Raw genomic sequence first — 56,599 nt, 5'->3', positions numbered from 1 at the left:
GTTGCAGGGATGGCGCGCGCCCGAAGGGCGTGCCGCACTGTTGCCGGCATAGGTTCCAGCGGGGGTGCGGAAGGCTTCCAGCATCGCCGACGCGCCGCTGGTGGAGGCGCGCAGGCCGCCTTCCTCCAGCGCCTGGCGGATGGCCCCGACGATAAGGCCGCGCACCATCCCGGGATCGCGGAAGCGCACATCCGCCTTGGCCGGATGAACGTTGACGTCCACCAGGGCCGGGTGGAGCTCGAGGAACAGCGCCGTCACCGCATGGCGGTCGCGCGGCAGCACGTCCATATAGGCGCCGCGGATGGCGCCGGCGATCAGCTTGTCGCGCACCGGCCGGCCGTTCACATAGGCGAACTGGTGGAGCGCGTTGCCGCGCGTGAAGGAGGGGATCGAGGCATAGCCCTTGAGGCTCACGCCTTCGCGCCCGGCGTCGATGGCAAGGGCATTGTCGGCAAAGTCCCTGCCGAGGACCTGCGCCAGGCGCTTCACGAGCCCGTCACCGTCTTCCGGCACGGCGGAAAGGTCGAGCGTCGTCCGGTCGCTGCCCGAAAGGGTGAAGCGCACGCCGGGAAAGGCGAGCGCGACGCGCTTGACGACATCGGTGATCGCCGCCGTCTCGGCGCGCTCGCTCTTCATGAATTTGAGCCGCGCCGGCGTGGCGAAGAAGAGGTCGCGCACCTCGACCATGGTGCCGCGATTGGCGGCGACCGGCTTCACCGGCCCGGCACGCCCGCCCTCGATGGTGATCTCCGCCCCAGCGTCGGCGGCCGCCGTGCGCGAGCGCAGGCAAAGACGGGCGACCGAGCCGATCGAGGGCAGCGCCTCGCCGCGGAATCCGAGCGAGCGGATGTCGTGGATGTCTTCCGAAAGCTTCGACGTGCAGTGACGCGAGACGGCGAGCGGCAATTCCTCGGCCGAAATGCCAGATCCGTCGTCGGTGACACGCAAAAGCGTCAGCCCGCCGCCGGCGGTCGCCACCTCGATGCGCCGCGCCCCGGCGTCGAGTGCGTTCTCCACCAGTTCCTTGACGACGCTCGCCGGCCGCTCGATCACCTCGCCGGCGGCAATCTGGTTGATGACGGTCTCGGAAAGGGGGCGGATGGGCATGGCGATCTTATAGCGGGATTCGGCTGGTGCGCGAAGACCGGGTATTGCCGGTTGTCTATCCTCGCCCGCGATAGGGCGCGACGCCCGTCTCCGGCAGCCAGGCGCCTTCCGGCGGCGTGCCGGTCTGCCAGAATATGTCGATCGGAATGCCGCCGCGCGGATACCAGTAGCCGCCGATCCTCAGCCACAGGGGCTTGGCCGCTTCGACGAACCTGCGCCCGATCATCAGCGTGCATTCCTCGTGGAAGGCGCCGTGGTTGCGGAAGGCGGTGAGGAACAGCTTGAGCGATTTCGATTCCACGAGCCGTTTATCCGGCGCATAGTCGATGACGATGTGGGCGAAATCCGGCTGTCCCGTCACCGGGCAGAGCGAGGTGAATTCCGGGCAGGTGAAGCGGACGATCGCCGGCGGGCCGTCGCCGCGCGCGAAGGGAACGGTCTCCAGAACGGCGGCTTCCGGCGAGGCGGGCGTTTCAGCCTTTCCGCCGAGCTGGGTGAGCTTGTCTGTTTCGGTCACGGCTGGGTCCTTCCAGTTCCTGGCTGCATAATGTCGTCGGCTGGTCCCGCCGCTGCCGTCGCTTTGTCGCAGTATTTGACCGCGGCCGCGGGACCGGTCAAAAGACTTGGCTGTACCGCCGCCATACAGGCCTGAAAAGAACGCGCGTCAAGAGATCACGACCATGCAAGACAGTGCCGCCACCGCTCCCTTCAAATGGGACGATCCGTTTCTCATCGAAGACCAGCTTTCAGACGAGGAACGGATGATCCGCGATGCGGCATCGGCCTTCGCGGCCGACAAGCTCGCCCCCCGCATCGAGCACGCCTATATGAACGAGGAAACCGACCCGGAAATCTTCCGCGAGATGGGGGCTTCCGGGCTCCTCGGGGTCACCATCCCGGAAGAGTATGGTGGGGCGGGCGCGAACTACGTATCCTACGGCTTGGTGGCGCGCGAGGTGGAGCGGATCGATTCCGGCTACCGCTCGATGATGAGCGTCCAGTCGTCCCTCGTCATGTTTCCGATCCACGCCTACGGCTCGGAGGAGCAGCGACGGAAATACCTGCCGAAGCTCGCTTCAGGCGAATGGATCGGCTGCTTCGGTCTCACCGAGCCCGATGCCGGCTCCGACCCCGGTGCCATGAAGACGCGGGCCGAGAAGATCGACGGCGGCTATCGGCTGACCGGCTCGAAGATGTGGATCTCCAATTCGCCGATCGCCGACGTCTTCGTCGTCTGGGCGAGATCGGCCGCCCACGACAACGCCATCCGCGGCTTCGTTCTCGAAAAGGGCTCGAAGGGTCTCTCCGCGCCCAAGATCGGCGGCAAACTTTCCCTTCGCGCCTCCATCACCGGCGAGATCGTGATGGACGGCGTCGAGGTGGGTGAGGATGCGCTCCTGCCGAACGTCTCCGGCCTCAAGGGACCGTTCGGCTGCCTGAACCGCGCGCGCTACGGCATCTCCTGGGGAGCGATGGGCGCGGCCGAGGACTGCTGGCACCGCGCACGCAATTACGGGCTGGAGCGCAGCCAGTTCGGAAGGCCGCTCGCCCAGACCCAGCTCTTCCAGAAAAAGCTCGCCGACATGCAGACGGAAATCGCCCTCGGCCTCCAGGCGAGTCTAAGGGTGGGGCGGCTGATGGACGAGGACCGCATGGCGCCGGAGATGATCTCGCTCGTCAAGCGCAACAACTGCGGCAAGGCACTTGAAATCGCCCGTACCGCGCGCGACATGCACGGCGGCAACGGCATCCAGATCGAATATCATGTCATGCGCCACGCGCAGAACCTGGAGACGGTGAACACCTATGAAGGCACGCACGACGTGCACGCGCTGATCCTCGGCCGGGCGCAGACGGGTCTGCAGGCGTTTTATTGAGGGGTGAGATTGTGATGGTCGGTGTGGCCCCCTCACTTGCGATTTCTAAGGGCTTAGCTCCGCTAAACCCGAGAAATCGCTATCTCTCCCGCAAGGGGAGAGATAGGGCGTGGCGTCATGCCCGCAGCCAACCTCCAACATTGGAGATTGGCAGATGCGGAGTTGCAGCGCGCCTATCTCCCCTTGGTGGGGGAGAAAGCAAATTCTTGGGCTTGAGCGAATGCTCAAGTCCTTAGAATTTGCAAGAGAGGGGGCCAGCACGATGCCCTGACCGAGTGAGGTGACAATGACCGCATCCTTTCTGAAACACCTCTCCGCCGAGCTCGAAACCCTGAAGGAGGCCGGCCTCTACAAGGCCGAGCGCGTCATCACCTCCATGCAGTCCGCCGAGATCGAGAGCGTCGGCCAAAGCGTGCTCAACTTCTGCGCCAACAATTATCTCGGCCTTGCCGACAATGCGGAGCTGCGCGAAGCCGCCAAGAAAGCGCTCGACCGCTACGGCTACGGCATGGCCTCCGTGCGCTTCATCTGCGGCACCCAGGAGGAGCACAAGCAGCTCGAGGCGCGCATTTCGGCCTTCCTCGGCTTTGAGGACACGATCCTTTATTCCTCCTGTTTCGACGCCAATACGGGCCTCTTCGAAACGCTGCTCGGCCCGGAAGACGCCGTCATTTCCGATGCGCTCAACCACGCCTCCATCATCGATGGCATCAGGCTGTGCAAGGCGCGGCGGCTGCGCTACGCCAACAACGACATGGGCGAGCTGGAAGAGCGGCTCAAGGAGGCGTCGGACGCCCGCTTCCGGCTGATCGCCACCGACGGCGTGTTCTCCATGGACGGCATCCTCGCCGATCTGCCGGCGATCTGTGACCTGGCGGAGAAACACGACGCCATGGTGATGGTCGACGACAGCCACGCCGTGGGCTTCGTCGGTGAACATGGCCGCGGCACGCCGGAACATTGCGGGGTGGAGGGCCGGGTGGATATCGTCACTGGCACGCTCGGCAAGGCGCTGGGCGGCGCTTCCGGCGGCTATACGAGCGGCCGGCGCGAGGTGGTGGAGTGGCTGCGCCAGCGCTCGCGGCCCTATCTCTTCTCCAACACGCTCGCCCCCGTGATCGCCGCCACCTCGCTCAAGGTCTTCGATCTGGTCGAGAACGGCGACACCCTGCGTCGTCGCCTCTACGCCAACGCGGAGCGTTTCCGCGAGAAGATGACGCAGGCCGGGTTTACACTGGCCGGCGACGGCCACCCGATCATCCCGGTAATGGTCGGCGAGGCGGCCCTCGCCGCCGAGATGGCGGACCGTCTGCTCGGCCATGGAATCTATGTCATCGGCTTTTCCTTCCCCGTCGTGCCGAAGGGTAAGGCACGCATTCGCACCCAGATGTCGGCGGCCCATTCGCCGGAGGATGTCGACCGGGCGGTAGCGGCATTCGACGTGGTGGGCAGGGAACTGGGAATCATCTCGTGAATGCATTCGCCCGCCGCATGGGAGCATGACCATGTCCAACATGATGAAAGCCCTGGTGAAGGCCAGGCCCGAGGAAGGGCTCTGGATGGAGCGCGTGCCGCTGCCGGAGATCGGCCCCAACGACGTGCTCATCAAGGTGAAGAAGACCGCCATCTGCGGCACCGACGTGCACATCTGGAACTGGGACGAATGGGCGCGAAAAACCGTGCCCGTGCCGCTCGTCACCGGCCATGAATTCGTCGGCGAGGTGACCGACGTCGGCGCCGCCGTCAGTGAGTACCGTGTTGGCCAGCGCGTCTCCGGCGAAGGGCACATCGTCTGCGGTCATTGCCGCAACTGCCGCGCCGGGCGGGGGCATCTGTGCCGCAACACACTGGGTGTCGGCGTGCAGCGCCCGGGCGCCTTCGCCGAATATCTGGCTCTGCCGCAGCACAATGTCGTCGCGATTCCCGACGACGTGCCGGATGAGATCGCAGCGATCTTCGACCCGTTGGGGAACGCCGTCCATACCGCACTATCCTTCGATCTTGTCGGCGAGGACGTGCTGGTGACCGGCGCCGGGCCGATCGGCATCATGGGGGCGCTGGTGGCCCAGTGCGTCGGCGCGCGCAAGGTGGTCATCACCGACATCAATCCCGGCCGCCTGGCGCTGGCGAGGAAGCTCGGCGTTCAGCACGCCGTCAACACGGCCGAAGAAACCTTGCCCGAGGTGATGCGGCGGCTCGGCATGACGGAAGGCTTCGACGTGGGGCTCGAAATGTCGGGTGCCGCTCCGGCCTTCCGCGGCATGATCGACGCCATGAACAATGGTGGCAAGATCGCCATCCTCGGCATCGCGCCGACCGGCTTCGAGATCGACTGGAACAAGGTCATCTTCAAGATGCTCACCTTGAAGGGCATCTACGGCCGTGAGATGTTCGAGACTTGGTACAAGATGATCGCCCTCGTCCAGGGGCCGCTTGACGTCTCGGGCCTGATCACCCACCGCATCGCCGCCGACGATTTCTCCACCGGCTTCGCCGCCATGAAAAGCGGCGAGGCGGGCAAGGTGGTGATGGATTGGTAGGCGCCCGGGCGTGAGCGGGAACGGCCCGGAGCCGCCTAGCCCTTCATCTCCTGCACGAGCGCATAAAGGTTGAGGCAGCGTGCGCCGCTGCGGCAATAGGCGAGCACGGGGCGGGGAAGATCCTCAAGCGACCCGGCCATCCGGCGCACGTCGTCCTCGGTGATCGCGCCGGAAACCACGGGGATGAAACGGAAGTCGAGCCCGGCCGCGCGCGCGGCTTCTTCCACCATGTCATGCGGCACGGCACCCTCTTCCGTGTCCGGCCGGTTGCAGACGATGCTCTTGAAGCCCGCGTCGGCGATCTGGGAGACCTGGGCAGGCGCGATCTGCCCCGTGACGGCGAAATCCTCATTGACCTGGCGAATGTCCATTCCGTTTCCTCTTTCCCTGATGGAAGGCGGTGCCGCCTGTCCCTCATATAGGCGCCCTCATGCGATATTCGCCTGCCGAAGGAAAGAGCGGATCCGCGCCGCCATTGCCTCGGGCTGCTCGATACAGGGCAGATGCCCCGCGTCTTGGATGATCTCGAACTGCGCGCCGCGGATGAGCGAGGCAAGCGCGCGCACCGTGTCGGGCGGCGTCGAGCCATCATGGTCGCCGACCAGGCACAGGACCGGAACCGCGAGGGTGCGGGTCGATTCGGTGAGGTCTGCATCGCGCAGCGCCGCGCAGGTGCCGGCATAGCCCTCCGTCGTCGTGCGGGTCAGCATGGCCAGATAGCCGATGAAATCCGGATTTTCCGGGGTGCGGTAGGCCGGCAGGAACCAGCGTTCCACGATGCCCGCTGCGATCGAGGCGATCCCTGCCTCCTTGACCGCCTTGATGCGCCCGTCCCAAAGCTGATCGTTGCCGATCTTTTGCGCGGTGTCGCTGAGCACCAGAGCGCGCACCAGATCCGGCCGCAGGGCGGCAAGGCCCTGCGCGATCATGCCGCCGACTGAAAGGCCGACGATCGTCGCCTTGTCCACCTGCAGGTGGTCGAGCAGCGCGGCGAGATCGTTGACATGGTCGGCAAGCGTGTAGGGCGGCTCAAGCGCCTCCGAAAGACCGTGGCCGCGCTTGTCGTAGAGGATGAGCCTGTACGCGTCGCCGAGCCGGTCGGCCACCTTTTCCCAGATGCGGAAATCGGTGCCGAGCGCGTTGGAAAAGACGAGCGTCGGCCCGTCCGCCGCCCCGCGCACGGCGTAGTGGAGCACAACGCCATTCACCCGCGCAAATACCATTTCGCCGTCTCCCTTCGCGCTTATGTATGGGAAAATCGGGCGCTTGGGTCAATTCAGCGCCGCCCACTGCGCGCGAAGGCCGTCCGCATCGGCCCGTGCAAGCCCGAGGGCTCCGAGCGCGTCCGCCACGCCGCGGACGATGGCCGCATTGTCCGGGGCGAGCCTTCCGTCGGCGAGATGGAGATTGTTTTCGAACCCCACCCGGGCGTGGCCGCCGAGCGCGGCGGCCGTGGCCACGCAGGTCGCCTCCCGCGCCCCGAAGGCGCAGAGCATGAAATGTTTGAAGTGCGGGGCGCCGGGCGCGAGAAAGGGCAGGAGGTCCGCGGGCGCGGAACGCTGCCCCTCCGTATAGCGCCCCAGCACATAGAGAACGGGGATATCGTCGAAGGGCACGACCCCGCGCGCCATCATGTCCTTCAGCCGGACCGCCTCGTCGGGATGGTAGAGGATGATCTGCGGGACGATGTTCTCGGCCTTCATGAATTCGAGGAACGTGCCGAATGCCGCCTCGTGCGATGCATCGGGCACCAGTTCGGCAAGCGCCAGCGACGCGGCCTCCGGCCTGACCGCGCGCACCACCTCCATCTGCTCGTGAGGCCGGTAGCGTCCGACCGCCTCCGTGGTGATCTGGAGCACGAGTCGGTCGCCGACCGCCCGCCGCACCGCCGCGACCGCCGCGCGGTAGGCATCCGCCTCCAGGATATGCCGGCCCTCCCGGTCCCGCACATGGCAGTGCAGCATCGCCGCGCCGGCCTCCAGGCAGGCGGCTGCCGTCGCGGCCAGTTCCTCGGCGGTCTGGGGCAGGGCGGGGTGATCGGCCCTGGTGCGCCGCCCGCCATTGGGCGCGACCGCGAGGGCGACCGCCTGCATCTGCCGCTCCGGATCCTCGGCCATCGCTATATCCTCCATATGTTGCACGGCATGCAACATATGTTGCATGCCTCGGCGACCGCGTCTAGGATATACCCATGGACCGCGCAGCACTGACCGACCGCATCACCCGTTCCGTGGAAACGCTTCCCGGGCAGATGGGTGCGGCCGCGCGTTACGTGCTTGAGAACCCGGGCGACGTGGCGCTTCTTTCCATGCGCGAACAGGCCCGCCGCGCCGGCGTGCAACCCTGGACGATGACCCGGTTCGCCAAGCGGCTGGGACTGGAAGGCTACGAGGAGGTGCGCCAGCTTCACGGCGAGGCGCTGAAGGAGCAGGCGCTGGGCTTTTCCGGCAAGGCCGGCCTCCAGGTGGAGCGGCAGCGGCAGACGGGCGGTCGTGTCCTGGCAGGCGAGATCGCCGCCGCCACCGGCGCGCATATTTCCGGCTTCGCGGATGCAGGCACGCTCGACGTGCTGGCCGACGCCGCGCGGACGATGGCAGCGGCCCGGCGCGTTTATTGCCTCGGGCTGCGCTCCAGCAAGCCGGTGGCGGCGCACCTGGCCTACATGCTGTCCTTCCTGGGCGAGCAGCCGGTCGCACTCGATGTCGCCGACGGAACCGGTCTCGACGCGCTGCGCTTCGCCAGTGCCGGGGACGTGTTCTTCGTCACCACCGTCTCGCCCTACACACGGGCCAGCGTGGAGGCGGCGCGCCACGCCCGGGATAGTGGGCTCGTCATCGTCGCGCTGACCGACAGCGCCGCCTCGCCCGTGGCGGTGCTTGCCCGCCATTCCATCGTCGTGCCGACGGAAAGCCCCTCTTTCTTTCATTCCATGGCGCCGGCCTTCGTCGCCGTGGAGATCCTGGCGGCGCTCGTCGCAGGCGAAGAAGGGGAGCGGGCGCTCGAGGCCATCGCCGACGCGGAGCGCCACTTCGCCGCGCTCAGGATCCATCTGTACGAACATGCCGCCCGCACGCGGCGCCAGGAAGACCAATGACGCATATTCTTCACCGCCAGATCCATGCCGACCTGCCCGTCGCTGTTGGGGGAAAGGGCGTCGCGCTCTACGACAGCGCCGGTCGCGCCTATATCGACGCGTCCGGCGGCGCGGCGGTCTCCTGCCTCGGGCACGGTCATCCCGACGTGATCGCAGCACTGACGCGCCAGGCCGAAAAGCTTGCCTACGCCCACACCGGCTTCTTCACCAGCGAACCCGCCGAGAAGCTGGCGGAGAAGCTCGTCAAGGCAGCGCCGGAAAGCATCGGCCACGTCTATTTCGTCTCCGGCGGTTCGGAGGCGAACGAGGCCGCGCTCAAGATGGCGCGGCAGTATTTCGTCGAGAAGGGCGAGTCGGAGCGCCGCAACGTCATTGCCCGCCGCCAGAGCTACCACGGCAACACGCTGGGGGCGCTTGCCGCCGGCGGCAATGCCTGGCGCCGGGCTCAGTTCCAGCCGCTGCTCATCGAAACCCATCACATCGATCCCTGCTATGCCTACCGTTTCCGATGGCCGGGCGAGAGCGAAGAGGCCTATGGCCAACGCGCCGCACAGCAGCTCGAGGACAAGATCCTCGAACTCGGCGCCGAAACCGTCATGGCCTTCATTGCCGAGCCCGTTGTGGGGGCCACGGCGGGAGCTGTGCCCGCCGTTCCCGGCTATTTCCGGCGCATCCGCGAGATCTGCGACCGCTACGGCGTGCTTCTCATCCTCGACGAGGTGATGTGCGGCATGGGCCGCACCGGCACGCTGTTCGCGTTCGAGCAGGACGGCGTCGCCCCCGATCTCGTCAGCGTCGCCAAGGGGCTCGGCGGCGGCTACCAGCCGATCGGCGCCGTGCTTCTTTCGCGCGCGATCTTCGCGGCGTTCGCCGAAGGCTCAGGCTTCTTCCAGCACGGCCACACCTATATGGGCCATCCGGTCGCCTGCGCGGCCGCGCTCTCCGTGCAGGAGGTGATCGAGCGCGACGGCCTCCTGGCCAATGTCCGCGAGATGGGTGCCCATCTCACAAGCCTGCTGGAGGAGCGCTTCGGCGAACATGCCCATGTCGGCGACATTCGCGGCCGCGGCCTGTTTTTGGGCCTCGAACTGGTCGGCGACCGTGCAAGCAAGGAGCCCTTCGATCCGGCGCTGAAGATCTTCGCGCGGGTGAAGAGGGAGGCCATGGAACGCGGCCTGATGGTCTATCCGGCCGGCGGGACGGTCGACGGGAAGCGCGGCGATCATGTCTTGCTTGCGCCGCCCTTCATCGTCGACCGGCCGACCGTTGAGCGGATCGTCGAATTGCTGGGAGAGGCCGTCGACGCGGCCGTGGCCTGACAGATGGGGAGAAGGGAGGATGATGGCATATCGGCGTTGTCGACAAGCGCGCCGATTGCAACATTATGTTGCATCTTTCGCCGAATTGCGCAGTCTATCCATTGACTTGGGCGAGGGGGCAATTCACGCTCCCGGCCTGAGCCGCGCATGGCCGGTCGGGGACTCTCGCACGCGGGTACCCGGTGGCTGTTTCCCGGATCGGGAAGCGGAATACGCAACGTGCAACCAGATGAGTATGGCAACAGGGAGACGCAATATGACACCAAATCGAATTCTCGGCTTTGGTATCGCCGCGGCGATGCTCGGCGCGCTGTCGGCGGGCCAGGCGGCGGCTCAGGAGCAGCAGTTCGTGTCCGTGGGAACCGGCGGCGTGACCGGCGTCTACTATCCCGTCGGCGGCGCCATGTGCCGTCTGGTCAATCAGACGCGCCGCGACCACGGCATTCGCTGCTCGGTGGAGTCCACCGGCGGCTCGGTGTTCAATGTCAACGCCATCAAGGGCGGCGACCTCGAATTCGGCGTCGTGCAGTCGGACGTGCAGTACAACGCCTATAACGGCGAGGCCGGTTTCGCCGACACCGGCGCGCATGAAAACCTGCGTTCGGTGTTCTCGCTGCACGCCGAGCCGCTGACCGTCGTCGCCCGTGCCGACGCCGATATCGGCGAGTTCGACGATCTGAAGGGCAAGCGCGTCAATATCGGCAATCCCGGCTCCGGCCAGCGCGCGCTGATGGATCTTCTGATCGCCGAAAAAGGCTGGACGAACGCCGACTTTGCCCTGGCGGCGGAGCTCGCGCCGGCCGAGCAGAGTTCCGCGCTCTGTGACAACAACATCGACGCCTTCGCCTACACCGTCGGCCATCCGGCGGGCTCCATCGAGGAGGCCACCACCACCTGCGACAGCGTCATCGTGCCGGTCGAGGGCGAGGCCGTCGACGCACTGGTCGAGAACAATCCCTACTACTTCCAGGCGACCATCCCCGGCGGCATGTATCGCGGCAACGACGACGACGTGAACACCTTCGGTGTCGGCGCGACCTTCGTGACCTCCGCCGACGTGTCCGACGACGTGGTCTACACCGTGGTCAAGTCGATCTTCGATAACTTCGACGATTTCCGGGGCCTGCATCCGGCGCTGGAAAATCTGACGCCGGAGCAGATGGTGAGCCAGGGCAACTCGGCTCCGATGCATCCCGGCGCCGAGCGCTATTACAAGGAACAGGGCTGGCTCAACTAGGCACGGCTCACCTCCAGGGGCGCCCCACCGGGGCGCCCTTTTTCGCATTACCGCCGGGGAAGGCAGCGGCAGTGCGCAAAAAGCAAGAATCTTTCGGGGAACAGAGTGATGGCTGAGAAGTCGAACGGTGCCGCCGGCGAGCAATCGCATACGGCGGACGATTTACAGGATCTTGTCGCTTCCACCGATACCGGCGCGCGCCATCCCATCGGAACGACCGGCTATATCATTGCCGGCGTGGCGCTTTGCTGGTCGCTTTTCCAGCTCTACATCGCTTCGCCGCTGCCCTATATGCTTTCGAGCCTGACCGGGCTCAGCCTTGTCCTGAATCATGCGGAGTCCCGCGCAGTCCATCTGGCCTTCGGTCTCTTCCTTGCCTATATGGCTTTTCCCGCTTTCAGCCGCAGCCCGCGTGACCGTGTTCCCGCCCTGGACGTGGTTCTGGCGCTCGCGGCGGCGGCTTGCGCCCTGTACAACTTCTTTTTCTACCACGAATTGGCCCAGCGGCCGGGCCTTCCCATAACGCGGGATCTGATCATTGCCGGAATCGGCATGGTCTTGCTGTTGGAGGCGGCACGCCGGGCGTTGGGGCCGCCACTCGTCGTCGTTGCCCTTGTTTTCCTGGGCTACGTATTTTTCGGTTCTTCAACGCTTATTCCCGACATCATCCGCTGGGGCGGAGCGTCCTACGGGCGCGCCATGTATCAGATGTGGCTGTCGCCGGAGGGCGTTTTCGGCGTGGCGCTCGGCGTTTCGTCGGCGTTCGTCTTCCTGTTCGTCCTGTTCGGCTCGATGCTCGACCGGGCTGGCGCCGGCAATTTCTTCATCAAACTCGCCTTTGCGCTGCTCGGCCATCTGCGCGGCGGTCCGGCGAAGGCAGCGGTGCTCGCATCGATGATGACCGGCGTCATCTCCGGCTCCTCGATCGCCAACGTGGTCACCACGGGCACCTTCACCATTCCTCTCATGAAGCGGGTGGGCTTCTCTCCGGAAAAGGCCGGTTCCGTCGAGGTGGCGAGTTCGGTCAACGGACAGATCATGCCGCCCGTCATGGGGGCGGCTGCCTTCCTGATGGTCGAGTATGTCGGCATCCCCTATATCGAGGTCATCAAACACGCCTTCCTGCCGGCTGTCATCTCCTACATCGCGCTGCTTTACCTCGTGCATCTGGAAGCGGTGAAGAACGACATGCCGGTGCTGGAAAAGCGGCAGATACATCCGGCGACCGTGGCGCTCCTGCGCGCCGGCATCACGATCGCTTCGATCGTGATCCTTGCCGGCCTTACCTACTACGGCGTTTCGCTCATTCGCTACCTGCTTCCCGATGTCTCCGGCCCGGTATTGTTGATCGCCATACTCGGCATCTATGTGCTGCTCGTGTGGTATGCCGCACAAGCGCCGGATCTGGAGCTGGATGATCCGGAGGCGCCGGTGGTGGAACTGCCGCTGGCCGTCGAGGTGCTGAAGACGGGGCTGCATTATCTCCTGCCGCTCGTGGTTCTCATCTGGTTCCTGATGATCGAGCGTTATTCGCCCGGCCTTTCGGCTTTCTATGCCGTGCTGCTGCTCATTCTCATCATCCTGACCCAAAAGCCGCTCAAGGCGCTCTTCCGCGGCATGCAGTCCGATGAACAGCGTGCCGCCTTCATGGAAGGCTTCTACGATCTCGTCTCCGGCCTCATCACCGGCGCGCGCAACATGATCGGCATCGCCTGCGCGACCGCCACCGCCGGCATCGTCGTGGGCACCGTCACGCTGACGGGCATCGGCCAGGTGATGGCGGAGTTCGTGGAGTTCCTGTCGGGCGGCAACATCTTCCTGATCCTGGTCTTCACGGCCATGATCTCGCTGGTGCTCGGCATGGGCCTGCCGACGACGGCGAATTACATCGTCGTCTCCTCGCTCATGGCACCGGTGATCGTTCAGTTGGGCGCAGCAAACGGCGTGCTCATTCCGCTGATCGCGGCCCACATGTTCGTCTTCTATTTCGGCATCATGGCGGACGTGACGCCACCGGTGGGGCTTGCCTCCTTCGCGGCGGCGGCCGTGTCACGCGGCGATCCCCTGAAGACGGGCTTCACCGCCTTCTTCTATTCGTTCAGGACGGTGCTTCTGCCCTTCATCTTCGTCTTCAACACCGACCTGCTGCTCATCGATGTGGGCTTCCTCGGCGCCATCTGGGTCTTCTGTCTGGCGACGGTGGCGATGCTGATCTTCGCCGCCGCCACGCAGGGCTTCTTCATGGTCAAGTCGCGCATGTGGGAGTCGGCCGCACTTCTGCTCGTCACCTTCATGCTGTTGCGGCCCGGCTTCTTCCTCGATCTGGTGCAGCCGCCCTATGAGCAGGTCGAGCCGACGCAGATCTTCGAGGTGGTGGAGCGCGAGCCTTCCGGGGCCGGTGTCCGCCTCGTCATCCGCGGCCCGAGCTTCAACAATCCCGACGTGACGCTGGAGCGTACCATGGCCTTCGGTCTGGGCGAGGCGGGCGCCAGCGGGGAGGCGCGCTTCGAGGAGGCGATCGGCCTGCCCGTGCGCATGGAGAACGGCACGGTCGTCCTCGACGAACCGATGGACTTGAACAGCCTGGCCGCCCGCGCTCTCTCCGACATGGACTTCTACGCCGACGAGCCGGTGCAGATCACCGCGATCGAGGCGAGCACGGAGCGCATGCCGCGCGAGGTTTTCTACATTCCGGCGGTTCTCATCCTGGCGCTGGTGATGTTCCTCCAGCGCATGCGCGGGGGCACATTGGCCGGCAACCCGAAACCGAAGCCGGCCGCCGCGTGAGGAGAAGACGCGATGTACAAGGACATCCTCGTTTCCATCGATCTCGGCGATCCCGAGCACGAAAAGCGCACGCTCGAAACGGCGGTGGATTATGCCCGCACCTTCGGTAGTCGCCTGCACGTGATGACCGTCGTGCCCGACTACGGCATGTCCATCGTCGGCGGCTTCTTCCCGAAGGGGCATGAGCAGGAGGCGCTCGAGCACGCCAACCAGGCGCTGCACCTGTTCACAAAGAAGCACGTGCCGTCCGAGATCAAGCACCGCCATATCGTCGGGCATGGCTCGATCTACCGGGAGATCCTGCGCTATGCGGGCGTCGTCAAAGCGGATCTCATCGTGCTCTCGGCCAAGCGGCCGGGGCCGGAGGACTATCTCCTCGGCCCGAACGCCGCGCGCGTGGTACGCCACGCGGAGATATCGGTGCTGGTGGTGCGATAACGATTAAAGGCAGCGCTGTGGCGGATTGCGTTCAGGGCGACGCACTCAACGCACGTCATCCCGGAAAACCGCAGGTTTGTCCGGGATCCATTCCGGAACGTGGACGAGTCACACGAACTTCCGGAAGAGCCGCGTCTTGTCGAACAGCTCTTCCAACTCGTTCATGCGCGCCCGCGTCGTTTCCCAGCTTCGCGTCTCGATGGCCGCGATCAGCGCTTCGGCGATGAACAGGATGACGGCGGTCGAATCCCAGGCCGACGGCACCTCGATGCGCGCGTGGAAGCAGTGCGCGGCGTGCCGCGCGGCGGGTGAGCCCCACTGGTCGGTGAAAAGGACGATGGTGACATCACGCGCCCGTGCCATCTCGGCGAGCCGCAGGATGTCGTGTTCGTAGCGGCGGATGTCGAAGGCGACGAGAACGTCGCCGGGGCGCATGTTAAGCACGTAATGCGGCCAGCTGTTGGAGTTCGAGGCGATCTGCGTCACACCCGGGCGGATCACCTGCATGTGCGTGAAGAAGTGGTCCGCCATCGAGCGGGTGATTCGCCCGCCCACCACATGCACGTTGCGTGACTGGTCGGCGAGCAGGTCCGCCACGGCATCGAAGGTGCGCTTGTCGATCTGGTTGAGCGTCTGGCGGAGGTTTTCCGTCACCGCATCGGCGAAGCGGCTCAAGAGATGTCCCTCGAGTGCGCTTTCGGCCCACTGGTCGTGTTTGGCGATCGGGTTCGAGATGGTGGCCTGCAGCTCCGCCCGCATCGCCGCCTGCATCTCGGGAAAACCGCCGAAGCCCAGCTTCTTGGCCATGCGCACCACGGTGGGCGTGGACACGCCGGCCGATTCGGCCACTGCAGTGATGCTCTCCATTCCCAGCATGGGATAATTGTCGAGCAGTGCGTTGGCGAGCTGCCTCTCGGCCCGCGTCAGCACCTCAAATGCGCCGCGCAGGCGTTCGGCCACCGTCTTTCCGGTCCCTCCGCTCATCACCTCGCCTCTGCCGCCCCGATGGGCCATCGTTCGAATTCCTGTCCGCCTCAGAAACCCTGTAGCAAAAATTTCAGAATTAATCTTGACCGTGTGAGTGGATATGAAAAGATATTTTCGGTTTCGGCAGAAGGGCTGTGTCGTGGGTGAGCCGGGGAAACGGGTCGAAGAGGAGGCGGAGATCGTCGAGACGATCAATGCCGAAGGCGCGGGGACCGTCGTCCTCGCTTGCGAGCACGCCGCCAATTTCATTCCGCCGGAATTCGCTGATCTCGGGCTCGCGCGGGAGGCGCTGGAAAGCCACATCGCCTGGGATCCCGGCGCAAGCGCTGTGGCGCGGCACCTGTCGCGCCATCTCGATGCGCCGCTTGTCGCCCAGCGGGTCTCGCGCCTCGTCTATGACTGCAACCGCCCGCCGGACGCCGAGGCCGCAACCCCCGCCCGGAGCGAGGCCTATGCCGTGCCCGGCAATGCCGGCCTGACCGCCGCCGACCGCGCGGCGCGCACGCGGCGCTTTTACGAACCGTTCCGCGCCGCCCTTGCCGCCTGCCTCGACACGAAGATCGCGGCCGGAAAGGCCCCGGTCCTGGTCACCGTCCATTCCTTCACGCCGGTCTATTTCGGCGTTCACCGCGAGGTCGAGATCGGCATCCTGCACGACCGCGACTGCCGGCTTGCCGATGCACTGCTGGCGTCCATGCGGGGCGAGGGCGCATGGATCGTGCGGCGCAACGAGCCTTACGGGCCCCAGGACGGTGTCACCCACACGCTGGCCGCCCAGGCACTGCCGCGCCGGCTTCTCAACGTCATGCTCGAAATCCGCAACGATCTGATCGCCGATGGCAACGGGCAGGAAAATATGGCCGCGTTCCTGGCGCGGCATCTGGAGCGGGCGCTTGCCGCGCCGGCTCGGGAAATGGTGGCGAAATGAGAGCACGATGTCCCAGGCCGACCGCATGACCCGAACAGATCGAAAGGCGATCCTTCCCGGGCTGGTGCGCGGCTATGTCCGCTGGATCGACCGAGTGAACCGCGTTGTCGGTCTCTTCGCCATGTATCTCGTCGTGGCGATGATCGGCATCCTGCTGTATTCGTCCATCATGAAGGCGGTCGCCATACCGCCGCTCTGGACGCTGGAGATGGCCCAGTTCGTCATGGCCGCCTATTACATGCTGGGCGGCGGCTGGTCGCTTCAGCACGACTCGCACGTGCGCATGGACCTCATCTATTCGCTCTGGTCTCCGCGGCGGCGCGCCATGGTCGACTGCGTCACCATCCTGTTCCTGATCTTCTATCTCGGCGTGCTGCTCTATGGCGGCTTCTCCTCGACCGCCTATGCGATGCGCTACGGCGAGACGAGCTACTCCTCCTGGGCGCCTTACATGGCGCCGATCAAGATCGTCATGTGCATCGGCGTGGCGCTGATGCTTCTTCAGGCTTTCGCCCAGTTCTTCCGTGATCTGGCGCTGGCGCTCGGGGAGGAACTGCCGTGAGCTATGAAATGACGGCTGTTCTCATGTTCTCGGGCATGATGGGCCTGCTGCTTACGGGCCAGCGCGTCTTCGGCGCCATCGGCTTCGTCGCCGTCGTCTTCGCGCTCATGCTGTGGGGCACGGGCGGCTCGGAGATCGCCTTCTCCTCGGCCATGAAGCTGATGAAGTGGTATGCGCTGCTCACGCTGCCCCTCTTCATCTACATGGGCTACATGCTGTCGGAGTCGGGCATCGCCGACGACCTCTACAAGATGTTCCACGTCTGGTTCGGCCCCGTGCGTGGCGGGCTCGCCATCGGCACGATCGCGCTGATGGTCGTCATCTCCGCCATGAACGGGCTTTCCGTCGCCGGCATGGCCATCGGCGCGACGATCGCCCTGCCGGAACTCCTGCGCCGCGGCTATGACAAGGTGATGGTGACCGGTGTCATTCAGGCCGGCTCGTCGCTGGGCATCCTGGTGCCGCCGAGCGTGGTGCTCGTTCTTTACGCCATGATAGCCCGTCAGCCGGTGGGGCAGCTTTGGCTGGCAGGCGTTTTCCCCGGCCTCATGATGGCGGGACTGTTCATCCTCTATATCGCGATCCGCTGCTGGGCGCAGCCGAAGCTCGGCCCCGTTCTGCCAGCGGAGGAACGCCGCGTGCCATGGAGCGAGAAGCTCGCCCTGCTTTCGGCCGGCATCCTGCCCTTCTTCATCTTCATGGCCATGACCGGCCTCTTCGTCATGGGCTATACGAGCCTGGTCGAAAGCTCCGCCATCGGCGCGGTCTCCGCCACCATCGCCGCCGCCCTGCGCCGCCGGCTCACCTGGCAGGTCTTCCACACGACAGTGAAGAAGACGCTGTCGATCTCCTGCATGTTCATGTGGATCATCGTCGCCGCGCTGTGCTTCGGCGCCGTCTTCGACGGGCTGGGCGCCGTCAGGGCGATCGAGGGCTTCTTCCTCGACCGGCTCGGCCTGTCGCCCTGGGAGGTGCTGATCCTGATGCAGCTTTCCTATCTGATCATGGGCATGTTCCTGGACGACACGGCGATGCTGGTGATCGTGGCGCCGCTTTACATCCCGCTCGTCGACGCGCTCGGCTTCGACTTGATCTGGTACGGCGTGCTTTACACCATCACCTGCCAGATCGCCTACATGACCCCGCCTTTCGGCTATAATCTGTTCCTCATGCGCGCCATGGCTCCCCCGGAGGTGAGCCTGGGCGACATATACCGGTCCATCATCCCCTTCGTCGTGGTGATGGTCCTGGCGCTGGCCACCGTCATGATCTTCCCGCAGATCGCGCTCTGGCTGCCCCAGCACTACTACATCCGTTGAAGGAGGCACGGAATGGAGGAGGCAAGAACAAGAAGATGAAACGCAAACAGACACCAACCAGAGGAGAACAGGACATGCAGAACCGAAGGCAATTCCTGACCAAGGCCGGGCTGGCGACGGCCGCAGCAGGCTCCGCCACGCTTGCCGCACCTTATGTGAAGGCCCAGTCGCCCATCCGCTGGCGCATGCAGACCTATGCCGGCCCCGCGCTTGCCGAGCACGTCGTCGTGCCCGCCATCGACGCCTTCAACAAGGCCGCCAACGGCGAGATGGAGATAGAGCTTTACTTCGCCGATCAGCTCGTGCCGACGGGCGAGCTCTTCCGCGCCATGCAGAACGGCACCATCGACGCCGTGCAGTCGGATGACGATTCCATGGCGGCACCCGTGGATGTCTCCGTCTTCGGCGGCTACTTCCCCTTCGCCACCCGCTATTCCCTCGACGTGCCGGCGCTGTTCTACAAGCACGGGCTCGCCGAGATCTGGCAGGAGGCCTATGGCGAGGTGGAGAACGTCACCTGGCTGTCGGCCGGCGCCTGGGATCCCTGCCATTTCAACACCAAGGACCCGATCAACAGCCTGGCCGATCTCGAGGGCAAGCGCGTCTTTACCTTCCCGACGGCCGGCCGGTTTCTCTCGCGCTTCGGCGTCGTGCCGGTGACGCTGCCGTGGGAGGACGTCGAGGTGGCGGTGCAGACCGGCGAGCTCGACGGCATCGCCTGGTCCGGCATCACCGAGGACTATACGGTCGGCTGGGCCGACGTGACGCCCTACTTCCTCACCAACAACATCTGCGGCGCTTGGATCGGCCACTTCTTTGCCAATTCAGAGCGCTGGAACGAGGTGCCGGAGCACCTCCAGACGCTGTTCCGCCTGGCGACCGATTCCTCGCACTACTACCGCCAGCACTGGTACTGGGCCGGAGAGGCGGATCTGCGCGTCAACGGCGAGAAGATGCAGCTCACCACCATTCCCGATGCGGAGTGGGAGACGGTGGAGGCCGAGGCCGAGAAGTTCTGGGACGAGATCGCCGCCGAGGGTGGCCGCCGCGAGCGCGTGGTGGAGATCCTGCGCAACTATCGCGCCCTGATGCGCGAGGCCGGGCCGCCCTATCGCTACGGCTGATCGGACGCATTTACCCGGCCCCGGGACCCGTCCCGGGGCCGCCGGCCAATGACATAGGAATGACCTGAATGGCGGGAAAACTGACACTGCAGGAGTTGCGGGCGCTGGCCGGCAAGGGCGAGATCGACACGGTCCTCGTCGCCCTCGTCGACATGCAGGGCCGCCTGATGGGCAAGCGCTGCCATGTCGACTTCTTCCTCGAAAGCGCCTTCGAGGAGACCCACAGCTGCAATTACCTGCTCGCCACCGACCTCGAAATGTACACGGTGGAGGGCTACCGCGCCACGAGCTGGGAGGCAGGCTACGGCGACTACACCATGAAGCCGGACCTCTCCACCCTGCGCCGCATTCCCTGGCTCGAGGGAACGGCGCTGGTGATCTGCGACGTCCTCGACCATCACACTCACGCGGAGGTGGCGCATTCCCCGCGCGCCGTGCTCAAGCGCCAGGTGGCGCGGCTCAAGGAAAAGGGCATGCAGGCCATGATGGCCTCGGAGCTGGAGTTCTTCCTGTTCCACGATTCCTTCGAGGAGGCCGAGGCCAAGGGCTATCGCGGCCTGAAGCGCATCAGCGCCTATAACGAGGACTACCACATCTTCCAGACCACCAAGGAAGAGGGCGTGATGCGGGCGATCCGCAACGGGCTCAACGGCGCCGACGTGCCGGTGGAGAATTCCAAGGGCGAGGCCGATGCCGGCCAGGCAGAGATCAATGTCCGCTACACGGACGCGCTCACCATGGCCGACCGCCACGCCATCGTGAAGAACGGCTGCAAGGAGATCGCCTGGCAGCACGGCCGCGCCATCAGCTTCATGGCCAAGTGGGACAATGCCGCCGCCGGCAATTCCTCCCATGTCCACCAGTCGCTCTGGTCGCCCGAAGGCGAGCCGCTCTTTTATGACGCGAAGGCCGAGCACGGCATGTCGGAGCTGATGCGGCACTATATGGCCGGCCTCCTCGCCCATGCCGGCGAGATCACCTATTTCCTGGCGCCGCACATCAATTCCTACAAGCGCTTCGCCGCCGGCACCTTCGCGCCCACCAAGGCGATCTGGTCCATGGACAACCGCACCGCCGGCTACCGCGTGTGCGGCGCCGACACCAAGGCCGTACGCGTCGAATGCCGTGTGGGCGGCGCCGACCTCACGCCGCACCTCGCCTTTGCGGCGTTGATCGCCGCCGGCCTCGACGGCATCGAGAACAAGCTGGCGCTGGAGCCTGCCTATGTCGGCGACGCCTATCACGGCAAAGATGTGCGCGAGATCCCGCACACCCTGCGCGAGGCCACCGCCGCGCTCGACGGATCGGAAATGCTGCGCAAGGCGTTCGGTGACGAGGTGATCGACCACTATGTGCACGCGGCACGGTGGGAGCAGGAAGAGTTCGACCGCCGGGTGACCGACTGGGAGGTCAGGCGCGGATTTGAAAGAGCGTAACATGACGAACACACTGAAATGCATCTCACCTATCGACGGCTCGGTCTTTGCCGAGCGTCCCGTGATGGCCGTCGACGATGCGGCGCGGCTGATCGGTCGCGCCCGCGAGGCCCAGAAGGCCTGGGCGCACCGGCCGCTGGATGAGCGCATAGCGCTGGTGAAGGCGGGGATCGCCCGTCTCAACGAGATGAAGGACGAGGTGGTGCCGGAGCTTGCCTGGCAGATGGGCCGGCCCGTGCGCTATGGTGGCGAGTACGGCGGTCTCAACGAGCGCGCCGACTATATGAGCGAGATCGCCGCCCGCGCGCTCGCCCCGATCGAGATCGAGGATTCCGACCTCTTCAGCCGCGCCATCCGCCGTGAGCCGCATGGCGTGGTGCTGGTCATCGCGCCGTGGAACTATCCCTACATGACGGCGATCAACACGGTCGTGCCGGCGCTGATCGCCGGCAATGCAGTGGCGCTCAAGCATGCCACGCAGACCCTGCTCGTCGGCGAGCGCATAGTTCGCGCCTTCCATGAGGCGGGCGTGCCGCAGGAGATCTTCGTCAACCTGTTCCTCGACCATGCCGGCACCGAGGCGCTGATCTCCGGCGGCCGGTTCAACTTCGTCAATTTCACCGGTTCCGTTGGCGGCGGCCAGGCGATCGAGCGCGCGGCCGCCGGTACTTTCACCGGGCTCGGGCTGGAGCTCGGCGGCAAGGATCCGGCCTATGTGATGGAGGATGCCGACATCGACTGGGCCGTCGACGGCCTGATGGACGGTGCCATGTTCAACGCCGGCCAGTGCTGCTGCGGCATCGAGCGGCTCTATGTCGCCGAACCCCTTTTCGACGACTTCGTGGAAAAGGCGGTCGCCTGGGTGGAGAAGCTGAAGCTCGGCAACCCGCTCGAGGAGGCGACTACCCTCGGCCCCATGGCCAACCGGCGCTTCGCCGAGGTGGTGCGCGGGCAGACGGAGGACGCCGTGGCACAGGGCGCCCGCGCGCTCATCGACGCCAAGCTTTTCCCGCAGGACGACGGCGGCACCTATCTGATGCCGCAGGTCCTCGTCGACGTGAACCACCAGATGCGCGTCATGCGTGAGGAGAGCTTCGGCCCCGTCGTCGGCATCATGGCCGTCAAGGACGACGAGGAGGCGCTGACGCTGATGAACGACAGCCTCTACGGGCTCACCGCCTCGCTGTGGACCGCCGATCCGGACCGCGCCATGCGGCTCGGCGAACGGATCGAGACCGGCACCGTCTTCATGAACCGCGCCGACTACCTCGACCCGGCACTGTGCTGGACCGGCTGCAAGGCGACCGGCCGTGGCGGCGCACTGTCGGAGATCGGCTATCACAACCTCACCCGTCCCAAGTCCTACCACCTGAGAAAGCGCCAAGCATGAGCCTTACCGCCAACTGGTCCTATCCGACATCAGTCCGTTTCGGCGCGGGGCGCATCAGCGAGCTGGCGGAGGCCTGCAAGGTGGCGGGCATGACGCGTCCTCTGCTGGTGACGGATCGTGGGCTCGCCCCGCTGCCGATCACGACGAAGGCGCTCGATCTCCTGGACACGGCGGGCCTCGGCCGGGCGATCTTCGCTGAGGTCGATCCGAACCCGAACGAGAAGAACCTCGCCGCCGGCATCGAGGCTTTCAAGGAAGGCGGCCATGACGGCGTGGTGGCCTTCGGCGGCGGCTCCGGCCTCGATCTCGGTAAGCTTGTCGCCTTCATGGCCGGCCAGACGCTGCCCGTCTGGGAGTTCGAGGACATCGGCGACCTGTGGACGCGGGCGGACAGCGCGGCAATCGCCCCCATCATCGCCGTGCCCACCACCGCCGGTACCGGCTCCGAGGTCGGCCGCGCCGGCGTGCTGACCAATTCCGAAACCCATGTGAAGAAGATCATCTTCCATCCGAAGATGCTTCCAGCGATCACCATCTGCGACCCGGAACTGACCGTCGGCATGCCGAAGGCCATCACGGTGGGCACCGGAATGGACGCCTTCGCCCACTGTCTGGAGGCCTACTGCGCGCCGTCCTACCACCCGATGAGCCACGGCATCGCGCTGGAAGGCATGCGGCTCGTCAGGGAGAATCTGCCGAAGGTGTCAGCCACCCCTGACGACATTGAGGCGCGCGGCCACATGATGTCGGCGGCTGCCATGGGCGCGGTCGCCTTCCAGAAGGGGCTCGGCGCCGTCCATTCGTTGTCGCATCCCGTCGGCGCGCTTTACAACACTCATCACGGCATGACGAACGCCGTCGTCATGCCCGCGGTGCTTCGCTTCAACCGTCCGGCCATCGAGGCGCGCATGGCCCAGGCCGCCGCTTACATGGGCATTTCCGGCGGCTTCGACGGCTTCTATGACTTTGTCCTGAAGCTGCGCGCGGAACTCGGCGTGCCGGAGAGGCTGTCTGAGCTTGGCGTGGCGACCGACCGCATCGATGAAATGGTGGAGATGGCGCTGCAGGATCCCACGGCCGGCGGGAACCCGGTCAAGCTGGACAGGGAAAATACGCGAGCCTTGTTCGAAGCGGTGATTTGAAGGCATCTGGAGCAAGCTTCGTTTCCATCCCTCAGTTCATTCATGGGCTTTACGGCGGCGGAACATGAAGCCATGTTTAACGCCGATCTTTCCGCTGCCACCCTGAATCTTGGTAAGCAGCGCTTCGTTTGAGCAAAGGGACACGCGATGAGCTGGCAACCGGATGGCAACCGCTACGAACGAATGGAATACCGGCGCTGCGGCCGTTCCGGCCTCAAGCTGCCCGCCATCTCGCTCGGCCTGTGGCACAATTTCGGCGAGGACCGCGCCCACGAGGCCAAGCGGGCGATCTGCCGCAAGGCGTTCGATCTTGGCGTCACCCATTTCGACCTCGCCAACAATTACGGCCCGCCGCCCGGCTCCGCCGAGGAGGCCTTCGGCGACATCCTGCGCACGGACTTCGCCGGCTATCGCGACCAGCTTATCGTCTCCTCCAAGGCCGGCTACGACATGTGGCCCGGTCCCTACGGTGCGTGGGGCAGCCGCAAATACCTGATCGCCAGCTGCGACCAGAGCCTGAAGCGGCTCGGTCTCGACTATGTCGACATCTTCTATTCCCACCGCTTCGATCCCGAGACGCCGCTGGAAGAAACCATGATGGCGCTCGACCGGATCGTGCGTTCGGGCCGGGCGCTCTATGTGGGCATTTCCTCCTACAATGCCCGGCGCACGCGCGAGGCGGCGGCGATCCTGAAGGAGCTCGGCACGCCCTGTCTCATCCACCAGCCGAGCTATTCGCTCATCAACCGCTGGGTGGAGGAGGACGGGCTGCTCGACACCCTCGACGATCTCGGCATCGGCTCCATCGTCTTCTCGCCGCTCGCACAGGGCATGCTGACCGGCAAGTATCTGGGCGGCATCCCCGAGGAGAGCCGCGCCGCGCAGGGCAAGACGCTCAGGCAGGAGTTCCTGAAGGAGGACACCCTCGCCAATATCCGCGCCCTGAACGACATAGCCGGGCGCCGCGGGCAGAGCCTCGCCCAGATGGCTATCGCCTGGGTGCTGCGCGGCGGGCGTGTCACTTCGGCGCTGATCGGCGCCAGCCGGCCGGAACAGGTCGAGGAATGCGTGGGCGCGATCGACAATACGGATTTCAGTGACGAGGAGCTGGCGGAAATCGACCATTACGCCCGCGACGCGAACGTCAACCTGTGGGCGGCATCGGCCGAACGGGCGGGGCCGCCGCGCAAGTAATCCCGCCGCTTCACGCGGCGGGTGTGCCAACATAGAGCACAGTTATGTTTCAGGGAGGATGGAATGGCAAAGACGATGAAGGGTGCGGGCATTTTCCTGGCCCAGTTCGCAGGCGACGAAGCCCCGTTCAACACGCTGCCGAGCATTGCCCGCTGGGCGGCCGGCCACGGCTACAAGGGTATACAGGTCCCGGCCTGGGACGGGCGCCTCTTCGACCTCGCAAAGGCGGCCGAATCGAAGGACTATTGCGACGAGGTGAACGGCATCTGCCGTGAGGCAGGGGTGGAAATCACCGAGCTTTCCACGCACCTGCTCGGCCAGCTCGTCGCCACTCATCCGGCCTACGACATTCCCTTCGACGGCTTCGCGCCGGAAAAGGTGCACAACGATCCGCCCGCCCGCCAGAAATGGGCGGTCGACAACATGCTGAAGGCGGCTAAAGCCTCGCGCAGCATGGGGTTGGACGTCAGCGTCTCCTTCTCCGGCGCGCTCGCCTTCCCCTATCTCTATCCCTGGCCGCAGCGGCCGGAGGGGCTCATCGACGAAGCCTTCACGGAGCTTGCCCGCCGCTGGAAGCCCATTCTGGACGCCTATGAGGATGAGGGCGTCGACATCGGCTTCGAGCTGCATCCCGGCGAGGATCTGTTCGACGGCGCGACCTTCGAGATGTTTCTGGAGAAGGTCGACAACCACAGGCGCTGCACCATCAATTACGATCCCTCGCATTTCCTCTTGCAGCAGCTCGATTATCTGGCCTTCATCGACATCTATCACGAACGCATCTCGGCCTTCCACGTGAAGGACGCCGAGTTCAACCCGGATGGCCGCCAGGGCGTCTATTCGGGCTACCAGCCATGGGTGAAGCGCGCCGGCCGCTTCCGCTCGCTGGGCGACGGGCAGGTGGATTTCAACGGCATCTTCTCCAAGCTCGCCCAGTACGACTACGACTCCTGGGCGGTGCTGGAATGGGAGTGCGCGCTCAAGGATTCCGAGCAGGGCGCTGCCGAGGGCGCGCCCTTCATCGAGCACCACATCATCCGCGTAACAGAGAAGGCCTTCGACGACTTCGCCGGCGGCCGGACCGATAAGGCCAAGCTGCGCAAGATGCTCGGCATCGCTTAAAGGAGGGGGAAAATGGTATCAGCATCCGCAACGTCCGCCGCCGCCAGTCCGATCCGCCTTGGTATGGTGGGCGGCGGCCAGGGCGCCTTCATCGGCGCCGTCCACCGCATGGCCGCCCGGCTCGATGGGCACTACATGCTCGTTGCCGGCGCGCTCTCCTCCGATCCGGAGCGCGCCAGGGCGTCCGCCGCGGAACTCGGCCTCGACCCGGAGCGCTCCTATGGGAGCTTTGAGGAAATGGCGAAAGAAGAGGCGGCGCGCGCGGACGGCATCGAGGCCGTCAGCATCGTCACGCCCAACCACATGCACTATCCCGCTGCCAAGGCCTTCCTGGAGGCCGGCATCAATGTCATCTGCGACAAGCCGCTGACTTCCAGCCTCGACGATGCCAAGGCACTGGTCGAGGCGGTGAAGCAGAGCGGCAAGTTCTTCGTGCTTACCCACAATTATTCCGGCTATCCGATGATCCGCCAGGCGCGCCAGATGGTGCGGGATGGCGCGCTGGGCGACATCCTCCTGGTGCAGGCGGAATATCCGCAGGACTGGCTGGCCGAGCCGATCGAGGAGACGGGCCAGAAACAGGCGTCCTGGCGCACCGATCCCGCGCGTTCCGGAACCGGCGGGGCGATCGGCGACATCGGCACGCACGCCTATCAGCTCGTCACTTTTGTCACCGGGTTGAAGGCCGAGAGCGTGGCCGCCGACCTCGACAGCTTCGGGCCGGGCAGGCGCCTGGACGACAACGCCCACGTCCTGATGCGCTTCGCCGAAGGCGCGGACGGGCGCCGTGCCAAGGGCGTGCTGTGGGCGAGCCAGGTGGCGCCGGGCAACGAGAACGGCCTGAAGCTGCGCGTCTACGGCACCAAAGGCGGTCTCGAATGGGTGCAGGCCGACCCGAACTATCTCTGGTACACGCCGCTCGGCGAGCCGAAACGGCTGATCACCCGCGCCGGCGCCGGCGCCAACGAGGCCGCGGCAGTGGTGACCCGCATCCCGAGCGGCCATCCCGAAGGCTATCTGGAAGCCTTCGCCACTTTATACACGGAGGCCGCCGGCGCGCTGCGCGCAATCCGCGACGGCGGGAAGCTGCCGCAGGATCTCCTGCTGCCGACGGTCGAGGACGGCCTTGACGGCATGCGCTTTATCCAGGGATGCGTGAACTCGTCCAGGGCCGATGCGGCCTGGACGCGGCTCGGCACCTTGTGAGAGAGGCCGGGTTGGCCGGTGCGGCTGCCGCTGAGCGGTTTCGCAATTGAGCTTTGAAGCGGGGAGGGCAGGGATGGCGGGTGCGCCGCGCAAGATCGGCACTCATGAAGGGCGCGACGTTTTCGAGGCGGTGCTGACCAGCGAGACCGGCGTGGAAATCGCCGTCATGAGCTATGGCGCCGCGATCCGCGACTGGCGCGTGCCCGTGGCAGGCGGCAAGCGCACCGTCGTGCTGGGCTTCGACCGCTTCGAGGACTATCCCGCCCACAGCCCCTATTTCGGAGCGGTCGCCGGCCGCGTGGCAAACCGCATCGGCGGTTCGCGCTTCACCCTCGACGGCCGGGAATACCGCCTGCCGGCCAACGAGGGGGAGAACCATCTGCATGGCGGTCCGCGCGGCATCGGCCGGCAGGTGTGGGACATGGAGCCGCTGTCCGGCGCGGAGGGCGTGCGGCTGCGGCTCGTCAGCCCCGACGGAGAGATGGGCTATCCGGGTCGTCTGGCGATCACCGTCACCTACCAGCTCGAAGGCAATCGCCTGCGCCTCGATTTCGGCGCCGACACCGACCGGCCGACGCCGGTCAACATCGTCCAGCACAATTATTTCAATCTGATGGGCGAGGGCGATGTGCGCGATCACATGCTCGAGGTCGCCGCGGACGCCTATACCGTGACCGGCGAGGATCTCATCCCCACCGGCGAGATCCGGTCCGTTTCGGGCACGCATCTCGATTTCCGAAAGCCGCGGCGTCTATGCGATGCGGCGGGCGGGCCGCTGGCCTGCGACGACAATCTGGTGCTGGACGGTGAACGCGATCTTTCCGCCCCCGCTGCCACGGTCACCGCGCCGGACGAATCCCTGACGCTCAGGCTCTGGACCGACCAGCCCGGCATACAGCTTTATACGGGCGGGATGATGCACGTTCCCGTCCCCGGCCTTGATGGCCGGCATTACCCGCGCTTCGGTGGCCTTTGCCTGGAGGACCAGAACTTTCCCGACGCGATCAACCATCCGCACTTCCCCTCCCCGGTGATCACGCCGGAGCGGCCGTACCGGCATTGGTGCGAGATCGAGATCGGGTGAGCTATCGACTGTGCTGAATCGAAGCGCGAGGGCGCTTGGCGCTGACGGGCCCTTTCTCTCCCAACCCCGAGGTTCAGCCGTTCGACAGGCACACTGAAGGCGTTTACCTACCGCTGTGGAGATTGCGCGGCAAAACCGCGCCTCACCCCTTCGCGAACACCACCGTCTTCTGCCCATTGAGCATCACTCGACCCTCGAGATGCAACTTCACCGCACGTGCGAGCACCCGGCTTTCGATGTCGCGGCCGGCGGCGACGAGATCCTCCGCGCTCATGGCATGGGTGACGCGCTCGGTCTCCTGCTCGATGATCGGTCCCTCGTCGAGGTCCGGCGTCACGTAATGCGCCGTGGCGCCGATCAGCTTCACCCCGCGCTCGTGCGCCTGGTGGTAGGGCTTGGCGCCCTTGAAGCTCGGCAAGAAGGAATGGTGGATGTTGATGACCTTCCCGAAGAGCCGCTTGGAAAGCCGGTCCGACAGCACCTGCATGTAGCGGGCTAGCACCACCAGATCGGCGTCCGTCTCCTTGACCAGCCCAAGCAGCTTCTCCTCCTGCTCGGCCTTGTTGTCCTTCGTCACCGGCCAGTGGTGATAGACAATGCCCTCGGCTTCGGCGGTTCGCCGCGAGTCCTCGTGGTTCGACACGATCGCCGCCACCTCGGCGTCAAGCCAGCCGACGCGGATCTGGTAGAGGAGATGGAGCAGGGCATGGTCGAACTTCGAGACCAGGATGACGATCCTCGGACGGCGCGAGCGGTCGGCGAGCGCGGTCTTCATGTCGAAACGGGCGATTGCCGGCTCCAGCGCGCGGGCGATCCGGCCGCGCCCTGTGTCATCGGGAACGGTGAAGGAAATCCGCATGAAGAAGCGGTTCGTCTGCCGGTCCCAGAACTGGTTGGATTCGGCAATGTTGGCGCCAAGGGAGGCGAGTTCCGTCGTTACGGCGGCGACGATGCCCGGCCGGTCCTCGCAGGAAAGGTTTATGTCGAAGTTCTTTTCGCTCATGTGGCTGCTCTTGACGGTGAAGTGGCGCAGAATGGAGGAAGGGGCTTACACCAGCAGGCCTTGTTGGCCGCCGGCGCTGCGTCGACGTTCAGGCATGGATCCTCGGGTCAAGCCCGAGGATGACGAAAGTGCAGGCGTCTCCGCAAATCTCCGGCGTTGGCGGTTAACAGAAGCATCCCTCCATTCGTCATCCTCGGGCTTGACCCGAGGATCCATGCCTGAATGGGCCATACAGGCACAACGGTCCAGTTCAAGACTCGTTTACCCCCTATTGCGCCTCCAGCCAATCACGGAAGCGCGAAAGCACTTTCTCGTCCGTCGCGACCTTGTGCCCCGCCTCAGGATAGGCGCCGGAGCGCACGTCGCTCGCGAATTCGCGGTAGGCGCCGACGCGCTCTTCCTGAAGCCGGGCGAACTCGGCGGCAAAGTTGCGATAGGTCCTGGCATGCCTCGGTACGTGACCGGTGTTGGCGCCGAGCACATCGTCGGAGAAGAGATACTGCGCATCGCATCCGGCACCCGCCCCCATCGCGATCATGAAGAGCGTGCTGCGCTGTGCGATTTCCGTGGCGATCGCCTCCGGCACGACCTCGATCTCGGCCGCGAAGGCGCCCGCCTCCTCGAGTGCCTGCACCTGGCGCCAGACGAGCTGCGCCGTCTCCAATGTCTTGCCGACGGCCTTGAAGCCGCCCGTCCAGGTGGCCTTGGAGGGGATGAGGCCGACATGGCCGCAGACCGGGATGCCCTCCTCGGCGAGGCGACGGATGGTGTGCGTGCCTGCCGAGCAGTAGACCGCGTCCGCGCCTGCCTTGTAGAGCCGGAAGGCCCAGCGGATGAAATCCTCCGTCGTGCCGATCTCGTAGAAATTGTCGCCCGGAATGGCAAAGAGTGTGGGCGCGGCCTCGCGGAAGGCGGGATCAAGTATCAGCGGAGGCGGCACGGAGACCATGTCGATACCGGCCAGCTCCGCGGCTTCGGCTTCCTCCAGAGTCTCGACCCGCAGCATGGCCAGCGGACGCTCGCCCCTGAGCGCGCGCAGGTCCGCGACCGTCTTGCGATTGGGCTTCTTCATGCTTTCTTCTCTTTCAGTATCGTCTTGAGATTGACCGCCGGGTCGGCAAGCCGGTCGGGATCCGGTGCAATGTTCTTTTCCATGAGCATCTCGGAAATCCGGATATCCTTGGCCACCGCATTGCCCGTCCCCACGCCGCTGGCGCAGACCAACCGGCCCTGCCGGTCGATCTGGAACAGGATGAAGGCGCCGCCGCCGAGTTCGCGGCGGATATGGCCCAGCGAGGCATCGGGCAAGCCGGCGACCTGCAGCGTCAGATCGTACTGATCGGACCAGAACCACGGGATCCGGGAGAAGGCCTCTTCGGCGCCCAGCATGGCCCGTGCGGCATGCGCCCCCTGATCCTGGGCGCAGCGCCAGCTCTCAAGCCGGACGCGCGCTCCGTTCAAAGGGAAAGAGCAGCAGTCTCCGGCGGCAAAGATATTCGGGTCGCTGGTGGCGAGCCGACCGTCAACGGCAATTCCGTCGGAGATCTCAAGGCCGGCTTGAGCGGCAAGCCGCGTTTCCGGCACTGCGCCCACGCCGGCCACCACGAGGTCCGCTTCGATCATGCGGTTGTCGGCAAGGGTGATGCGGTCCCCGCGCACATCCGTGACACCGGCGCCCAGTACGAGCTCGACGCCTTCGGCACGGTGGCGCTCGGCCATGGTCTCGGCGATCTCTGGCGGAACGATGCGCGCCATAAGCCGGCCCGCGGCTTCGACGACCGTCACCTCGGCGCCGAGCTTGCGCGCGGTGGCGGCAAGCTCCAGCCCGATGAAGCCGCCGCCGATGACGGCGAGCCGGCGGCCGGGCGCCAGTGCGTCGAGAATGGCCCGGGCATCGTCGAGACTGCGCAAGGTGCGCGTCGCCTCCATGCCGGGAAAGCGGCGTGCGCGGGCGCCGGTGGCGATCAGGAGCCGGTCATAGCGAAGCGCTCTGCCATCGGTGAGCTGGACGCATCTTGCGGCGCGGTCGATGCCCTCGACGCGGCTGCCCAGCATGAGCTCTATGCCGGCCTCGGCGTAGCGCGGCTCCTCGGCAATGACCTTGGGCGTGGCCGGCGCCGTCTTGGAAAGCGGTGGGCGCTCATAGGGCAAGTGCGGTTCCTCTCCGACGAGGAAGACGCCGCCCGCATGGCCCGCCTCGCGCAGTGCGAAGGCGGCGCGCACGCCGCACTCGCCGGCGCCGATGATGACGATATCGCCCATCGCCGTCAGGCCACGTCGATGAAGACGCGGCCGTCCTCGACCTTCACGGGATAGGTCTTGAGGTTGATGCAGGCCGGCGCGCCCTTGGCCTCGCCCGTGCGGTAGTCGAAGCGGCCGTTGTGCTTCGGACATTCGATGATGTGGTCCATCACCAGCCCGTCTTCGAGGTGCACATGCTCGTGCGTGCAAAGGCCGTCCGTGGCGAAGAATTCGTCCTCGGGGCTGCGATAGATGGCAAAGGTGCGCCCGTCATGGTCGAAACGGGTCAGGTCCTCTTCATCGACAGCGTCGACGGCACATGCTTCCACCCATTGAGTCATTGGGAACCTCCCTGAGTTTTCCTGTCTTGCGTCAGCGGCGTGCCGCATCGGCTCTGGCGATGTTGGACCGGTACGGCATGGATCCTAGGGCTTGACCCGAGGATCCATGCCTGAACATCGACACGCCGCCATCGGCACAATTCAGTCCGTTGTCATTCCGCTGCCAATGGCGCCTCGACTTCGTGAAACTTGGCCCGGTAGGGCTTCGCCGTCGGTGGCAGTTCGCGCTTGATGAAATAATCCTCGTAACGAAGCTGTCGCAGGAAGGCGGGCAGCATCTCGCGGTAGCCGTCGAGGATCGACCTGTTCGGTGCCGGCAGGTCGTGCTTGATCATCTCATGCAGCTTCGGCAGCGCGTGGTAGGGCACCATGGGGAACATGTGATGCTCCACATGGTAGTTCATGTTCCAGTAGATGAAGCGGCTTATCGGATTCATGTAGACCGTGCGGCTGTTGAGCCGGTGGTCGGTGACGTTGTCGGCCAGACCGCCATGCTGCAAGAGGCCGGTCATCACGTGGTGCCAGGCGCCGTAGAGCCGCGGGCCACCGATCAGAAGGAAGGGCAGGATCGAGCCGGTCGAGATCGCCGCCGCGGCGGTGGCGGCGTAGATCGCCACCCAGATGCGGGCGATTCGCACCACTTTCGGCTGCTCCTGCTCGGGGATGAAGGTCTGTTCCTCCGCGGTGACGATGCCGGCGGCGTTGCGGACCATGTCGATCGTCGCATGCCAGACATCGATGATGCCGAAGAAGTTGAGCACCAGGCGCACAAGATCGGGCGGGCGCATGACGGCGATTTCCGGATCACGGCCGACGATAATCGTATCGGTGTGGTGGCGCGCGTGGCTCCAGCGCCAGGTCACCGGATTACGCATCATGAAGAAGGAGGCGATCTGGTAGACCGCATCGTTCATCCAGCGTGTCTTGAAGGCGGTGCCGTGGCCGCATTCGTGCCAGCGCGAGTCCCCGGCCGAGCCGTAGAGCACGCCGTAGGCTAGGAAGAAGGGAACTGACAACGCCGACGGCCAGAGCCAGACCGCCGCCCCTGCAAACACGGCCATCGAGCCGAGCCAGGTGACCGTGTCGCGGATGGCCGGCCCGTCGCTGCGCTTCATCAGCGCCTTCATCTCTTTGCGGGGAATGTCCGTATGGTACCATTCCGCCGAGGCGAGGCCGGTTTCCACCGCGCGCCGGGCGTCGGGGCCGACGAGGCTGTAGTCGCGTTTGCCCATGCCGTCTTACCTCCTCCAATAGCGCCGATGCTATGCAGGGCCGGCACGCAGCTCAAGATCAATGCAATCTTTTCTATCATTTTCCATCAGGATATGATGGAATTGAATGATGGCTATGATTGCGGGAGGAATTCTTGGGTAGGCGGCCCACCATTGCCGATCTGGCGCAGAAGGCGGGCGTGAGCGTGGCCACGGTGGACCGCGTGCTGAACGGCCGCCACCGGGTGCGCGAGGAAACGGCGCGGCGGGTCTACGAGGCGGCCGAGGAGATCGGCTATCACGCCACCGCACTCATCCGCCAGCGCATCACCGCCGGCCGACCGAAGATGGATTTCGCCTTCCTGCTGCAGAAGGAGAAGCAACCCTTCTACCAGGCCTTCGGCGAAGCCTTGCAGGAGGCGGCCGACGCAATGGCCGACGTGCGCGTCAATGCGCATATCGAATATGTGGCGAACCAGACGCCGACGGCGGTGGCCGAACGGCTGGAGGTGCTCGGCCGCAACGCCCAGGCCATTGCCGCCACCAGTCTCGACCACCATGCCGTCACCCAGGCCGTGGACAAGCTGAAGGCGGAGGGAAAGCCGGTCTTCTCGCTCCTGTCCGATTTCGCCCAAGGAGTGCGGGAAAGCTATGTCGGGCTCAACAATCTGAAGGTCGGGCGCATGGCCGCGTGGCTCATTTCCCGCACCGCGCCGCGCACGGGCAAGGTGGCGATCTTCGTCGGCAGCCACCGCTGGCACGGGCATGAGCTGCGCGAAACCGGCTTTCGCAGCTATTTCCGGGAATATGCGCCGCAGTTCGAGATCCTGGAGACGCTGGTGAACATGGAGACCCGCCAGGTCACTTACGAGGCGACGCTCAGTCTTCTCGACCGGCACCCGGACATCGCTGGCTTCTACGTGGCCGGCGGTGGGATGGAAGGCGCCATCGGCGCGTTGCGCGACGAACCGCCCCATCCGCTGCCGGCGGTCGTCGTCAACGAGCTGACGCCCGATTCCGCCGCCGCCCTGCAGGAGCATCTGATCGTCGCCGCCATCGCCACGCCGCTGCCCCGGCTCTGCCGCCTGCTTCTGGAACATATGGCGAGCGCGGTGCGCAACGGTCCGTCGGAAACACCGGGCCAGATCTTCCTTTCCCCCACCTTGCATGTTCCTGAAAGTTTATGAGGTTTGAGAGAGGAGCAAGGACGTTAAATCTATCACATATGATAGATATTCTTTCAAGAATGCGTTGACCGGCGCGGCTCCTCTGCTCATGCTCGTGGGTAGGGGAGCCTGACATTGGGAGGAGCTTTGAGCATGGTCGCGCACGATCCGGTTTTCGCACTCAACCACATGTGTGCGCCTGATCTTTCCATTTCCGCTCTTTGCGAACTCGCAAGGGATCTCGGCGCGGCCGGCATCGAAATCCGCAACGACATCGCCGGCAATGCAATCGCCGACGGCACGCCGCCGGCCTCGGTGGCGCGTGCGGCCGATGAACATGGAATGCGCATCCTCTCCATCAATGCGCTGCAGCGTTTCAACGCTTGGGACGGCGCGCGCGAAGAGGAGGCGCGGGCGCTTATCGCCTACGCCCGCGCCTGCGGGGCGGAAGCCCTGGTGCTGGTGCCGACCAATGACGGCACGGGCCGCGCCAACGGCGAGCGGCAGGCCAATCTACGCATCGCGCTGAAGGCTTTGCGGCCGATGCTCGCGGAGGCAGGGATCGTCGGCCTGGTGGAGCCGCTCGGGTTCGAGACGTCGTCGCTGCGCTGCAAGGCCGAGGCGGTGGAGGCCATCGAGGCCCTTCAGGCCGGCAGTACGTTCCGTCTCGTCCACGATACGTTTCACCATCATCTGGCCGGGGAAACACGGTTCTTTGCCGCGCACACGGGCCTGGTTCACATCTCCGGCGTGACCGAAGGCGCCCTCGAAACCGACCGCATGCGCGACGGGCACCGGGTCCTCGTCGACGACGGCGACCGGCTCGGCAACATCGGTCAACTTCGCACGCTGATGGACGCCGGCTATGCGGGCTGCGTCTCCTTCGAGCCGTTTTCCGAATCTGTGCACCGGATGCCCGACCGCCAGGCCGCGCTGGCGCAAAGTATGCGCTTCGTGGCGGAGGGTGTGCGCCGATACGCCGCCTAAGGCTGTGGAATTTCCTTGACGGTGCGGACAAAAATGGAATAAATATTTTATATCGTCGCCAATTTGGCGAGAATGTTCCATTCTCGAGAGAGGAGAAGCGGCAGGGTGGAGCCTGCGGAGGTCTTCCCTCCGGCGCCTGCTTCCCCCCTCGGAATTCCGGTCAAGCCGGGTGCCGCCGGACACCCAACCCATGTGGAGGAGCAACCAAATGAAGAAGCTTTTGCTGGGCGCGGCCGTTTCGGCGCTGATGACCACCTCGGCCATGGCCGAGACGATCGGCGTCTCGATGGCGCTGTTCGACGACAATTTCCTGACCGTCCTGCGCAACGGCATGCAGGACTACGCCGCCGAACTGGACGATGTCGAACTGCAGATCGAGGACGCACAGAACGATGTCGGCAAGCAGCTCAACCAGATCCAGAACTTCATCGCTTCCGGCGTGGACGCGGTCATCGTCAACCCGGTCGATACCGATGCCACCGTGGCGATGAGTAAGGCCGCCGCGGACGCGGGCGTGCCGCTCGTCTATGTCAATCGCGAGCCGGTGAATGTCGACGAGCTTCCCGAGAACCAGGCCTTCGTGGCCTCCGATGAGCGCGAGTCCGGCACGCTGGAAACGCAGGAGGTTTGCCGGCTCCTGAAGGAGCAGGGCAAGGATGAAGGCGCCAAGATCGTCGTCATGATGGGCGAATTGTCGAACCAGGCCGCGCGCATGCGCACCCAGGACGTGCACGAAGTGATCGCCACCGACGAGTGCTCCTTCATGGAAATCGTCGAGGAGCAGACCGCTAACTGGCAGCGCACCGAAGCCGCCGATCTGATGACCAACTGGCTTTCGGCCGGACTCCAGTTCGATGCGGTGGTCTCCAACAATGACGAGATGGCCATCGGCGCCATCCAGTCCATGAAGGCGGCGGGCATTTCGATGGACGAGATGATCGTCGGCGGCGTGGACGCCACCCAGGATGCCCTGGCGGCCATGAAAGCCGGCGATCTCGACGTGACCGTGTTCCAGGATGCCACCGGCCAGGGCAAGGGCGCCGTCGACACGGCGCTGAAGCTTGCCAGCGGCGAAGGGATCGAGGACCAGAAGGTCTACATTCCCTTCCAGCTCGTCACGCCCGAGAACATGGACAAGTTCACGAGCATGAACTGATGACGGCCGTTCCGGCGGGCAGGCTGCCTGCCCGCCGGCGGTCCGGCACCCGGTCCGGCACCGGGTGCCTCAAAGGGAGGTCGGCATGGCGGAAAGAACTGTCACGAGCCAGGCGGAATCGGTTGCCGCCCCGGCGGTCACGGAGAGCGGCAGGAAACCGCGGTCCCACGAGCTCAATGCGCTCATCGGCCTGGCGGGCATAGCGCTCATCTTCGAGATTCTGGGCTGGGTGTTCCAGGGCCAGAGCTTTCTTTTCAACACGCAGCGCCTGAGCATCATGATCCTTCAGGTGGCAGTCGTCGGCATCATTGCCGTCGGCGTCACGCAGGTGATCATCACCGGCGGCATCGACCTGTCGTCGGGCTCCATAGTTGGGCTGACGGCGATGGTGTCCATGAGTCTGGCCCAGGTCAGCAGCTATCCGCGCGCGGTCTATCCGAGTCTCACGGACCTGCCGGTCGCAATCCCGGTGCTGGCGGGGCTCGCCTGCGGATTGGCCGCCGGCTTCATCAATGGCGCGCTTATCGCCTACACGCGGATTCCGCCCTTCATCGCCACGCTGGGGATGATGGTCACCGCGCGCGGTGCGGCGAAGTGGTACACGCGTGGCCAGCCGGTTTCCTTCCCGACCGATAGTTACGCGGCCATCGGCCAGGGCATGATGCCGGTGGTGATCTTTCTCCTGGTTGCCCTGCTGTTCCATATCGCCCTGAAGTACACCGTCTACGGCAAGCATACCTATGCGATCGGCTCCAACGAAGACGCAGCACGGGTCTCCGGCATCAATGTCGAGCGGCACCTGATCCTGGTCTATTCGATCGCCGGCATTCTGGCATCGCTGGCGGGCATCGTCATCGCTGCACGCGGGCTGACCGCGCAGGCGGGCATGGGCATGATGTACGAGCTGCAGGCCATCGCCATGGCGGTGATCGGCGGCGTGTCGCTTTCGGGCGGCCGCGGTACGGTCGTCGGCACGGTCATCGGCGCCGTAATCTTCGGCGTCATCATCTCCGGTTTCACCTTCCTGCGGCTCAGCGCCTACTATCAGGAGATGATCATGGGCGCGATCATCGTCGCCGCCGTGGTGGCCGACGTCTACCGCCAGCGGTTCCGGACAAACGCGCGGTGAGCCGCGAGAGGCGTGAGGTAAGGAAATGACCCAAAGCGACCCCCGGATCGTCCTTCAGACCGAAGGCCTGTCCAAATATTATGGCGGCGTGCATGCGCTGGAGGGCGCGGACTTCACGCTCCACGAGGGCGAGCACGTTGCCATCGTCGGCGACAACGGCGCCGGTAAATCCACCTTCGTGCGCCAGATCACCGGCGTGGAGCAACCGACGGCCGGCAAGATCTTCTTCGAGGGCAGGGAGGTGGAGTTCCACAGTCCCATCGATGCGCGCGACGTCGGCATCGAGGCGGTGTTCCAGAACCTGGCGCTCGCAGACGACCTCGACGTGCCGTCGAACATCTTTCTCGGACGCGAGGAGGTCTACTTCAATCTCGGCCCCTTCAGCTTCCTCAACGAGAAGAAGATGGTCAAGCGCTCGATGGAGGCGCTGGAACGCACCGGCGTGAAGATCCCGAACCTGCGCAACAACATAGCCAACATGTCGGGCGGACAGCGCCAGTGTGTGGCGATCTCGCGCGCGGCGAGCTTCGCCTCCAGGCTGATCATCATGGACGAGCCGACGGCAGCCCTCGGCGTACAGGAGACAACGCAGGTGGAGAACATCATCCGCGGCCTGAAGGAGCAGGGCATTCCGCTCATCCTCATCAGCCACAACCTGCGCCAGGTCTTCAATCTCGTGGACAAGATCTGGGTCTTCCGCCGCGGCCGTATCGCCGGCATGCTGGAGGCCGACAAGACCGACGGCAACGAGGTGGTCTCGCTGATCACCGGGGTGAAGTCCGGCGTGCACGAGAACGCGAGCTACATCTGATCTCCGCCCTTCCTGCGGCGCAGGCCGCAGGAAGGGGCACCGTCGCAGCAAGTGTAACCATTTCGGACCCGTCATGCAGAACAAGGGCACATCCGCCGTCATCGTGGGAGGCACACAAGGGCTCGGCCTCGCCGTCGCCCGGCAGCTTGTGGAAGAAGGCTGCAGGCGGCTGGTGCTCTCCGGGCGCGATCGCGAGAAGGGCCGAGCCGCCGCGACGGAGCTTGCGGCCCTCGGCTGCGAGGCACACTTCGTGGCCGCCGACCTCGGCATCGTCGACAATTGCCGTGCCCTGATCGCCGAGGCGGGCCGGCTTGTCGGACCGCGCCGCTTGCAACCTATCTTCTCTCGCCCCGTCGAGCGTCATGACCGGAGCGATCATCGACTGCGACCAGAACATGGCAGGGGCCTATCCCGAGTAGGCCCGTTGCGAACCGAAAAGAGCAATCTTCCAATTGTGAAAGACAACGGAAAATGACAGTGAAATTCGGCCTCCTCGGCGCCGGGCGTATCGGCAAGGTCCATGCCAAGGCGATCTCCGCGAACGCGGACGCGGAACTCGTGGCCGTCGCCGACGCCTTTGCCGATGCGGCGAACGCCATCGCTTCCGCCTATGGCTGTGCGGTGCGTACGGTCGAAGAGACCGAGAAGGCGGACGATATCGACGCCGTCGTCATCTGCACGCCGACCGACACACACGCCGACCTCATCGAGCGGTTCGCCCGGGCGGGCAAGGCGATCTTCTGCGAGAAACCCATCGATCTCGATCTCGCCCGGGTGAAATCCTGCCTGAAGGTGGTGGAGGAAATGGGCGCCACGCTGATGGTCGGCTTCAACCGCCGCTTCGACCCCCACTTCGCTGCCGTGCGTGCAGCGATCGACGAAGGCAGGATCGGCACTGTCGAGATGGTGCAGATCACCTCGCGCGATCCCGGCCCGCCGCCGGCCGGCTACATCAAATCGTCCGGCGGCATCCTGCGCGACATGACGATCCACGACTTCGATATGGCGCGCTTCCTGCTCGGCGAGGAGCCCGAAACCGTCTTCGCCACGGCCTCGGTCCTGGTCGACCCCGAGATCGGGGCGCTCGGCGACCATGACAGCGTCTCGCTGGTGCTCACCACCGCGAGCGGCAAGCACTGCGCCATCTCCAACTCGCGTCGGGCCACCTACGGCTACGACCAGCGCATCGAGGTCCATGGCTCCAGGGGAGCCGTCGCGGCGGAGAACCAGCGGCCCGTTTCGATCGAGATCGCGACCGTCGAGGGCTACACGAGGCCGCCACTGCACGATTTCTTCATGACACGATATACCGAAGCCTATGCAGCCGAGATGGCGGCCTTCATCGCCGCCGTCTCCGGCGGTCGGCCGGCCGCTCCCACCGGCGAGGACGGGCTCAAGGCGCTGGCGCTGGCGGAGGCCGGCTACCGTTCGCTTGCCGAGGGGCGGGCCGTGAAGATGTCGGAGGTGATGTGACCGCGGCCCGGCTTCGGCCGGGGAGGTTTGGAGACGCCGTGGAGCGACGGCAGGGAGAGATGATCTCCGGGACTGAAGGACAGCGCATGGACGCACGCCCTGCACCGGCCAGCATCGAAGAACTGCTCGACCGTATCGTTGAGGTCGCCGACGACCTTCCGAAGCGGCTCAGGCAGTGCGCGGACTATGTGGCGGCGAATCCCGAGCGCATAGCCGTCTCCACGGTGGCCGAGATCGCCGAGGCGGCGGGCGTGCAGCCTTCGGCCTGCATGCGTTTCTGCCAGGTGCTGGGCTTTTCCGGCTTCTCCCAGATGCAGCGCCTCTTCCGCGACGCCTACGCGCAGAACTGGCCTGACTACGCAACACGGCTCGAAAAGCTGCGCGAAAGCGGGACCGGCAGCCCGACCGCACTTCTGGCCGAGTTCATAGATGCGGGCCGGACGTCGCTGGAAAACCTCGCCACGACCGTGGACCCGGACATTCTCGAATCGGCGATCGAGGTGCTGTCGAAGGCGCGCATGGTGCACATCGTCGGCCTGCGCCGGGCGTTCTCCGTTGCCGCCTATCTAGCCTATGCCTTCGAGAAGATGAACGTGCCGACCATGCTCCACGATTGCGTCGGCAAGCTCGACAGCCGTCATGCCATTCGCGCCGGCGACGCCGTGATCGCGGTGACCTTCTCGCCCTACTCGTCCGAGACGGTGGAACTGGCAGATGCCGGCCGTCGCGCCGGCGCCGACGTGGTGGCGATCACCGACTCGCCGGCAAGCCCGCTGCGGCCGGTAACACAACTGCTGCTCACCGTGTCGGAGGCCGATTTCGGCGATTTCCGCTCGCTTTCCGCCACGCTCTCGCTCGCTGTCACACTGGTAGTCGCCGTTGGGACGACAGCCGCTCGGAACCGCGAAAAAGGATGAGGGAAGAGTAACATGGCAAAGCCCCTCGACGTCATCACCATCGGCCGCTCCTCCGTCGACCTTTACGGCGCCCAGGTCGGCGGCCGGCTGGAGGACATGGGCTCCTTCAACAAATATATCGGTGGCTCGCCGACCAACATCGCCGCCGGCGCGGCGCGGCTGGGGCTCAAATCGGCGCTGATCACGCGCGTCGGCGACGAGCATATGGGCCGCTTCATCCGCGAGGAGCTTGAGCGTGAAGGCGTCGATGTACGCGGCGTAAAGACCGATCCGGAGCGACTGACGGCTCTCGTGCTCCTCGGCATCCGCGACCAGGAGCAGTTTCCGCTGATCTTCTACCGCGAGGATTGCGCCGATATGGCGCTTTGCGAGGACGATATCGACCCAGCCTTCATCGCCGAGACGCGCTGTGTCTGTGCCACCGGCACGCACCTTTCCCATCCGCGCACGGAAGCGGCGGTGCTGAAGGCCCTGCGGCTTGCGCGCGAGAGCGGGGCGAAGACCGCGCTCGATATCGACTATCGCCCCAATCTCTGGGGGCTTGCCGGCCATGGCGCCGGCGAAAGCCGCTTCATCGAGTCCGGGCGCGTGACGGCCAAGCTGCAGAAGACGCTGCCGCTGTTCGACCTGATCGTCGGGACGGAGGAGGAGTTCCATATCGCCGGCGGCTCCACCGACACGATTGAAGCGCTGCGCGCAGTCCGCCGGCTGACCGATGCCGTGCTCGTGTGCAAGCGCGGCCCCATGGGGGCGGCCGCCTTCACTGGCGACATTCCCGATACGCTGGATGAAGGCGTGGCGGGCGAGCACTTCCCCATCGAGGTCTTCAACGTGCTGGGTGCCGGCGACGGCTTTATGGCAGGGCTCCTGAAAGGGTGGCTTACGGGCGAGGACTGGCCGACCACGCTGAAATACGCCAATGCCTGCGGCGCCTTCGCCGTTTCCCGCCATGGCTGCACGCCGGCGTATCCCTCGTGGGAGGAGTTGCAGTACTTCTTCCGCACCGGCATCCGGAACCGAGCGCTGCGCAAGGATGCCGCGCTCGAGCAGGTCCACTGGTCCACTACGCGCAAAGGCGATCGGTCGGAGATGCGCGTCTTCGCCTTCGACCACCGCATGCAACTCGAGGAGATGGCCCACGACATCGGGGTGCCACGCGCGCGCATCGGCGATTTCAAGGTGCTGTGCCTGGAGGCCGCGCAGCGGGTAGCCGGCGGCAACTCCGGCTACGGCATCCTGTGCGACGGCAGGCATGGGCGCGAGGCGCTCTACCGCGCCGCCGGCAGCGGGCTGTGGATCGGCCGCCCGGTGGAATGGCCGGGCTCGCGCCCGCTCGAACTGGAGCCGGAGATCGGGCCGGATTTCGGCGGGCTGGTCGAGTGGCCGCTGGAGCACGTGGTGAAGGTCTTGTGCTTCTATCACCCCGACGACGATGCCGGGACGAAGGCGCGGCAGGAGGACGTCGTCAAACGGCTTTTCGCTGCCAGCCGCCGCAACCGGCTGGAGATGCTGCTCGAGATCGTCCCATCCAAGGTGCGTGCGGCTGACGACCAGGCAGCCGCCGCCGTGATCGAGCGCTTCTATGAGATCGGTGTCTATCCCGACTGGTGGAAGCTCGAGCCCATGACCTCGCAAAAGGCATGGAAGAATGCCTGCAACGCGATCACGCGCAACGACCCGTATACGCGCGGCATCGTGGTCCTTGGCCTCGACGCGCCGGCCGAGGAACTGGAGGAGAGCTTCGCGGTCGCCGCCGGCTTCGACCTCGTCAAGGGCTTCGCCGTGGGCCGCACCATCTTCGGCGAGGCCGCGCGGCGCTGGTTCGCCGGCGAGATCGGCGACGAGGACGCCATCGCTGCCATGGCGCGAAAATATCAATCCCTGTGCCAGGTGTGGGACCGCGCACGGGCCAAACAAGGGAGGGCCGCATGAAGACGATCAGACTGACCGCCGCCCAGGCCGCGACCCGCTATCTGGCCGCGCAGTTGAACGAGGACGGCGTGCCGTTCCTCGCCGGTGTATGGGCGATCTTCGGCCACGGCAATGTGGCCGCCCTCGGCGAGGCGCTTTACGCCGAGCGCGAGAAGCTGCCCACCTATCGCGGCCACAACGAGCAATCCATGGCCCACGCGGCCATCGCCTACGCCAAGCAGCTCCGCCGCCGCCGCGCCATGGCCGTCACTTCCTCCATCGGCCCCGGCGCCACGAACATGGTGACGGCGGCGGCCCTTGCCCACGTGAACCGGCTGCCGGTGCTCTTCCTGCCGGGCGACGTGTTTGCAAATCGTGGGCCGGACCCGGTGCTCCAGCAGGTGGAGGATTTCGGCGATGGAACCGTCAGCGTCAACGACTGCTTCCGCCCGGTTTCGCGCTATTTCGACCGCATCACCCGGCCGGAGCAGCTTCTGACGGCGCTGCCGCGCGCCTTCCGCACGATGACCGACCCGGCCGATTGCGGTCCGGTGACGCTCGCCTTCTGCCAGGACGTGCAGGCGGAAGCCTATGATTGGCCGGAAAACTTCTTCGAACCGAAGATCTGGCGCCAGCGCCGCGTGCAGCCCGATCCGGTCGAGGTCGAGGAGGCGGCTAAGATCATCGCAAACGCAAAGGCGCCGGTGATCGTCGCCGGCGGCGGCGTGCACTATTCCGACGCCCACGAGGCGTTCCAATTCTTCGTCGAGGCCCATCAGATCCCTGTGGTCGAGACCCAGGCCGGCAAGTCGGCACTGCCGTGGGACCATCCGCTCAACCTCGGTCCGGTCGGCGTGACCGGCTCGTCGAGCGCCAACGCACGCTGTGCGGAGGCGGACGTGGTGATCGGTGTCGGCACGCGGTTCCAGGATTTCACCACCGGCTCGTGGTCGCTGTTCTCGCGGCCTGGGCGCAGGCTCGTTAGCCTGAACGTCAACGCCTATGACGCGGTCAAGCACGGCGCGGTCCCCCTTTGCGCGGATGCATGCGTCGGGCTTGAGGCGCTGTGGCGCGCGCTGGGCGACAAGCGCTTCGATCCGCCCCAGCCGAAGCTGAAGGCGGATTGGTTCGCCGCTGCCGACGCGGTGACGGCCGCGCCGACGGACACCAACGCGCTGCCGACCGACATGCAGGTGATCGGCGCCGTGCAGCGCGCGGCGACCGAGGATACCGTTGTCATGTGCGCGGCCGGCACCATGCCGGGCGAACTGCACAAGCTGTGGAAGGCGGGGCACCCCGGCTCCTATCACATGGAATACGGCTATTCCTGCATGGGTTACGAGATCGCCGGCGGGATGGGCATCAAGATGGCCGAGCCGGACCGCGACGTGGTCGTGATGGTCGGCGACGGCTCCTACATGATGATGAATTCGGAGCTCGCCACGGCGGTGACGATGGGCATCAAGATCACCGTCGTCGTCACCGACAATCGCGGCTTCGGCTGCATCAACCGGCTGCAGATGTCGACCGGCGGGGCCGAGTTCAACAATTTGCTCGACCATGCGCACCACGTGAACCCGTCGCAGATCGACTTCGTCGCGCATGCGGCGTCGATGGGTGCGCATGCGGAGAAAGCCGGCTCGATCGCCGAACTGGAGGATGCGCTGGCGCGGGCGCGGGCGGCCGACGGGCCGTTCGTTGTCGTGATCGATACCGATCCCTACCCCTCCACCGGGGCCGGCGGCCACTGGTGGGACGTGGCCGTGCCGGAAGTCTCTGAGCGCGAGCAAGTCAACACGGCGCGCACCCGTTACGAGGCCGCGCTCAAGGAGAGAGTTTGAATGAAAGAAATGGTTGGCCGCAGGTGGTGTGGCGATGGTCAGGCATGGATCCTCGGGTCAAGCCCGAGGATGAAGAGTGCAGTGAGCCTTTCCGCCAGTCACCTGCGTAGGAGAATTGCGGCGAGCATCTCAACTTCGTCATCCGCGGGCTTGACCCGAGGATCCATGCCTGAACGTCGAAGTCTCGCCGGCAGGGGACAGGAGGCCAACCGATGATCCGCTACGGCACCAATCCCATCGCCTGGTCCAACGACGACGATCACTCCATCGGCGGGCATATCCCGCTGGAGCAGTGCCTGCGCGAGGCGGCCGAGATCGGTTTTGCCGGCATCGAGAAGGGGCACAAGATGCCCTCCGACGGTGCGACGCTGAAAGAAGTTCTGGCCGCGCATGGCCTCGTCTTCGTTTCCGGCTGGCACTCGACCAACCTGCTCGCCAACGACATCGAGACCGAGAAGCGCTCCATCCAGCCGCATCTCGACATGCTGAAGGTGAATGATTGCAAGGTCTGCATCGTCTGCGAGACCTCGAACGCCATACACGGCAACGATGCCGTGGCGCTGAAGGACAAGCCGGTGCTGGAGGAGGAGAGGTGGCCGGCCTTTTGCGCCGGGGTTGGGGGTCTGGCCGAATACGCCGCGGAACAGGGTATCGATCTCGTCTATCACCACCACATGGGCACCATCGTCCAGACGCGCGAGGAGATCGACCGGCTGATGGCCGGTACCGGCCCGGCGGTGAAACTCCTGCTGGACGCCGGCCACGCCTGGTTTGGCGAGGCCGATCCGGTGGACCTGGCGCGCGTCTATGCAGATCGCGTCGGCCATTTCCATGCCAAGAACGTGCGCCCGGAAATCCGCAGGCAGGTGGAGGAGGAGGGGCTCTCCTTCCTCGAGGGCGTGCGGCGCGGTGTCTTCACCGTTCCCGGCGATCCCGAGGGCGCGCTTGACTTCGAGCCGGTGCTGAAGGTGTTGGCCGAACACGGCTATGAAGGGTGGCTGGTCATCGAGGCCGAGCAGGATCCGCTCAAGGCCGATCCGGTGAGGTATCAGTCCATGGGGCTGAAGGCGCTGCGCGAAGCTGCGGCGGCAGCCGGTCTGGACGCGTCCTGACGGCTCTCTATATTCGCCTGATGAACAAGCTCTTCGATCTCGACCATCCCTTCTTCCGTCCGCTCTGGCGGCGCGTGGCGGTCACCGCCCTGTGCCTTGGCTGGGGCGCCTTCGAATTCGTATCGGGCTCGCCCTTCTGGGGCACCCTGTTCGGAGGTCTCGGCCTCTATTGCGTCTGGGGCTTTCTCTTGAACTACCAGCCCGACGGCGGCACAGACAACGAGAATTGATAGGAGATGAAGCCAATGCCCGACCTCCTGGTGAAACCCACCGGCAGCGCCGGCAAGGTGCACGACGTCACCCCGCGGACGGCCGGCTGGAGCTATGTTGGTTTCGGCCTCTACCGCCTGCAGCCGGGAGAGACGGCCCAGGAGGAAACGGGCGACACGGAGGTGATCCTGGTCCTGGTCGAAGGGAAGGCCAAGATCGGCGCCGATGACCGCGACTTCGGCGAGCTCGGCGAGCGCATGGACGTTTTTGAGCGCCTGCCGCCTCATGCCGTCTACATCCCGAACGGCTTCCGCTGGCGGGCGACCGCCACCACGGAATGCACGCTTGCCGTCTGCTCCGCGCCGGGCAAGGGCGGGCACGACGCCCAGGTGATCGGGCCGGCCGGCATTTCGCTCATCGAGCGCGGCAAGGGCGCTAATACGCGCTTCATCAACAACATCGCCATGGAGGACCGCGACGTCGCCGACAGCCTGCTGGTGACCGAGGTTTTCACGCCCCAGGGCAACTGGTCATCCTACCCGCCGCACCGGCACGACGAGGACGACTTCCCCAACATGACCTATCTGGAAGAGACCTACTATCATCGCCTCAACCCGGCCCAGGGGTTCGGCTTCCAGCGGGTCTTCACCGACGACGGCGATCTCGACGAGACCATGGCTGTCGAGAACCATGACGTCGTGCTGGTGCCGCGCGGTCACCATCCCTGTGGCGCGCCCTACGGTTACGAGATGTACTACCTCAACGTCATGGCCGGCCCCCGCCGCGCTTGGCGCTTTAAGAACCATCCCGATCACGATTGGATCTTTCAGCGGGATCGGGAGCGTTGAGGGACAGATCATGTGCCGTGTCGTTGAATCTGCATTATGATCGACACAGATAGACGGTTACAAAGCGCCAACGCCGGAGATTGGCGGAAACCTCCTTCTCCTTCGTCATCCTCGGGCCCGACCCGAGGATCCATGCCGTAACGGTGACGATGAGCTCGGCGTTTCCGGCATGGGCGCCCGGTGCCGGAAGCGCCGGGTGAGCGCGGAGAGGGAACGGCATGGATCCCAGGGTCTCCACCTCGCTCAGCTCGGCTCCGCCCTGGGATGACGAAGTTGGGCGATGTTGCCGGCTGACCGGCTGCGTCGACGCCCGCCATGTGCTTGCTGCTGGGCGCGAGTTCTCTCCTGTCGTCATCCTCGGGCTTGAAGGATCATGCCCAAACGGTGCAGCGCCGCCAGCGATCCTCACACTGGGAGCAGCCTCACCCTTCCGCGAATGTCAACTGGACCTTCACCGCGCGGCTGCGGTCGCCGGCACGGGCGAAGGCGGCTTGCGCTTCCTCGAGCGGATATGAGCCCGAGATGATCGGGCGCACGTCGATTTCGCGGCGGTCGATGAGGCGCACGGCCTCGGCGAACTCCGGGTCGAAACGATGCGAGCCGATCAGGTTGATCTCCTTGCCGACCAGGAGGTTTGCCGGAATCGGAAGCTCGCCGGTCACGCCGAGCTGCACGATCGTGCCCTGAGGGCGCACGGATCGTATGGCGCTGGAAAGCGCCGGACCGGCGGCGGAGCATTCGAAGGCAAGATCGAAGACGCCCTTGTCCGCGCAATAGGGCTCGAGCGCGTCCGCCTCGCGGGCCACATTGACGGTCATCGTCGCACCCATCGCACGCGCGACCTCCAGCACGGCGTCCTGCAGGTCGGTGACGACGATCTCGGCCGCCCCGGCATGGGCACAAGCGGCCGCCGTCAAAACACCGATCGGGCCGGCACCGGTGACCAGCACGCGCTTGCCCTTCACCGCACCCGCCCGGGCAAGAGCGTGCAGGCACACGGCGAGCGGCTCCGCGACCGCGGCTTCGGCGAGGCTCGTCTCAGGGCCGACCTTCACGCACTGAAAGGCTTCCGCCACGATCAGATCGCGAAAGCCGCCCTGTTCGTGGGGAAAGCGAAGGGCGGAGCCGTAGAAGCGCATGTTCAGGCAATGCTGGCGCAGGCCCTGCCGGCAACAAGTGCATTCGTTGCAGGGTCTGCTCGGATTGAGCGCCACACGGTCGCCCCGCGACAGACCTTCGACCGCATCGCCCACGGCTTCGATCGTACCCGCCACCTCGTGGCCGAGGATGATCGGCTCGCGCACGCGGATCGAGCCGAAGCCGCCATCGTGATAATAGTGCAGGTCCGAGCCGCAGATGCCGCCGGCGCCGATGCGCACCAGGACTTCGCCAGCCCCCGGTCCTTCCACCGGCTGACTTTCGATGCGGATGTCGTGCGGGGCGTAGAGACGGCAGACCCGTGTTTCCATCGTCGGTGCCTCAATCGAAGATAAGGGAGGGGAGCCAGGTCGAGAAGACCGGGAAATAGGAGACCAGCAGCAGAACGATGATGTTGGTCAGAAGGAAAGGTGCAATGGCCCGCACCACCGGCGCCAGCGGCAGCCGAGCAATGCCGGCACAGACGAACAGGCACACGCCGACGGGCGGCGTGGTCAGGCCGATCATCAGGTTCAGCACCGCAAAGGTGGCGAAGTGCAACGGGTCGACCCCGACGCTCTGCGCCAGCGTTAAAAGCGGCACGAAGAGGACGATCAGCGCCGCGATGGTCTCCATGAACATGCCGATGAACAGCAGGAAGAGATTGATCAGCAGGATGACGAGGAACTTGTTGTCGGTGACCGACAGCACCGCTTCCGCGACCATCTGCGGAATGCGCTCGGATACGAGAATCCAGCCGAACACGTTGGCGAAGCCCACCAGCGCGAGGATGGCGGCGGACGAGATGGCGCTGTCGATGACGACCTTCGGCACCTTCATCAGCGGCAGTTCGCCATAGATGAACACGCCAACGATGAATGCATAGACGCTCGCGACGACCGCGGTCTCCGTCGGCGTCATCATGCCGGAGAGAAGACCACCGACGATCAGCGCCGTCATGGCAAGTGCCCAGAAGGCGCTCAGGAAGGAGCGGCCGAGTTCAGCGAAACCCTGCCAGGGCTGGTGCGGAAAGTCTCGCCTGACGGCGATGACGTAGGTCGTCACCATCATGGCGATGCCAAGCAGGATCCCGGGGATCGCTCCTGCCATAAACATGCGGCCGACGGAGATGCCCGACAGCGAGCCGACGATAATCATGGGCACGCTGGGCGGGATCATCGGCCCCACGGTGGAGGAGGCGGCCGTGACCGCGGCGGAGAAGTCGCCCGGATAGCCGACCTTCTTCATGCCGGGAATCATCACCCCGCCGATGGAGGCGGCGTCGGCCACGGCCGTGCCCGAGATGCCGCCGAAGAGCATCGAACCCGCGACATTGGAAAGGCCGAGGCCCCCGCGCATCCAGCCCACCAGCGCATTGGCGAGGCGGATGATGCGTTCGGTGATGCCGCCGTGGTTCATCAGGTTTCCGGCGAGAATGAAGCCGGGGATGGAAAGGAGCACGAAGACGTCGATGCCCGCATACATCTTCTGCGGCATGACGACGAGCGGAATGCCGGCCGAGAGGAGATAGCACATGGAAGCGAGTCCGAGCGTCACCGCTACGGGAATGCCGGCGGCCAGGCCGCCGACGAAGACGCCGATCAGGATGGCGAGGCTCATTGTGGCGTATCCGCATCGGAGACGGGGCGCCCCTCGCTCCGCCCGGTCAGCATCGCCAGGGCGCGCAGAAGGGCGAACAGAAGAAGAGAGCCGATCAGGACGAGCATGGCGCCATGGATGTAGCTCATCTGCCAGCCGAGCGCCGGTGAGGTCTGAAAATTGCCGATCATGGCGAAGCGCCAGGAAGGCACGATGAGCGCGGCGCAGAGGACGACGGTCGCCGCCGCCGACACGAACCGGAGAATGAAGGGGAGCCGGCCCGGCAGCGCCTCGCTGACGATATCGACATTGACGAGGTCGCCGGACCGATAGGAAAGCCCGACACCAAAGGCCGTGAGATAAAGGAGTGCGAAACGCGTGAGCTCTTCGGTCCAGACGGGCGAGCGATTGAAGACCGAGCGGCCGAGCACCTGCACCAGAACCGAGAAGATCAGCACCGCGAAGGCAAGCCCCACGGCGAAGCGGAAAAGCGCGATGACCGCGGCATAAGGCTGTTTCGGCATACCGGTTCCGCTCCCTTGCCAGATGGGCAGAAAGGGCGGCGGTACCGTGACCGCCGCCTCTCCGACGTTCTACTGGTTGAACAGGTCCTCGACGACCGGCCGGATTTCCTCGTTCACGTTCTTCAGAACGGCATCCTGGCCTTGTTCGGCAAAGGCCTCCTGGTCGACCTCGACGAAGGTCATGCCGGCTTCCTGAAGCGTGTTGGCGAGGCGTTCCTCATCCTGAAGGAACAGCTCGCGCTCGTAGTCCTGCGCGCGCTGGGCGGCTTCCATCACCGCCTCCTTGTCCTCGTCGGAAAGCTCGTTCCAGGTCATCTCGGAGATGGTGAGGTAGATCCAGGAGCGCACATGCTCCGTCAGGTTAACGTGGCTCTGCACCTCGTTGAAGTTCGCCGAATGGATGAGGGCGAGCGGGTTTTCCTGGCCGTCGATGGTGCCGTTCTGCAGCGAGGTGAACACCTCCGAGAAGGCCATCGGCGTGGGGCTCGCGCCGAGCGCGTCCCAGAAATCGACGAAGAGCGGCACGTTCGGTACGCGCAGCTTCATGCCGTCGAGCTCGTCGGGCGAGGTGATGGGACGGTTGGACGTCAGGTTGCGCGGCCCGCGCGCGAAATAGGCGATGGGGCGGATCTGCGCCCGCTCGATGATCTGCTGTTCGATCTGGTCGCCGATCTCGCCACTCGCCACCTCGTCCATGTGCTCGAGGCTTTTATAGGCATAAGGCACGGCCAGAAGCGCGGCCATGGGCGCCCAGTTCTGCAGGCTCTCGCCGGTGATGGTCATGTCGGCGGTGCCGAGCTGCATGCCGTTGATGAGGTCCATCTCCTTGCCGAGCGACTCGTTGGGATAGACCTCGACGGTGATGCGCCCGTCGGTGAGTTTTTCGAGTTCTTCGCCGAACTTCAGGGACGCCTTGTGCCAGCTGTTTTCCTCGTTGGCGAGATGGCCGAGTTGCAGCGTGCGTTCCTGGGCGACGGCAGAGCCTGCCAGCACAAGCGCGCCGGCGAGACCCGCAAGAAGCGTCTTTGCGAACGGTTTCATCGTGTTTCCTCCGTTTTGGTGGGTTCGGTTTGGTTCATCTGCCGCGCTCCGCCGTCTCAAAGAAATCCGGGCGGGTTGCCGCGATGGTCGGCAGATCGGTGAGGATCTTGCGCAGATGCGTGCGCATTGCCTGTGCCGCGCCTTCCGGATCGCGGCGGATGATGGCGTCGGCGATAGCGCTGTGCTGGATCACCAGCTCGCGCTTGGAAAAGTGCAGGGCACTCAGATAGCGCACGCGGTCCATCTGCAGCTTGACGTCCTCGATCACCTTCCAGGCGTAGGATTTGCCCGCGGCGTCGGCGAGCGTGCGATGGAAGCGCTCGTCCAGCGCCAGGAAGGCTTCGGCCTCGCTGTCGGGCAGCGCCCGCTGGCGGGCGATCTGGTCCTGAAGCGTCCGCACCAGCCCTTCGTCGACATTCTCGGCCACCAGCTTGACGATATCGGCCTCGATCGCCTCGCGCACGAAACGCGCGTCCATCACAGCGTCGGGCGAAATCTTGCGCACCAGCGTCCCGCGCTGGGGGCGGACCTCCACAAGCCCGTCTTCTGCAAGCTTGATGAAGGCTTCGCGCACGGGCTGGCGGCTGAGCGAATAGGTCCTTGCGACCTCGGATTCGGAAATGCGGCTGCCCGGCGGAAGGTCGGCGCTGACGATCCGCTCGCGCAGGATGCGATAGAGCTGCGGGCCGATCGGCACCCCTTGCTTCAGCGTCCAGTCCGTGCGCGGCTCGATGTTCATCGCTGCTGTCCTCCACAGCTCTTCTTTAATGCCATACTTCCATACTAGTCAACAGATAGATTTCTTGGTACCAGCCGTGGTAGCGGCATATGGGCGTCCGGTGCCGTGCGACGACCGATGGTCGCACGTCCGTGCGCGGTGAACGACAAAAAGGGTGGAGTATGAGGCAGACGTGGCGCTGGTTCGGGCCGAAAGATCTCGTTTCGGTGGATGAAATGCGGCAGGCGGGCGTCGAAGGCGTGGTCTCCGCCCTCCATCATGTGCAAAGCGGCGCCGTCTGGGCGCCGGACGAGATCATCCGGCGCCAGCGCGAGATCGCCGTCATGGGCGATGGTGCTCCTTCGGACCTTAGCTGGGAGGTGGTGGAGAGCCTGCCCGTCTCCGAGGACATCAAGAAGCAGAAGGGTGCTTGGCGCGAGCACATCGCCAGCTACAAGACGAGCCTGAAGAACCTTGCCGCCGCCGGGATCGAAATCGTCTGCTACAATTTCATGCCCGTCCTCGACTGGACCCGGACGGATCTCGCCTGGCGCCTGCCCCATGGCGGCACGTGCATGCGCTTCGACTATGCCGACTTCGCCGCCTTCGACATTCATCTCCTGAAGCGGCCGGGCGCCAGCGAAGATTTTCCCGCGCCGGTCGTCGAGGAAGCGGCGCGCCGCTACGCCGAAATGGGCGAGAGCCGCAAGGCGGCGCTCGCCCGCAACGTCGCCTTCGGTCTCCCCGGGGCGGCGGAGCACCTGACGATCGAGGGGCTGAAAGCACATCTCGATGAGTACGGCGCCGTTTCGCCCGAGCGGTTGCGCCGCCATTTCATCGCTTTCCTCGAGGAGGTGGTGCCGGTCGCCGAAGAGATCGGCATCCGCCTGTGCTGCCATCCCGACGACCCGCCTTTTCCGCTCTTGGGCCTGCCGCGCATCATGTCGACGGAGGCCGATTATGCGATGATCATGCAGGCGGTCGATTCGCCGGCCAACGGGATCACGCTGTGCTCGGGCTCGCTCGGTGCCCGGCCCGACAACGATCTGCCGGGCATGATGCGGCGGCTCGGCGCGCGCGTGCATTTCCTGCACCTGCGCAATGTAAGGCGTGACACGGAGGCACTGGTCGGCTCCTTCTACGAGGCCGAGCATCTGCAGGGAGGCACGGACATGGTGGCACTCATTGCCGAAGTCATAAAGGAAGAGGCGCGCCGCGAGGCGGCCGGTCGCGCCGACCATTCCATCCCCATGCGCCCGGACCACGGGCAGGACATCCTGGACGACCTGAAGCGCCGGGCTCAGCCGGGCTATCCGGCGATCGGCCGCCTGAAGGGGCTGGCCGAGCTGCGCGGCATCATGACGGCGCTCACCCATCCGCAGTACGGGCTCGCACGATGACCGGGCGGCTGAACGCAAAGACGCTGGCCTGCCTGCCTGCCTCCCTCGATCGGCCCGCCTATGATCCGGGCGCCCACGGGGCCGGGATCGTTCATATCGGCGTCGGCGCCTTCCACCGTGCCCATCAGGCCGTCTACACCGATGCCGCGCTGGGCGCCGCCGGCGGCGATTGGCGCATCGACGGGATCGGCCTGCGCAGCACCGAGATCGCCGATGCGCTCAACCCGCAGGATGGCCTGTTCACGCTTGTCGAGCGCGGCGTGGCCGGCGTTACGGCGCGCGTGATCGGTAGCATCCGCCGGGTGATCGCCGCCGCGCGCGACGGCGAGGCGCCGCTGGCGGCACTGACGGCGCCGCAAACGCGCATCGCCAGCCTCACCGTCACGGAGAAGGCGTACGGCATCGACAGGGCGCGCGGGGCGGTGGACGACAGGCATCCCGCCATCGCCGCCGACCTCGCCGATCCACGCGCGCCGCGCGGCGCGCTCGGCCTGCTGGTGGAGGCTCTGCGCCTGCGACGGGAAAAGGGGCTCGCCCCCTTTACCGTCCTTTGTTGCGACAACCTGCCGGACAATGGCGGCCTCGTACGCGCCGGCGTCACCGATTTTGCAGCGCGTGTCGATCCGGGTCTCGCCGACTGGATCCGCGCGCATGTCGCCTTTCCCTCGACCATGGTCGATCGCATCACGCCGGCACCGACCGAAAAGACGCATGCCGAGGCGGAACGGCTCCTCGGGGTGAGCGACATGGCAGCGGTCGAGGCAGAGCCGTTCTCGCAATGGGTCATCGAGGACCGCTTCTCCGCCGGGCGGCCCGAATGGGAGAAGGGCGGCGCGATCTTCGTCGCCGACGTCGCACCCTATGAGGCGATGAAGCTCCGGATGCTCAACGGCAGCCATTCGATGATGGCCTATGCCGGTTTCCTCGCCGGCCGCGAATATGTGCGCGACGTGATGGCCGACGAGGCGCTGGCGCACCTCGTTCGCCGCCACTTGTCCGCCGCCGCGGCCACGCTGTCGCCGCTGGAAGGCATCGACACGGACGATTATGCGTTGGCGCTGATGGACCGCTTCGCCAACCCGGCCATCGCCCACGAGGCCTATCAGATCGCCATGGACGGGACCGAGAAGCTGCCGCAACGCATCCTCGCGCCGGCGCTGCATGCACTACGGAACGGCGGTGATCTGCGACCCTTCGCCTTCGCGGTGGCCGCCTGGATGCGCTATTGCATCGGCCGGCTGGATGATGGCAAAACCTATCGCCTGCGCGATCCGCGCGAGGCGGAGATCGCCTCCGCCCTGGCGCGCGCCGGCGGTGACAGCCAGGCGATCGCGGCAGCGCTGACAGGGCTGCCGGGACTGTTCCCCGACGAACTCGCGGCCAGCGGCGCCTGGACCCGTCTCGTCGGCGGCATTCTTTCCTCCATGCTCGAAAAGGGTGTTTCGCAAGCTGTGCAAGAGGAGGCGCGCCTGTCCGCCTGAGCGAGCAGGAAGAGCTTGGACAAAACGCGAGCGCAACTGGACAGTGCCCCGATCTCGGTCCATCATCGACGCTCACGAACATCATAACAGAGGGGTCGTCTCAAACATGAGAACGCTAAAGTCACTCCTTGCCGCGGGCGCGATCGTGGCACTGACACTCTCGCCGACGCGCGCCGTGACGCCCGAAGACACGCTCGTCATGGCCTGGCAGATCGACGACATCATCACGCTCGATCCGGCGGAAGTCTTCGAGTTTTCCGCTTCCGAGATGATGGGCAACTCCTATGAGCGGCTGATCGGTTACGATCTGGAAAACGTTTCCGATATCTTCGGCGCGGTCGCCGAATCCTGGGAGGTGTCGGATGACGGCAAGACCTTCACCTTCACCGTCCGCCAGGGAAAGACCTTTGCTTCCGGCAATGAGCTGACCGCGGAAGACGTCGTCTTCTCGCTCCAGCGCGCGGTGAAGCTCGACCAGTCGCCGGCCTTCATCCTCACCCAGTTCGGCTTCACCGCCGACAATGTGGAGGAAAAGATCGTCCAGACGGGGGATTACGAGTTCACATTCGAGATGGACCAGGCCTACGCGCCCACCTTCGTGCTTTATTGCCTGACCTCGACCGTGGCCTCGGTGGTCGACAAGGATATTGTCCTTGAGCACGAGGTCGACGGCGATCTCGGCCATGAATGGCTGAAGCGCAACTATGCCGGCTCCGGCCCCTTCACCATCCGCCAGTGGCGCCCCAACGAGGCCGTCGTCATGGAGCGCAACGAGCATTTTTCTCCCGAACCGCCGCTCGCCCGCGTCATCTATCAGCACGTGCCGGAAAGCTCGACGCAGCGGCTAATGCTGGAGCAGGGCGACATCGACATCGCCCGTGATCTCGGGCCGGAGGAACTCGAGGCCCTGGAAGGAACCGAAGGCATCAAGATCCAGAGCGGCGTGAAAGGCGGGCTCTACTATCTCGGCCTCAACCAGAAGAACGAACACCTGTCGAAGCCCGAAGTGCGCCAGGCGCTCAAATATCTGGTCGATTACGGTGCGATCGCCGACACGATCATGGAGGGGCTGGCCGAAGTGCACCAGGCCTTCCTGCCCAAAGGTTTTCTGGGCGCCGTCGAGGACACGCCGTTCTCGCTCGATGTGGAAAAGGCCAAGGAGCTGCTCGCGGAGGCGGGGCTGGCCGACGGCTTCTCCGTCACCATGGACACGCGCAACACGCCCGACATCACCGGCATGGGCGAGGCGATCCAGCAGACGTTCGCGCAAGCCGGCATCGATCTGCAACTCATTCCCGGTGACGGTGCGCAGACGCTGACAAAATATCGTGCCCGCGAGCACGACATCTATATCGGCCGCTGGGGTCCCGACTATCAGGATCCCCACACCAATGCCGACACCTTCGCCTCCAATCCGGACAATTCCGACGATGCGGCGGCGAAACCGCTTGCCTGGCGCAACGCCTGGGAGATCCCGGAACTGACGGAGAAGACGCAATCCGCAGTGCTGGAGACCGACACCGACAAGCGTGCGCAGATCTACGAGGAACTGCAGCGCGAGGTCATGGACCGGGGACCGTTCGTGATCATGTTCCAGGAGATCGAGGTGATGGCCATGCAGGACAACGTCGAAAACTTCCTGATCGGCCCCTCCTTCGATTCCAACCAGTTCGGCCAAGCCAGCAAGGACTGATCCAACTCCATGAGTCTCGCCAGTAGTGGCTACGAAGAAGGGGGGCGTATGCGCGCCCTCCTTTCCGGTTTCGCCGTGGTCGGCCGCTTCCTTTTCATGGTGGCGGTCACCATTCTCGGCCTTCTCGCCGTCACCTTCTTCATCGGCCGGGTGGTGCCGATCGATCCCGTGCTTGCCGTTGTCGGCGACCGGGCGCCGCCGCATGTCTATGAGCGCGTGCGCGAGGAGATGGGCCTCCACCTGCCGCTGTGGCAGCAGTTCCTGATCTATGTTGGCAACGTGCTGCGCGGCGATCTCGGCACGTCGGTGCTGACTTCGCGCCCGGTCGCGGAGGACATCGCCCGCTATTTTCCCGCGACGCTGGAGCTTGCCACGCTGGGCACGCTGATCGGCACCGTCTTCGGCGTGCCGCTTGGGGTTCTGGCGGCCGTGCGGCGCGGACAGCTTATCGATCATCTCGTGCGGGTGATCGGGCTCGTCGGCTATTCCGCGCCAATCTTCTGGCTGGCCCTCCTGGCCCTTCTCGTCTTCTACGCCAATCTCGGCTGGGTCTCCGGCCCCGGCCGGCTCGACGTCAGCTACGAATACATGCTCACGCCCGTGACGGGCATGGTGCTGGTGGATGCGGCCCTTGCCGGCGACTGGGACGTGTTCCGCAATGCCGTCTCGCACATCGTCTTGCCGGCTTCGCTGCTCGGCTATTTCTCGCTCGCCTATATCAGCCGCATGACGCGCTCCTTCATGCTCAACGAACTG

General features: G+C 65.3%; 52 protein-coding genes (2 of these 52 only partly in view). 36 read left to right on the top strand and 16 right to left on the bottom strand.

Going from position 1 to position 56,599, the window contains the following annotated elements:
* A protein-coding gene (gene mutL, locus SIN08_RS22755; RefSeq protein ID WP_322453911.1) for a DNA mismatch repair endonuclease MutL crosses the window boundary here: on the bottom strand, positions 1-1,107 show its 5' portion. 744 nt of this gene lie to the left of the window's left edge; only the first 1,107 of its 1,851 coding nucleotides appear in the window; its start codon is at positions 1,105-1,107; the stop codon falls past the left edge of the window.
* A 55-nt stretch (positions 1,108-1,162) separates the two neighbouring features.
* Entirely contained in the window at positions 1,163-1,624 is a 462-nt protein-coding gene (queF, locus tag SIN08_RS22750) for a preQ(1) synthase (RefSeq protein ID WP_322453910.1), read from the bottom strand.
* A 163-nt stretch (positions 1,625-1,787) separates the two neighbouring features.
* Here queF and SIN08_RS22745 point away from each other — a divergent pair, with 163 nt between their 5' ends.
* The 3 genes from SIN08_RS22745 (at position 1,788) to tdh (ending at position 5,524) form a co-directional block, all read left to right on the top strand.
* Positions 1,788-2,984, top strand: a complete 1,197-nt coding sequence (locus SIN08_RS22745; RefSeq protein WP_322453909.1) for an acyl-CoA dehydrogenase — start codon at positions 1,788-1,790, stop codon at positions 2,982-2,984.
* Between the two features lie 286 nt (positions 2,985-3,270).
* Positions 3,271-4,458, top strand: a complete 1,188-nt coding sequence (locus SIN08_RS22740; RefSeq protein ID WP_322453908.1) for a glycine C-acetyltransferase — start codon at positions 3,271-3,273, stop codon at positions 4,456-4,458.
* Between the two features lie 31 nt (positions 4,459-4,489).
* Entirely contained in the window at positions 4,490-5,524 is a 1,035-nt protein-coding gene (gene tdh, locus SIN08_RS22735) for an L-threonine 3-dehydrogenase (RefSeq protein WP_322453907.1), read from the top strand.
* A 35-nt stretch (positions 5,525-5,559) separates the two neighbouring features.
* Here the strand turns inward: tdh and SIN08_RS22730 are convergent, their stop codons facing one another.
* The 3 genes from SIN08_RS22730 to SIN08_RS22720 are packed head-to-tail and all read right to left on the bottom strand — an operon-like array spanning position 5,560 to position 7,641.
* Positions 5,560-5,895: a TIGR01244 family sulfur transferase gene (locus SIN08_RS22730; RefSeq protein WP_322453906.1), complete on the bottom strand. Its 336-nt coding sequence runs from the start codon at positions 5,893-5,895 to the stop codon at positions 5,560-5,562.
* Positions 5,896-5,952: 57 nt separating this feature from the next.
* On the bottom strand, positions 5,953-6,747 hold the full coding sequence (gene pcaD, locus SIN08_RS22725; RefSeq protein ID WP_322453905.1) for a 3-oxoadipate enol-lactonase: 795 nt from the start codon (positions 6,745-6,747) through the stop codon (positions 5,953-5,955).
* A gap of 48 nt (positions 6,748-6,795) precedes the next feature.
* Positions 6,796-7,641, bottom strand: coding sequence for a 3-keto-5-aminohexanoate cleavage protein (locus SIN08_RS22720; RefSeq protein ID WP_322453904.1), 846 nt, complete (start codon positions 7,639-7,641; stop codon positions 6,796-6,798).
* A 74-nt stretch (positions 7,642-7,715) separates the two neighbouring features.
* Here SIN08_RS22720 and SIN08_RS22715 point away from each other — a divergent pair, with 74 nt between their 5' ends.
* From SIN08_RS22715 to SIN08_RS22695, 5 genes are all read left to right on the top strand, one after another.
* The gene (locus SIN08_RS22715) at positions 7,716-8,618 is read left to right on the top strand and encodes a MurR/RpiR family transcriptional regulator (protein ID WP_322453902.1); all 903 of its coding nucleotides are present in this window, start codon (positions 7,716-7,718) and stop codon (positions 8,616-8,618) included.
* Complete coding sequence (locus SIN08_RS22710) at positions 8,615-9,937, top strand: aspartate aminotransferase family protein (protein WP_322453901.1); 1,323 nt, start codon at positions 8,615-8,617, stop codon at positions 9,935-9,937. The genes SIN08_RS22715 and SIN08_RS22710 overlap by 4 nt, the downstream gene beginning before the upstream one ends.
* Positions 9,938-10,193: 256 nt before the next feature.
* A complete protein-coding gene (locus SIN08_RS22705) occupies positions 10,194-11,174 on the top strand; it encodes a TAXI family TRAP transporter solute-binding subunit (RefSeq protein WP_322453900.1) in 981 nt (326 codons plus the stop codon).
* A 108-nt stretch (positions 11,175-11,282) separates the two neighbouring features.
* The gene (locus SIN08_RS22700) at positions 11,283-13,961 is read left to right on the top strand and encodes a TRAP transporter permease (RefSeq protein ID WP_322453899.1); all 2,679 of its coding nucleotides are present in this window, start codon (positions 11,283-11,285) and stop codon (positions 13,959-13,961) included.
* Positions 13,962-13,973: 12 nt separating this feature from the next.
* A complete protein-coding gene (locus tag SIN08_RS22695) occupies positions 13,974-14,399 on the top strand; it encodes a universal stress protein (protein WP_322453898.1) in 426 nt (141 codons plus the stop codon).
* Between the two features lie 108 nt (positions 14,400-14,507).
* Here the strand turns inward: SIN08_RS22695 and SIN08_RS22690 are convergent, their stop codons facing one another.
* A complete protein-coding gene (locus tag SIN08_RS22690) occupies positions 14,508-15,383 on the bottom strand; it encodes a MurR/RpiR family transcriptional regulator (protein ID WP_322454060.1) in 876 nt (291 codons plus the stop codon).
* Positions 15,384-15,486: 103 nt separating this feature from the next.
* On the opposite strand from SIN08_RS22690, the gene SIN08_RS22685 reads away from it, so the two are divergent.
* The 11 genes from SIN08_RS22685 to SIN08_RS22635 all read left to right on the top strand — a co-directional run bounded on the left by SIN08_RS22685 (position 15,487) and on the right by SIN08_RS22635 (position 27,893).
* Positions 15,487-16,314, top strand: coding sequence for an N-formylglutamate amidohydrolase (locus tag SIN08_RS22685; RefSeq protein WP_322453897.1), 828 nt, complete (start codon positions 15,487-15,489; stop codon positions 16,312-16,314).
* A 7-nt stretch (positions 16,315-16,321) separates the two neighbouring features.
* On the top strand, positions 16,322-16,876 hold the full coding sequence (locus SIN08_RS22680) for a TRAP transporter small permease subunit (protein WP_322453896.1): 555 nt from the start codon (positions 16,322-16,324) through the stop codon (positions 16,874-16,876).
* A complete protein-coding gene (locus tag SIN08_RS22675) occupies positions 16,873-18,195 on the top strand; it encodes a TRAP transporter large permease (RefSeq protein ID WP_322453895.1) in 1,323 nt (440 codons plus the stop codon). Before SIN08_RS22680 ends, SIN08_RS22675 begins: the two co-directional genes overlap by 4 nt.
* A gap of 74 nt (positions 18,196-18,269) precedes the next feature.
* Complete coding sequence (locus SIN08_RS22670; protein ID WP_322453894.1) at positions 18,270-19,319, top strand: TRAP transporter substrate-binding protein; 1,050 nt, start codon at positions 18,270-18,272, stop codon at positions 19,317-19,319.
* Between the two features lie 68 nt (positions 19,320-19,387).
* A complete protein-coding gene (locus tag SIN08_RS22665; protein ID WP_322453893.1) occupies positions 19,388-20,755 on the top strand; it encodes a glutamine synthetase family protein in 1,368 nt (455 codons plus the stop codon).
* Position 20,756: 1 nt separating this feature from the next.
* Positions 20,757-22,145 (top strand): aldehyde dehydrogenase family protein, encoded by a 1,389-nt coding sequence (locus SIN08_RS22660; protein ID WP_322453892.1) that lies wholly within the window; start codon positions 20,757-20,759, stop codon positions 22,143-22,145.
* Positions 22,142-23,287: an iron-containing alcohol dehydrogenase gene (locus SIN08_RS22655; RefSeq protein WP_322453891.1), complete on the top strand. Its 1,146-nt coding sequence runs from the start codon at positions 22,142-22,144 to the stop codon at positions 23,285-23,287. The genes SIN08_RS22660 and SIN08_RS22655 overlap by 4 nt, the downstream gene beginning before the upstream one ends.
* Positions 23,288-23,434: 147 nt before the next feature.
* Positions 23,435-24,481, top strand: coding sequence for an L-glyceraldehyde 3-phosphate reductase (mgrA, locus tag SIN08_RS22650; RefSeq protein ID WP_322453890.1), 1,047 nt, complete (start codon positions 23,435-23,437; stop codon positions 24,479-24,481).
* Between the two features lie 63 nt (positions 24,482-24,544).
* Positions 24,545-25,603 carry a sugar phosphate isomerase/epimerase gene (locus SIN08_RS22645; protein ID WP_322453889.1) on the top strand — a complete coding sequence of 353 codons (1,059 nt, stop codon included), beginning with the start codon at positions 24,545-24,547 and terminating at the stop codon, positions 25,601-25,603.
* Positions 25,604-25,615: 12 nt separating this feature from the next.
* Entirely contained in the window at positions 25,616-26,809 is a 1,194-nt protein-coding gene (locus tag SIN08_RS22640) for a Gfo/Idh/MocA family oxidoreductase (protein ID WP_322453888.1), read from the top strand.
* Between the two features lie 73 nt (positions 26,810-26,882).
* A complete protein-coding gene (locus SIN08_RS22635) occupies positions 26,883-27,893 on the top strand; it encodes an aldose epimerase family protein (RefSeq protein ID WP_322453887.1) in 1,011 nt (336 codons plus the stop codon).
* Positions 27,894-28,035: 142 nt separating this feature from the next.
* On the opposite strand, the gene purU is transcribed toward SIN08_RS22635, so the two are convergent.
* From purU to SIN08_RS22610, 5 genes are all read right to left on the bottom strand, one after another.
* Positions 28,036-28,896 carry a formyltetrahydrofolate deformylase gene (gene purU, locus SIN08_RS22630; protein ID WP_322453886.1) on the bottom strand — a complete coding sequence of 287 codons (861 nt, stop codon included), beginning with the start codon at positions 28,894-28,896 and terminating at the stop codon, positions 28,036-28,038.
* A gap of 268 nt (positions 28,897-29,164) precedes the next feature.
* Positions 29,165-29,968: a 3-methyl-2-oxobutanoate hydroxymethyltransferase gene (locus tag SIN08_RS22625; protein WP_322453885.1), complete on the bottom strand. Its 804-nt coding sequence runs from the start codon at positions 29,966-29,968 to the stop codon at positions 29,165-29,167.
* Positions 29,965-31,158 (bottom strand): NAD(P)/FAD-dependent oxidoreductase, encoded by a 1,194-nt coding sequence (locus SIN08_RS22620; protein WP_322453884.1) that lies wholly within the window; start codon positions 31,156-31,158, stop codon positions 29,965-29,967. Before SIN08_RS22620 ends, SIN08_RS22625 begins: the two co-directional genes overlap by 4 nt.
* Before the next feature lie 5 nt (positions 31,159-31,163).
* Positions 31,164-31,478 (bottom strand): MocE family 2Fe-2S type ferredoxin, encoded by a 315-nt coding sequence (locus SIN08_RS22615; protein WP_322453883.1) that lies wholly within the window; start codon positions 31,476-31,478, stop codon positions 31,164-31,166.
* Between the two features lie 152 nt (positions 31,479-31,630).
* Positions 31,631-32,710: a fatty acid desaturase family protein gene (locus SIN08_RS22610; RefSeq protein ID WP_322453882.1), complete on the bottom strand. Its 1,080-nt coding sequence runs from the start codon at positions 32,708-32,710 to the stop codon at positions 31,631-31,633.
* Positions 32,711-32,844: 134 nt separating this feature from the next.
* Between SIN08_RS22610 and SIN08_RS22605 the strand changes: the two genes are divergently transcribed.
* The 13 genes from SIN08_RS22605 (at position 32,845) to iolB (ending at position 46,250) form a co-directional block, all read left to right on the top strand.
* Positions 32,845-33,876: a LacI family DNA-binding transcriptional regulator gene (locus tag SIN08_RS22605; RefSeq protein ID WP_322453881.1), complete on the top strand. Its 1,032-nt coding sequence runs from the start codon at positions 32,845-32,847 to the stop codon at positions 33,874-33,876.
* Between the two features lie 132 nt (positions 33,877-34,008).
* Entirely contained in the window at positions 34,009-34,842 is an 834-nt protein-coding gene (locus SIN08_RS22600; RefSeq protein ID WP_322453880.1) for a TIM barrel protein, read from the top strand.
* A 208-nt stretch (positions 34,843-35,050) separates the two neighbouring features.
* Complete coding sequence (locus tag SIN08_RS22595) at positions 35,051-35,998, top strand: sugar ABC transporter substrate-binding protein (protein ID WP_322453878.1); 948 nt, start codon at positions 35,051-35,053, stop codon at positions 35,996-35,998.
* An 85-nt stretch (positions 35,999-36,083) separates the two neighbouring features.
* Positions 36,084-37,127 carry an ABC transporter permease gene (locus tag SIN08_RS22590; protein WP_322453876.1) on the top strand — a complete coding sequence of 348 codons (1,044 nt, stop codon included), beginning with the start codon at positions 36,084-36,086 and terminating at the stop codon, positions 37,125-37,127.
* A 25-nt stretch (positions 37,128-37,152) separates the two neighbouring features.
* Positions 37,153-37,938, top strand: coding sequence for an ATP-binding cassette domain-containing protein (locus SIN08_RS22585; protein WP_322453875.1), 786 nt, complete (start codon positions 37,153-37,155; stop codon positions 37,936-37,938).
* 73 nt (positions 37,939-38,011) lie between these two features.
* The gene (locus SIN08_RS22580; RefSeq protein WP_322453873.1) at positions 38,012-38,413 is read left to right on the top strand and encodes an SDR family NAD(P)-dependent oxidoreductase; all 402 of its coding nucleotides are present in this window, start codon (positions 38,012-38,014) and stop codon (positions 38,411-38,413) included.
* On the top strand, positions 38,410-39,411 hold the full coding sequence (iolG, locus tag SIN08_RS22575; RefSeq protein ID WP_322453871.1) for an inositol 2-dehydrogenase: 1,002 nt from the start codon (positions 38,410-38,412) through the stop codon (positions 39,409-39,411). Before SIN08_RS22580 ends, iolG begins: the two co-directional genes overlap by 4 nt.
* An 86-nt stretch (positions 39,412-39,497) precedes the next feature.
* Positions 39,498-40,328 carry a MurR/RpiR family transcriptional regulator gene (locus SIN08_RS22570; RefSeq protein ID WP_322453869.1) on the top strand — a complete coding sequence of 277 codons (831 nt, stop codon included), beginning with the start codon at positions 39,498-39,500 and terminating at the stop codon, positions 40,326-40,328.
* Positions 40,329-40,340: 12 nt separating this feature from the next.
* The gene (locus SIN08_RS22565) at positions 40,341-42,260 is read left to right on the top strand and encodes a bifunctional 5-dehydro-2-deoxygluconokinase/5-dehydro-2-deoxyphosphogluconate aldolase (protein ID WP_322453868.1); all 1,920 of its coding nucleotides are present in this window, start codon (positions 40,341-40,343) and stop codon (positions 42,258-42,260) included.
* Positions 42,257-44,080, top strand: a complete 1,824-nt coding sequence (gene iolD / locus SIN08_RS22560; protein WP_322453867.1) for a 3D-(3,5/4)-trihydroxycyclohexane-1,2-dione acylhydrolase (decyclizing) — start codon at positions 42,257-42,259, stop codon at positions 44,078-44,080. Before SIN08_RS22565 ends, iolD begins: the two co-directional genes overlap by 4 nt.
* A 212-nt stretch (positions 44,081-44,292) precedes the next feature.
* Positions 44,293-45,192, top strand: a complete 900-nt coding sequence (iolE, locus tag SIN08_RS22555) for a myo-inosose-2 dehydratase (protein WP_322453866.1) — start codon at positions 44,293-44,295, stop codon at positions 45,190-45,192.
* 20 nt (positions 45,193-45,212) lie between these two features.
* Positions 45,213-45,422, top strand: coding sequence for a DUF3329 domain-containing protein (locus tag SIN08_RS22550; RefSeq protein WP_322453865.1), 210 nt, complete (start codon positions 45,213-45,215; stop codon positions 45,420-45,422).
* A 15-nt stretch (positions 45,423-45,437) separates the two neighbouring features.
* Positions 45,438-46,250: a 5-deoxy-glucuronate isomerase gene (gene iolB / locus SIN08_RS22545; RefSeq protein WP_322453864.1), complete on the top strand. Its 813-nt coding sequence runs from the start codon at positions 45,438-45,440 to the stop codon at positions 46,248-46,250.
* Positions 46,251-46,672: 422 nt separating this feature from the next.
* On the opposite strand, the gene SIN08_RS22540 is transcribed toward iolB, so the two are convergent.
* The 5 genes from SIN08_RS22540 to SIN08_RS22520 all read right to left on the bottom strand — a co-directional run bounded on the left by SIN08_RS22540 (position 46,673) and on the right by SIN08_RS22520 (position 51,290).
* Complete coding sequence (locus SIN08_RS22540; RefSeq protein ID WP_322453863.1) at positions 46,673-47,719, bottom strand: L-idonate 5-dehydrogenase; 1,047 nt, start codon at positions 47,717-47,719, stop codon at positions 46,673-46,675.
* Between the two features lie 10 nt (positions 47,720-47,729).
* Positions 47,730-49,007 (bottom strand): TRAP transporter large permease, encoded by a 1,278-nt coding sequence (locus tag SIN08_RS22535; protein ID WP_322453862.1) that lies wholly within the window; start codon positions 49,005-49,007, stop codon positions 47,730-47,732.
* Positions 49,004-49,510, bottom strand: a complete 507-nt coding sequence (locus SIN08_RS22530) for a TRAP transporter small permease (protein WP_322453861.1) — start codon at positions 49,508-49,510, stop codon at positions 49,004-49,006. Before SIN08_RS22530 ends, SIN08_RS22535 begins: the two co-directional genes overlap by 4 nt.
* A gap of 69 nt (positions 49,511-49,579) precedes the next feature.
* Positions 49,580-50,551: a TRAP transporter substrate-binding protein gene (locus SIN08_RS22525; RefSeq protein WP_322453860.1), complete on the bottom strand. Its 972-nt coding sequence runs from the start codon at positions 50,549-50,551 to the stop codon at positions 49,580-49,582.
* A gap of 34 nt (positions 50,552-50,585) precedes the next feature.
* Positions 50,586-51,290, bottom strand: coding sequence for a GntR family transcriptional regulator (locus SIN08_RS22520; protein WP_322453859.1), 705 nt, complete (start codon positions 51,288-51,290; stop codon positions 50,586-50,588).
* Positions 51,291-51,451: 161 nt separating this feature from the next.
* On the opposite strand from SIN08_RS22520, the gene uxuA reads away from it, so the two are divergent.
* The 4 genes from uxuA to SIN08_RS22500 all read left to right on the top strand — a co-directional run.
* Entirely contained in the window at positions 51,452-52,669 is a 1,218-nt protein-coding gene (uxuA, locus tag SIN08_RS22515) for a mannonate dehydratase (RefSeq protein WP_322453858.1), read from the top strand.
* The gene (locus tag SIN08_RS22510) at positions 52,666-54,150 is read left to right on the top strand and encodes a mannitol dehydrogenase family protein (RefSeq protein ID WP_322453857.1); all 1,485 of its coding nucleotides are present in this window, start codon (positions 52,666-52,668) and stop codon (positions 54,148-54,150) included. Before uxuA ends, SIN08_RS22510 begins: the two co-directional genes overlap by 4 nt.
* Before the next feature lie 106 nt (positions 54,151-54,256).
* Complete coding sequence (locus SIN08_RS22505) at positions 54,257-55,843, top strand: ABC transporter substrate-binding protein (protein WP_322453856.1); 1,587 nt, start codon at positions 54,257-54,259, stop codon at positions 55,841-55,843.
* 48 nt (positions 55,844-55,891) lie between these two features.
* On the top strand, positions 55,892-56,599 hold the 5' portion of the coding sequence (locus SIN08_RS22500; protein WP_322453855.1) for an ABC transporter permease. The gene runs 315 nt beyond the window's last position; the window shows 708 of its 1,023 coding nt (coding positions 1-708); its start codon is at positions 55,892-55,894; the stop codon falls past the right edge of the window.

The sequence above is a fragment of the Chelativorans sp. M5D2P16 genome (assembly GCF_034427935.1).
Taxonomy (GTDB): Bacteria; Pseudomonadota; Alphaproteobacteria; order Rhizobiales; family Rhizobiaceae; genus Chelativorans.
Note: the sequence above shows the minus strand (reverse complement) of the source record. Positions and strands in the feature narration are given on the sequence as shown.

Excerpts from the sequence above, each read along its gene's own strand:
- SIN08_RS22745 (WP_322453909.1), top strand. The coding sequence starts at position 1,788 with ATGCAAGACAGTGCCGCCACCGCTCCCTTCAAATGGGACGATCCGTTT.
- SIN08_RS22740 (WP_322453908.1), top strand. The coding sequence starts at position 3,271 with ATGACCGCATCCTTTCTGAAACACCTCTCCGCCGAGCTCGAAACCCTG.
- tdh (WP_322453907.1), top strand. The coding sequence starts at position 4,490 with ATGTCCAACATGATGAAAGCCCTGGTGAAGGCCAGGCCCGAGGAAGGG.
- SIN08_RS22730 (WP_322453906.1), bottom strand. The coding sequence starts at position 5,895 with ATGGACATTCGCCAGGTCAATGAGGATTTCGCCGTCACGGGGCAGATC.
- pcaD (WP_322453905.1), bottom strand. The coding sequence starts at position 6,747 with ATGGTATTTGCGCGGGTGAATGGCGTTGTGCTCCACTACGCCGTGCGC.
- SIN08_RS22720 (WP_322453904.1), bottom strand. The coding sequence starts at position 7,641 with ATGGCCGAGGATCCGGAGCGGCAGATGCAGGCGGTCGCCCTCGCGGTC.
- SIN08_RS22715 (WP_322453902.1), top strand. The coding sequence starts at position 7,716 with ATGGACCGCGCAGCACTGACCGACCGCATCACCCGTTCCGTGGAAACG.
- SIN08_RS22710 (WP_322453901.1), top strand. The coding sequence starts at position 8,615 with ATGACGCATATTCTTCACCGCCAGATCCATGCCGACCTGCCCGTCGCT.
- SIN08_RS22705 (WP_322453900.1), top strand. The coding sequence starts at position 10,194 with ATGACACCAAATCGAATTCTCGGCTTTGGTATCGCCGCGGCGATGCTC.
- SIN08_RS22700 (WP_322453899.1), top strand. The coding sequence starts at position 11,283 with ATGGCTGAGAAGTCGAACGGTGCCGCCGGCGAGCAATCGCATACGGCG.
- SIN08_RS22695 (WP_322453898.1), top strand. The coding sequence starts at position 13,974 with ATGTACAAGGACATCCTCGTTTCCATCGATCTCGGCGATCCCGAGCAC.
- SIN08_RS22690 (WP_322454060.1), bottom strand. The coding sequence starts at position 15,383 with ATGAGCGGAGGGACCGGAAAGACGGTGGCCGAACGCCTGCGCGGCGCA.
- SIN08_RS22685 (WP_322453897.1), top strand. The coding sequence starts at position 15,487 with ATGAAAAGATATTTTCGGTTTCGGCAGAAGGGCTGTGTCGTGGGTGAG.
- SIN08_RS22680 (WP_322453896.1), top strand. The coding sequence starts at position 16,322 with ATGTCCCAGGCCGACCGCATGACCCGAACAGATCGAAAGGCGATCCTT.
- SIN08_RS22670 (WP_322453894.1), top strand. The coding sequence starts at position 18,270 with ATGCAGAACCGAAGGCAATTCCTGACCAAGGCCGGGCTGGCGACGGCC.
- SIN08_RS22665 (WP_322453893.1), top strand. The coding sequence starts at position 19,388 with ATGGCGGGAAAACTGACACTGCAGGAGTTGCGGGCGCTGGCCGGCAAG.
- SIN08_RS22660 (WP_322453892.1), top strand. The coding sequence starts at position 20,757 with ATGACGAACACACTGAAATGCATCTCACCTATCGACGGCTCGGTCTTT.
- SIN08_RS22655 (WP_322453891.1), top strand. The coding sequence starts at position 22,142 with ATGAGCCTTACCGCCAACTGGTCCTATCCGACATCAGTCCGTTTCGGC.
- mgrA (WP_322453890.1), top strand. The coding sequence starts at position 23,435 with ATGAGCTGGCAACCGGATGGCAACCGCTACGAACGAATGGAATACCGG.
- SIN08_RS22645 (WP_322453889.1), top strand. The coding sequence starts at position 24,545 with ATGGCAAAGACGATGAAGGGTGCGGGCATTTTCCTGGCCCAGTTCGCA.
- SIN08_RS22640 (WP_322453888.1), top strand. The coding sequence starts at position 25,616 with ATGGTATCAGCATCCGCAACGTCCGCCGCCGCCAGTCCGATCCGCCTT.
- SIN08_RS22635 (WP_322453887.1), top strand. The coding sequence starts at position 26,883 with ATGGCGGGTGCGCCGCGCAAGATCGGCACTCATGAAGGGCGCGACGTT.
- purU (WP_322453886.1), bottom strand. The coding sequence starts at position 28,896 with ATGAGCGAAAAGAACTTCGACATAAACCTTTCCTGCGAGGACCGGCCG.
- SIN08_RS22625 (WP_322453885.1), bottom strand. The coding sequence starts at position 29,968 with ATGAAGAAGCCCAATCGCAAGACGGTCGCGGACCTGCGCGCGCTCAGG.
- SIN08_RS22620 (WP_322453884.1), bottom strand. The coding sequence starts at position 31,158 with ATGGGCGATATCGTCATCATCGGCGCCGGCGAGTGCGGCGTGCGCGCC.
- SIN08_RS22615 (WP_322453883.1), bottom strand. The coding sequence starts at position 31,478 with ATGACTCAATGGGTGGAAGCATGTGCCGTCGACGCTGTCGATGAAGAG.
- SIN08_RS22610 (WP_322453882.1), bottom strand. The coding sequence starts at position 32,710 with ATGGGCAAACGCGACTACAGCCTCGTCGGCCCCGACGCCCGGCGCGCG.
- SIN08_RS22600 (WP_322453880.1), top strand. The coding sequence starts at position 34,009 with ATGGTCGCGCACGATCCGGTTTTCGCACTCAACCACATGTGTGCGCCT.
- SIN08_RS22595 (WP_322453878.1), top strand. The coding sequence starts at position 35,051 with ATGAAGAAGCTTTTGCTGGGCGCGGCCGTTTCGGCGCTGATGACCACC.
- SIN08_RS22590 (WP_322453876.1), top strand. The coding sequence starts at position 36,084 with ATGGCGGAAAGAACTGTCACGAGCCAGGCGGAATCGGTTGCCGCCCCG.
- SIN08_RS22585 (WP_322453875.1), top strand. The coding sequence starts at position 37,153 with ATGACCCAAAGCGACCCCCGGATCGTCCTTCAGACCGAAGGCCTGTCC.
- SIN08_RS22580 (WP_322453873.1), top strand. The coding sequence starts at position 38,012 with ATGCAGAACAAGGGCACATCCGCCGTCATCGTGGGAGGCACACAAGGG.
- iolG (WP_322453871.1), top strand. The coding sequence starts at position 38,410 with ATGACAGTGAAATTCGGCCTCCTCGGCGCCGGGCGTATCGGCAAGGTC.
- SIN08_RS22570 (WP_322453869.1), top strand. The coding sequence starts at position 39,498 with ATGGACGCACGCCCTGCACCGGCCAGCATCGAAGAACTGCTCGACCGT.
- SIN08_RS22565 (WP_322453868.1), top strand. The coding sequence starts at position 40,341 with ATGGCAAAGCCCCTCGACGTCATCACCATCGGCCGCTCCTCCGTCGAC.
- iolD (WP_322453867.1), top strand. The coding sequence starts at position 42,257 with ATGAAGACGATCAGACTGACCGCCGCCCAGGCCGCGACCCGCTATCTG.
- iolE (WP_322453866.1), top strand. The coding sequence starts at position 44,293 with ATGATCCGCTACGGCACCAATCCCATCGCCTGGTCCAACGACGACGAT.
- SIN08_RS22550 (WP_322453865.1), top strand. The coding sequence starts at position 45,213 with ATGAACAAGCTCTTCGATCTCGACCATCCCTTCTTCCGTCCGCTCTGG.
- iolB (WP_322453864.1), top strand. The coding sequence starts at position 45,438 with ATGCCCGACCTCCTGGTGAAACCCACCGGCAGCGCCGGCAAGGTGCAC.
- SIN08_RS22540 (WP_322453863.1), bottom strand. The coding sequence starts at position 47,719 with ATGGAAACACGGGTCTGCCGTCTCTACGCCCCGCACGACATCCGCATC.
- SIN08_RS22535 (WP_322453862.1), bottom strand. The coding sequence starts at position 49,007 with ATGAGCCTCGCCATCCTGATCGGCGTCTTCGTCGGCGGCCTGGCCGCC.
- SIN08_RS22530 (WP_322453861.1), bottom strand. The coding sequence starts at position 49,510 with ATGCCGAAACAGCCTTATGCCGCGGTCATCGCGCTTTTCCGCTTCGCC.
- SIN08_RS22525 (WP_322453860.1), bottom strand. The coding sequence starts at position 50,551 with ATGAAACCGTTCGCAAAGACGCTTCTTGCGGGTCTCGCCGGCGCGCTT.
- SIN08_RS22520 (WP_322453859.1), bottom strand. The coding sequence starts at position 51,290 with ATGAACATCGAGCCGCGCACGGACTGGACGCTGAAGCAAGGGGTGCCG.
- uxuA (WP_322453858.1), top strand. The coding sequence starts at position 51,452 with ATGAGGCAGACGTGGCGCTGGTTCGGGCCGAAAGATCTCGTTTCGGTG.
- SIN08_RS22510 (WP_322453857.1), top strand. The coding sequence starts at position 52,666 with ATGACCGGGCGGCTGAACGCAAAGACGCTGGCCTGCCTGCCTGCCTCC.
- SIN08_RS22505 (WP_322453856.1), top strand. The coding sequence starts at position 54,257 with ATGAGAACGCTAAAGTCACTCCTTGCCGCGGGCGCGATCGTGGCACTG.